This window comes from Amycolatopsis sp. NPDC104819 (assembly GCF_055583145.1).
In genome coordinates this window covers 1-57,671 of sequence record NZ_JBVJON010000003.1, presented here as the reverse complement: position 1 = coordinate 57,671, position 57,671 = coordinate 1, and the positions used below count along the sequence as shown (strand labels likewise).

The following is a 57,671-nucleotide window of genomic DNA, read 5'->3' as shown; positions in this document are numbered from 1 at the left end:
GCTCGCGTTCGAGCGTTCCGGAGTTCTGCCACGCTCGGATCATGGTCTCCTGCACCACATCCTCGGTCCACTGCCGGTCATAGTTGGTCAGGGACAACACCTGTGCGAACAGTGTGGCGCGGAAGTCCTTGTACAGCAACGGAACCAGATCATCCGCGGAGCTGGAGGCGACGTCGACCGCGGTGGTGGACGGGGCGTAGCCGACGGGGCCGCGACTTTCTCTGCCCGGTGCTTCCATAAAGCTCGCAACCTCACCTGACTGGTGGACCGTGGGGCCATCGGAGCGTAGCGCAAAAACACTTAATAGGCCATATGCATTAGTTTTCCTGCCCAATTGGGCGTGGTGGCTACGGTGATCATGGAAGACGGGTTCACATTGTGTCTTGTGATTCACGTCACAGTCACTAAAAGGTGACGGCGAGAACCGGATCACACCTTCTCCCCGTAGCTCCCGGTGAGGACGACTTCGCGAAGGGACAACGGGGATGCCGCTCCGATTCGTGGCTTTGCTCGCCGCCACGACCGCGCTCGTGCTCGGCGTGGCCTTCCCGGCCGCCGCCGGCGAGCTTCAGCAGTCCGACCGGACCCTGCTGACCCGGCTGAAGCAGCACACGCTGTGGGCCGGGCCGGCCAGCAGGCTCGCCGCCGAGCGGGCCACCAACCGGCGGGTGCAGGCCGTCGCGGGCCGCATCGCCGACGACCAGGCCCGCCTCGACGTCGCCCTGCGCGCGGTCGCCGACCGGCTCGCCTACGCGCTGCCCACCGAGCCGACCGGACAGGAGCGCGCGTGGGCGGACGAGCTCGCCGCGGACTCCGGCGACGACTTCGACCGCGCCTACGTCAACCGCGTCCGCGCCGAGTACGGCAGCCTCTTCGCGCTCGCCTCCGACGTCCGCGCCGGCACCCGCGACGACGACGTCCGCGCGTTCGCCCAGACCGCCGTCGACACCGCACTCGGCCACCTGACGCTCCTCGAGAGCACCGGGCTCGCCGAGACGACGTCCCTGCTCGTCTCCGCCACCGAGGACAACAGCCTCGGCGGCGGCGACCTCGCGCTCGGGGCCGTGTTCGTGGCTTTCGCCGCAATCGCCACGTTCGGCCTGCTCCGCCTGCTCGGAACCCCCGGCAGGACCCAGCCGCGCACCCGGAGGTAAACCCGCCCATGTCCCCATCCGCCGCGCTGGTCCCGGTGTCGCCGCACGACACCGGGATCGCCGAGGCCGCCGCGCTGTCCGGCCGCCTCACCTACCTCTGCATGTGCCTCGCGCTGTGCTGGGGCGTGCTCGCCGCCACCGGCTGGGTCCGCCGCTTCGGCGGCCGCGACGCCCTGCGCGCCGGGCACGTCCTGCTCTCGGCGTTCACCCTCGCCACCGGCACCCTGCACGGGCTGACGTTCCTCTTCCTGGAGGACGACCCGTTCGGCGTCACCGACCTGCTCGTGCCCTTCTACGACGGCACCCCGCGGCACGCGCTCGGCATCGCCGGGCTCGAGCTCGTGATCGCCGTGTCGGTCACCGCCGGGCTGCGCCGCGGCGCCCGCGAAGGCCGCTGGCTGCGGTTCCACCAGCTCGGCTACCTCGCCATCGGGCTGCTCGCGGTGCACGCCTGGCTCGGCGCGATCTCCGCCGGGCACCTGGCGGTGGTCTGGCTCGCGGGCATCACGCTGCTCGTCCCGCCGGTGGTGCTGTCGGTGCTGCGGGTGCTGCCGGCGTCGGCCCTCGTCCGCGCCGGGCTGATCGAACCGGCGCCCGAGGAGCCGGAACCGGCCGGGCTGCACGTCGACGTCGACAGCGGGCGCTGCCACGCCTACGGGGTCTGCCAGGCGGAGGCGCCCGGGGTTTTCCAGCTCGGCCACGACGGGCACCTCGAGTACGAGAAACGGCCGGGGGCCGGCCAGGCACCGAACGTCCAGGCCGCCGCGCGCGCCTGTCCCATGCGAGCCATCCACCTGTTGGGAGCCACCCGATGAGCGAACGCATCGTCATCGCCGGAGCCGGCCTCGCCGGCCTGCGCGCGGCCGAACGGCTGCGCGAGCTCGGGTTCGACGGCGAGGTCGTCGTCATCGGCGCCGAGCCCGACGTCGCCTACCACCGGCCGGCGCTGTCCAAGCAGCTGCTCACCGGCGCGGTCAGCCGCGCCGACACGCTGCTCGTCGACCCGCTCGAAGTCGACGCCGAGTGGCGGTTCGACACGCCGGTGACCGCGGTGTCGCCGAACCGGCAGGTCGTCCACCTGCGGGACGAGGAGCTGCGCTACGACGGCCTGGTCATCGCCACCGGGGTCGAGCCCCGGCGGATGCCGGGCGCGCCGCACGGCCACCCGCGGGTCGTCGTCGTGCGCACGCTGTCCGACACCACGGCCCTCCAGCGCGCCCTGGCCGGCAACCCGGGGCCGGTGGCGGTCGTCGGTGACGGCTTCATCGGCTGCGAAGTCGCTTCGAGCCTTCGCGAGATGAACCGCGACGTCATCCTCTTCGGCCGCGCGCGGGCGCTCATGACCGACGTCCTCGGCCCCGACATCGGCGACTGGCTCACCGCGCTGCACACCGCCCGCGGGGTCCACCTCGAGCTCGGCACCACCATCCGCCGGTGGCGCCCCTCGCCGACCTCGGTCGGGCTCGAGTTCGCCGACGGCCGGGCGGTCGACGTCGCGTGTGTCGTGGTCGCGGTGGGCAGCGTCCCCGCCGTCTCGTGGCTGCGCGGCGCGAAGCTGCCCCTCGACGACGGTGTGGTGTGCGGACCCACGTGTCACGTCGTCGGGTCGGCCACGATCGTCGCCGCCGGGGACGTCGCCCGCTGGCCCAACCTCCGCTACGAGCCCACGCCGCAACGGGACGAACACTGGCTCAACGCCGTCGAGATGAGCCGTGTCGCCGCCGAGAACCTCCTCACCGGCCCGCAGGGTTCCCCGGCCTACACGCCGGTGCCGCGCTTCTGGTCCGAGCAGCACGGCGTCCGCATCCAGGTCGCCGGGCGGCCGGCTCTCGGCACCGACACCGTCCTGCTCGAGTCGCCGGTCGCCGGCACCCGGCCGATCACCGGGTTCGTCCGCGGCGGCCGGCTGGTCGGCCTGATCGGCCTGGACAGCCCGGCGGCCGTGCTGCACTGGACCGCCGAGCTCGCCCGTCAGCACCCCGCGCCCGGCCGGTACGAGCCACCACCGCCGGAGGTCCGGCCGCGCCACCGCAGCGGGGCCGTGGCCGGGTACTGAGCTACGATTCTCCGGCGGACGAGCTGGCAGGGCGGTCGCGAGCCGGGGCGACCCGGTCCGAGGAAAGTCCGGACTCCGCAGGGCAGGGTGGTTGCTAACGGCAACCCGGGGTGACCCGCGGGACAGTGCCACAGAGAACAGACCGCCTCCGTTTTCGAACGGGGGTAAGGGTGAAACGGTGGTGTAAGAGACCACCAGCGTCCCGGGCGACCGGGACGGCTAGGTAAACCCCACCCGGAGCAAGGCCAAGAGGGAGCGCGAGCTCCTGCGCAGGCGTTCGAGGACGGCCCGTCCGAGCCTGCGGGTAGGCCGCTGGAGCCTGCCGGCGACGGCAGGCCGAGATGGATGGCCGCCGCCCCGCGAGCCGCGAGGCGACCGGGGAACAGGATCCGGCTTACATGCCAGCTCGTCCGCTTCCTTCCGCAGCTGGTCGTGAGTGGGAATTAGGGTTCTAACCCGAATTACCACTCACGACGGCTCGGGTCTCGCCAGCGGTGGTTACCCGGTAGTAGGGTGCGGTCATGGCGGGCGACGAGAAGCGGTTCAAGCGGGCATTCGACTCCTTGCACGCCTTTGCGTACTTCGCACCCGAAGTCGACGCGGCGCTCACCGGCATCGGGCTGCGGCCGGGGCGGATGCCGTACTTCGCCGGGCGCTCGGCCGCCATGGGCGCCGTCGGGCCCGAGGTCGTCGCCGCGACCTTCTACAACTTCAACCCCGAGGTCGTCGCCCGGACCATCCCGCGGGCGTGGACCCTGGCCACCCCCGACCAGGTGCTCGACGCGCGGCTCGAGGGCGTCGACCAGGCGCTGACCCGGCTGCTCGGTGACCACGTCAAGGGTGACGACGTCGCGGAAGCCGCGGACCTCGCCCGGGAAGCCTCGGCCGGCTGCCACGGCGAAGGCCGTCCCCTGTACGCGGCGCACGCCGGCCTGGGCTGGCCGGGGGAGCCGCACCTCGTCCTCTGGCACGCCATCACCCTGCTGCGCGAGCACCGCGGGGACGGCCACCTCGCCGCCCTGGTGCTCAACGGCCTCAGCGGGGTCGAAGCCGTCGTCACGCACGTCGCGACCGGCGGTGGCTTCACGACCGAGGCGGCGAAGCGGACCCGCGGCTGGAGCGACGAGCAGTGGGCCGCCGCCGAAGCCGGTCTTCGCGACCGGGGGCTCTTCGACGCCGACGGCGCGCTCACCGAGGAAGGCGCCGCCGTCCGCGACCGGGTGGAGATCGCCACCGAGACCGCCGCGCGCGGGCCGTGGGAGCACCTGGGCCCCGAGAAGACCGCCCGGCTCGAAGAGCTCTGCCGCGGCCTCAGCGCCCGCGTCGTCGAGGCCGGCGCGTTCCCCGCGGGTGTCTTCGCACAGCGACGATCCTGACCAAGATCACGCTATGTAGTGAAAGTCCTGTGAGGTTCTGAGCGCCCTGTGACGGACGGCGGCGGTGGTGAAGATCGACATCCCTCCGGACCGGCCGAAGGGCAGTTACGGAGCGGACTCGCGCGACAGGGCCGTTCGGGTCATGTCACACTGTTCCCGGCCGCACAACGGCGACATCGTCAGTACCCACAGTGAGCAAATTCCGGGCAATGGAGTGAGTTCGTCAGCACACTGAGAAGTATGGGTGCCCGGGCTTTAACCCGAGGGCCCTTGCCGCGATGATGGTGGGCGTGGAGTTTTCGTGCGCCACGCGCGCCACGCCGGTTGACAAGGCAGCCGTCCTCTACGCAGCGCGCTTTGACCACTACCCCTCGTAGCCGCCATGATGTTGTTCGAAGCACCGCCTGAGCCAGAACCGCGCGGGCCCCACCGCGCACCGGGAGTATCGCGATGATGACCTTGACCACCCTCGACACGCTGGCCGCCGGCGAGCTGGGCACGGGAAACGTGCGCACCTGGCTGATCGACAACATCATTCCGCTGGTGCTGCTGGCCGTCGCCCTCCTCCTGCTGTGGCTGGGCGGTGGCAAGGGCGACAACGCCGGCGTGATGCGGCGCCTCGCCGGCGTGGTCATCGCGCTCGCGATCATCGGGCTCGCGGTCAGCGGCGCCGGCGTCAACGTGGGCCAGTGGATCGCCGGCCTGTTCACGGGCTGAGGCGGAACCGGCGTGCGCATCAGGACTGATGACGAGGTCTACCGGGTCGACGCCGTGTGGCTCGGCCCGCCGAAAGCGACTTTTCCCTGGAGGGCCCGGTACGTAGCCTGGCTCATCGGCATCCCGGCGTTCTTCGTCGTCCTCGGCGTCGAACGCTGGGCGGGGTGGAGCTTCGGGTTCTTCTCGACGGCGTGGGCGTTCATCGCCACGATCGTGATCACCCGGCTGCTCACGGCCAAGATCAGCCACGAGCGCCCGCTCGGCGCCGTGGTCGCGATGGCCGGGCGCGAGCTCAACGCCCCCAGAGAGGTGACCACGGGCACGGGCGGCGCGGTCAGCGCCAGCCGCGTCCGGGTGCGGGCGACCCGCCCGTTGCCGAAGCACCGCCGAAGGCGGCAGTACCAGCACCACGGCGTGCCGCCGGGTGCGGCGGAGTTCACCCAGGGAACACCACGAGCGCGCCGGAGCCGCAGCAGTGCGGCTCGGGCCGGGAGGTAGTCGTTGTTCGGTCGCGGCGGTAGCCGAGGAAAGCAGGGTCGGGACGCTCACTCGGGCGCGTGGCAACCGCCCGAGCAGGTCCGCGCGGCGCGGAACGGCTCGGGCGGCAAGGGCGGCCGGCGCCTGACCGGCGAGCAGGCCATTCCCGCGTACACCCCGTCGATCGCGGTGCGCAGCATCGACGGTCACCTGGTGCGCACCGGGTTCGAGGTCTACGCCTGGTACCGGCTCGCGCCGCAGCGCTGGTCGTTCCGCTCGGACTCGCAACGCCGTGACCTCGTCGCGGCCATCGCCGGGCAGTACGCCGAGCTGCAGGGCCGCTGGCTGCACCTGCGCGTGACGAACCGGCCGTACCCGATCCGGATGTGGGCCGAGGCGCACGTCTACAACGCCCACGGCCGCCCCCAGGACGTCCCGGGCGCGATGTCGTTCGACGACTACCTGATCGGCGAGCAGCAGCAGCTCATGGGCCGTTCGATGGCCGAAAAAGAGGTCTACATCGGGGTCCAGGTGCAGACCCGGCGGATGGTCGACCGCGCGGTCGAGCGGGCCGCGCCGGTGCTGCGCAAGATCCTGCCCGAGGCCGTCGACGCCGAGCTGACCGCGCTGGACTCCGAGGTCGAGCACCTCGACCAGGTCATCGGCAGCGCCGGGCTGGAAGGCCGTCCGGTGCACGCCGAGGAGATGTCCTGGCTGATGCACCGCTCGTGCTCGCTCGGCCTGCCCGCGCCGCGGAACATGCCCGCGGTGCCCGGCGCGGCCTGGGAGCCCGAAGACCTGGCCAGCTTCACCGACGCCGCCGACTACTACGCCGACCCGTACGCGCCGACGGTGACCGTCCGCGGCCGGACCGGCTCCAACGCCGGCGTCTCGCGGCACCTGGCCATCTTGACGGTCGGGCAGATGCACGGCCTGCAGATCCCCGAGGTCGACGACCCGTGGATCCAGCACGCCGACCGCCTGCCGGCCGCGGTCGAGGTGTCCGCGCGCATCTACGTCCGGCGGCCCGAAGAGGTCGCCAACGAGCTGCAGCGCCAGATGAACAAGGTCCGCTCGCAGGTCAAGCACTACACCGACGAGCACGAGCTGGAGCCGCCGCAGTCACTGTCGCGCCAGGCCGGGCGCGTGCTGGAGATCGACGACGAGATGACGTCGGGCTTCACCGCGCTCGCCACCCGCGTGCGGTCCTGGTGGCGGCTGGCGGTGTCCGGCCCGACCGAGCGGGACGCGCTGCGCCTGGCCCAGCAGCTGCTCGACCTCTACAAGCCGAAGATCGCCATCGAGCACCCCGAGGCCCAGTACGCGCTGGCCCGGGAGTTCATCCCCGGCGAGCCGCTCGCTTCGGCGGCGTACATGCGCCGCGGCTCGGTGGTCTGGGCGTCCTCGGCCGTCCCGACGGCGACGGCGGAGGTCGGCGACCGCCGCGGCATCCTGCTCGGCGAGACGTGCACGGCGACCCGGCGCCCGGTGGCCTGGGACCCGTGGATGGCCCAGGAGATCCGCGACGGCTCGGGCCTGACGGCGATGGTCGCCGGCCTGGGTGGCGGCAAGTCGTTCCTCGGCGGCGGCATCGTCTACAAGACCCTGCGCGCGGGCGCGAGCTGGACGATCCTCGACCCGTCCGGCCCGCTGTCGCGCCTCTGCGACCTGCCGGAGCTGCGGCCCTACGCGCGGCCGATCAACCTGCTCAACGCCCAGCCCGGGATCCTGAACCCGTACCGGGTGGTCGCCGAGCCGCTGATCGAGCACTTCATGGACGAGGACGACCCCGAGCGCTCCTGGCGCCGGGAGAAGGCCCTGGCCGGCGCGACTCGACGGCGTCTCGTGCTGGACGTCCTGACCGGTGTGCTGCCGTACGAGGTCTCGCGGATGGCGCAGACCCGGATCGTGCTGCTGCGCGCGGTCCGCACGGTCGGCGGCCGGTTCGACGCCGACCCGGGCCAGGTCATCGACGCGCTCCGGCGGGACTCTTCGGAGCACCACGAGCACGCGAGCGTCGTCGCGGACTTCCTCGACGAGATGCGCGAGCGGATGGCGCTGCTCATCCCGGAGGCCGACGCGGACCCGTACTCGGAAACCCGCGACGACCGGCTGACGGTGCTGACGATGGCCGGGCTGACCCTCCCGAAGGACGGCGTCCCCCGCGAGTACTGGACGGACGCGGAGTCCCTCGGCGTCGAGATGCTGAACCTGGCGGCGTGGCTGACCCAGCGGTCGGTGTACGAGAAGCCGAAGGAGATGCGCAAGGGCGTCTGGATCGACGAGGCGTTCTTCCTGTCCGAGGTCCCGACCGGCCGCGTGCTGATGAACCGCTTCGCGCGTGACTCGCGCAAGTGGAACGTCCGCGTGCTGCTGTCGTCCCAGATCCCGGCGGACTTCCTGAAGATCCAGGGCTTCGTGACCCTGCTGGACTCGGTGTTCGTCGGCCGCCTGGACGACGACGACGCCCAGGCCGACGCCCTGCGGCTGCTGAAGGTCCCGGTCGGTGTGGGGTACGAGCAGGTGGTGGCGGCCCTGGGCCGCCGCCCGGGAGCAGCCCAGCGCGGCCTGGAGCGCGACGTCGAGCCCCGTCAGTTCATCTTCGGCGACGGCGCGGGAGGGGTCGAGCGCATCCGCGTCGACTTCTCCGGCCCGCACCTCGACCATCTCCGCGCGGTGATGGACACGACCCCGGGGTCGAAGGACGCGGCGCCTTCACGGCGTCCGGGCAACGAGCTGGCGCTGCCGCCGAACGGCTCGCCGTCCCCGGAGAAGCCGTTCGTGGCCTCCCCGCCCGAGGACGACATCGAGCTGGAGCAGGACTTCGAGCTGGCGGCGGAACTGGAGGTCGGCCTCGCCGACGAGAACCTCCTGGGAGCCCCGGACCCACTGGCGGCCGAGACCGGCGAAGTGGAGGGCGGCGTCCAGCCGTCCAACGGCCACGGCGGCCAGCAGGAGCACGCCCGCACCGGCGGAAAGGGCGGCACCGGCCGGGACGCCGCATGAACACCGTGCTGACGCTGGCGGTCCTGCTGACGTTGGCCGCCGGGTGGCAGGCGCTGAAGCGGCGGATCAAGGAAGGTCCGCGGCCGGGGCGGCGCACCCCGGGCCGCAAGGCGACGATGTTCGCCGTCATGCTGGTCCTGGGCCTGCAGGCCATCGCCACGGCCCCCGCGGCCAGCGCGGCGGCCTGCGGTGAGGCCCCCAACCCGGAACGGCCGGGCGCGGGCATGGTCGGCGCGATCGACCCCGCCGAAGGCCACGGCGAGGCGGGCAGCGCCTACGTCGACTACAGCTACGCCGGGTTCGTCTGGAACACCTTCGAGACGAACTGCACGGCGCTGAACCTGACCCCAGCGGGCTCGACGCTCGACACCTGGGGCGGCAACCAGCTGTTCAACCTGGGCAAGAACATCGTCGGCGCGACGAATTCGCTGCACTACACCGTGCTCGAGGGCGGGTTACTCAACCCGCTCTACAGCGCGGTGAAGTCCGGCGCGGAGAAGGTCTACAACAACATCTACGCCCAGCTGTTCGGGCTGGTCGCGCTTGTCATGTCGATCATGTTGTTCCGCAACATCTGGCGCGGTGACCTCGCCGCGGTCAGCAAACGGGCGTTGTACGCGCTGGCGGGCGTCTGGCTAGCCGCGTCGTCGCTGGCGATGCTGCGGTACTTCGACCCGATCGACAAAGCGATCGTCCAGACCACGACGAACATCCAGGCCGGGTTCGTCGACGACTCGAACGACCGCGTCATCCGGCACGTGCTGCCGACTAACCTGCACAACGAGATCGTCTACAAGAACTGGGTGCGGGGGGAGTTCGGCTCGCCGACCGCGCCGCAGGCCGAGCAGTTCGGGCGCCCGCTGCTCGACGCGCAGGCGTTCACGTGGGCGCAGCTGCGCAACGGCGACGACGGGAACCAGTCCGTCATCGACGGCAAGAAGAACGCCTACAAGGACATCTCCACCAAACTCGGCCCCGCCACCGGCTACTTCACCGGCGAGGCCGGCGGCCGCACCGGCGCCGGCTTCCTCTCCCTCGGCCAGGCCCTCGTCTACTCGCTCTTCCAGCTCCTCGCCAAGGCAAGTGTCCTCCTCGCCCAGGTCCTGATCCGCCTCTTCGCGCTCACCGCGCCGCTGATCGGGCTCATCGCCCTGCTGCACCCGGAGATCCTGCGCCGCGTGCTCAAGGTCGCCGGCGGGGTCGCGTTCAACCTGGTCGTGCTCTCGGTGCTCGCCGGCGTGCACGCGCTGCTGCTGCAAGCGATCTTCGACGCCGGGAACTCGCTGAACATGCTCACGCAGATGGTCCTCGCCGGGCTCATCACCGTGCTGCTGTTCATGGTCGGGCGGCCGGTTCGGCGGCTGTGGCAGATGGTCGAGATGTCGGTCAGCATGGTCGGCGCCGCCGTACCGTCGCCGGGCGGCGGGATCTTCTCCCGCTTCCGGCGCAACAAGAACGGCCCGACCCCCCAGGACGAGTTCTGGCAGCACGTGCGCGAGACCGACGACGTCGTCGACGGCGAGCAGCGCGGGCCGCTCGGGGCGACCGCCGGGGGTGGCCGCTTCCGGCCGGAGGCCACGATCTTCGCCAACGCCCAGCGCCTCGACAACGGCTCGGGCGCGTCCCGGCCGGCCGCCGCGTGGTCCGGTGCCTGGCCGGGTGCCATCAACGGCGGCCCGGCCGGCGCCCTGCCCGCGGGCGGCCGCCCCGGCTCGCCCGTGTTCGGCCAGTACAACCCGGCGAACGGCGACGGCGGCGACTACGTCGTCGTCGGGCCCGGTGGCCGTCCGACGCTCCGGGGTGAGGAGAGCCGGCGGGTCGACACCTCGCCGGTCGCCGACCGGCGGTGGAACGACGAGCCCGAGCCCGTCGTCGTACCTTCGGACCTGCGGGCCCCCGAAGCCGAGTTCAACGGGTACGCCGCGCAGGAAGCGCCGCGGACGCCGGGTGTGCGCGCCCAGCCGCGGCGGGTCGACCCCGAAGTGGTCGCGGGCAAGCCGGTCTTCGTGCTGTACCGGCCGTCGCGCGGCATCGAAGTCCGTGAGGAACCGCGTGAGACCGACCAAGTGATGGGGCGGTGACGGATGCCGATCCGGACCAACCGCGGCCGCGCCGCGGTCTACCGCCGCCTGTGGGGGTGGCCGCTGCGTTCGCCCCGCCACCTCATCGGCACGCTGGTCTTCCTGGCCGTCCTCGTCACCGCGCTCGGCATCGTGCTGCCGAAGGCGATCGGCAAGCAGCAGGCGAAGGCGTCCCCGACCACCGGCACCACGACCACGTCGGTGACGGCGACACCGCCGGGCGTCGCCGCGCCGGTGCCGACGTCCAACCTGCCGACGCGGCTGTCCACACCGCTGGCCACCCCGACCTCGGCGGCACCGAACGCCGACGCCGTCCGCGTCGCCAAGGAGTGGGCCGCGGCCTGGGTGAACCACCCGGCCGGCATCACCTCGGAGCAGTGGCTGGCCCAGCTCAAGCCGTTCACGACGGAGGAGTACCTGCCGGTGATGTCGTCGGTCGACCCGGCGAACGTCCCGGCGACGAAGGTCACCGGTGAGCCGACGGTCGGCACGTCCTACACCAGCTCGGTGCAGCTGACGATCCCCACCGACGGCCCGAAGCTCGCCATCACGGTCGTCAACACCAACGCGGGCTGGCGCGTCGCCGACTACGACCAGGCGAGCTGACCGTGCGGCGGCTGGGGGTGTGGCTGGGGCTGATCGTGTTCGTCGCGATCGGCGCCCTGATCGTCACCGCCGTCGCCGCCAAGGTGGTCATCGACAACCAGCAGGCGCAGGCCAGGGGCGTGTCCCTGCAGAGCTGCGACGCCTCGGTCGGGCCGACGCAGCCCGGCGGAGGCGACCGCGGGACCGTCGACGCGTCGAAGCTCGACGACGAGCAGAAGGGGATCGTCGCGCTGATCGTCTCGATCGGCAAGCAGCGGACGCTGGCGCCGCGCGCCTGGCAGGTCGCGATCCAGGCCGGGATGACCGAGTCGGGGCTGCACAACCTCACTTACGGTGACCGCGACTCGCAGGGGATCTTCCAGATGCGCCCGTCGATGGGCTGGGGCTCGATCGCCGAGGTCACCAACCCGACGTACGCGGTCAACAAGTTCTACGACGTCCTGCTCGCGGTGCCGGACTGGGAGAACAAGCGCCCGGGCGACGCCGCGCAGGCCGTCGAGCGCTCGGGCTTCCCGGACCGGTACCACAAGTGGGAGCCGATGGCGGCGAAGCTGGTGGAGAACGTCGGCCAGGTCGTCGACGTCGTCGCCTGCGGCACCGGCCTGGGCCAGCTGCTGCCGCCGAGCCAGGCCGCGGCGAAGGCGATCAGTTTCGCGCTGGGCGAGCAGGGCAAGCCGTATGTGTGGGGTGCCACCGGCCCGAACTCGTACGACTGTTCGGGCCTGATGCTGCGCGCGTACGAGTCGGCGGGGATCATCCTGCCGCGGGTGTCGCGCGACCAGTACCACGCGGGCGCGATGCTGCCGGTGCGCGAGGCGCAGCCCGGTGACCTGCTGTTCCTCGCGACGGATCCGTCGAACCCGGACACGATCCACCACGTGATGATGTTCCTCGGCGACGGCAAGGTCGTCGAAGCGCAGCAGACCGGCGTCCCGGTGCACACGCGGCCGTTCTCGTTCGACGAGGCAGAAGTGGTGCCGCAGGCGGTTCGCCCCGGCGTTTAGCATGGGGCTCGAGGGCCTGGACACGAATCGGCCGATTCACCCGACGTCGCGGCGCTTCCACGAGCAGGTGGCCGCGTACTGGCAGAGGATGAGCACGTGGGACGGAAATTCGGCAAGCGCGGCAAGTCCGGCGCGGGCGAGCCCCAGGACCCGGCGTCGCTGTTCGGCGCGCCCCAGCCGCCCCGGCAGTCGGCTCGCCCCGCGTCCAGCACCCCGCTCGCCGACCAGCTGAGCCAGGGGTATCCGGGCGTCGACCAGGGGTACGTGGTGCTGCCGCGCTCGCTGGCCGAGGGGATGTCCCTGCCGTGGCAGCACCAGATGGCGGCGCTGCTGGCCCAGTTCCACGCCGAGCACGCGGCGCTGGCGTGGCCGATCTACCGGGTGGTGCCGTCGAGGTACGAGCGGCTGGAGGACCTGGACGAGGAGCAGCTCGCGGAGGCGGGCTACCTGGTCGAGATGGACGCCGACGGCGAGATGGTCTACCGCGAGCGCAGCGGGCGGAAGGTGGAGGACCCGCAGAACACGACGGTGCTGGTGTCGAGCCTGGACCCGATCCCTCGCCCGGCGGCGCGTCCTTCGCCCCCGCCGCCGGGGGCTCCGCCTGCGCCGGGGCAGGCTCCGGCGCCGATGAACATCGGCCCGGCGCCGGTGTGGCGGACGGTGCCCCATCCGCCGCCGGCGCAGTCGGTGCCGGGGACGCCGGAGCAGCAGCCGAGGCCACCGCGGCGGACGTCTCCGGGGTGGACCCAGGCTCCGCCCTCGGCTTCGGCTTCGGCTGGGCCCTCGGTCGAGCCTGAGGTCGATCCGCCGGGCCCGGTGAGGGCCCCGTCGACTGCGCGCCACGCGGCCCCGGAGCCCTGGGAGACCCGGCAGCCCGCGCAGTCCGAACCTGCACCGACGGAGACGGCGGTCGAGGGCGCGCCGCGAGAGAACGAACCAGCGGCTGATGTCAGCCGATCCGAATCCGAACACGCATCGCAGGAAGCCAGCCGGCCTGAGGCTGCGGCTCCGGTGGAGGCCGGTGAGCAACCTGAGCCTGTCGCTCCCGGACAGGTCGCCGACCAGCCGGAAGCGGCCATCTCGCCGGGCGAGGACAAGCTGGCACATCCGGATGGCGAGGCTGCAACGCCGACTGAACCCCAGCCGGTGTCCGACAGTCCTGGCGCGCCGCCGTCGGCCGAAGGTTCGCCTGGTGCGCAGCAGTCAGAGCCGTCTTCTGCGCAGCCATCTGTCGCTTCGCAGCCTGCGGCCCAGGAATCGCTGCCCACAGGTGCGGAGCCGCCTGCAGCGCCGCAGCCACTGGACGGTCCGCAATCGGCGACGCCCGGTGCTTCGCAGCCCATGCCCGACGCGGCGCATCCGCCCGTCGCTTCGCAGTCGGTGCCCGATGAGCCGCAGCGGCCTGCCGATCCGCCGCCCGCGCCGCTCCCTGGCGCTGAGTTGCTCGAAGCCTCCGGGGCGGTGTCGCCCGATGTGCAGTCGCCTGCCGATGCGCCAACCACTGGCGCTGAGCTGCCTGCCGCCTCCCGGCCGGTGCCGCCCGATGAGCCGCAGCGGCCTGCCGATGTGCGGCCGGCGCCGCCCACTGGCGCTGAGCTGCCTGAAGCCTCCGGGGCGGTGTCGCCCGATGTGCAGTCGCCTGCCGATGCGCCGCCCATCGGTGCTGAGCTGCCTGCCGCCTCCCAGTCGGTGCCGCCCGATGAGCCGCAGCGGCCTGCCGATCCGCCGCCGGCTCCGCTCCCTGACGCTGAGCTGCCCGCAGCCTCGTGGTCGCTGCCGCCCGATGAGGCACAGCGGCCTGCCGATGTGCGGCCGGCGCCGCCCACTGGCGCTGAGCCGTCTGCCGCCTCCGGGGCGGTGTCGCCCGATGTGCAGTCGCCTGCCGATGCGCCGCCCATCGGTGCTGAGCTGCCTGCCGCCTCCCGGTCGATGCCGCCCGATGAGGCGCAGCGGCCTGCCGATGCGCAGCCGGCACCGCTCGCCGGCGCCGAGCTGGCTGCTGACTCCTCGCCGATTCCGCCCAGCGCACCGCCGCCGCTGGCGCCCATCGCGCCTCAGCCGCAGCAGCCTGCGGTCGGCGGTTTGCAGCCGCCGTGGGGCCCGGCTACCGGAGCTCCCGGCACTGGCCTTGCTCCCGACTCGAGCGCTCATTCCGCCCCGCCCGCCACTTCGGCCTCGGGCGACGCTTCGGTGCCCGGCTCAGGTCCGGTCCCGAACTTCCCACCGGCGCCGTCTGCGGGACCGGCGCCAGGCGCCGGTCAGGTCCCGAACAGTCCAGCGCCGCCCACCGGCCCGATGCCCGGCTCGGATCCAGTCCCGAACCTTCACTCGGCCCCACCCAGCGGCCCGGCCGGTCAGGCTCCCGGCTCCGGCCCGGCTCCGGACACCACTCCGCCCCCAGCCGCTGGTCCAGCCCCGACTTTCCAATCGGTGCCACCCACCCCGCCGGCCCCGGTATCGGGCGCCGATCTGGCTCCCAGCCCCGGAGCGGCCCAGAATCCGCCCGCCGGTCCGGTCCCGGGCAACGCTCCGGCACCCGGCTCAGGTCCGGCCCCGACCTCCCAGTCGCTGCCGCCCGGCCAGGGCCCCGCTGCGGGCCCGACCTCCAGCAGCGACCCGGCTCCAGGCCCCACATCGACCGACTCCGGCCCGGCGCCGACCAATTCGGGCCCAGCGGCGACCAACCCAGGTCCCGCCGCACCCAACCCTGGCCTCGCGTCGACCAGCTCGGGTCCCGGCGCGACCGTGATCCCGCCCGCTGGTCCGGTCCCAGGCAACGCTCAGGCACCCGGCTCAGGTCCGGCCCCGAACGTCCAGTCGCTGCCGCCCGGCCAGGTCCCCGCCGCGAGCCCGACCTCCAGCAGCGACCCGGCTCCAGGCCCCACGCCGACCGACTCCGGCCCCACGGTCACCAATCCGGGCGCTGCGGCGACCAACCCAGGTCTGGCGCCGACCAATTCGAGCCCCGCGCCGACGAACCCCGGCCCCGCCGCGATCAATTCGGGCCCTGCGGCACCCATCCCGGGCCCTGCGCCGACCAACCCCGCCCCGGCGGCAACCCACTCCGGCCCCACGGCGGCCAACCCGATTCCCGCGCCGGCCGGCCCCGCCCCCGCGGCCACTAACCCGGGTCCAGCGGCAACCAACCCAGGTCCCGCAGTAACCAACCCGGCCGCCGCGTCACCCAACCCGGCCGCCGCGCCGGCCAACCCGGCCCCCGCCGCACCCAACCAGGCCCCCCGCCCTCCAAAACCCGTCTTCCCCGGCCCCGAATCCACCCCCCAGCCGTTCCCAGCCCGCCACGCCGCCCCCGCGCGCCCGGTCTTCCCAGGCCCCGGCACGATGCCACCGACGCCCGGCCCGAACGCCACCCCCGTCTTCCCCGGCCGGGACACCCCGCTGCCCCAACCCTCCCGCCAGGAACCCGAAACCCCTCCCCGCGGCAACCAACGCGGCTGGTTCGACGAGTTCACCGACCAGCCCGCCGACCCCGAAGAGCCGCCGGACTTCGGGCCTACCGGGCAGCCGACCGAAATCCCCTACCGCTACAAGCGGTGACTCACGCTGACAGCCGGGCCGTCGGGTGCCAGGCTTGATCTCATGGCCAACGACCCGAACCCGGACCAGGGGTGGTACTACAACACCCGCACGCACCAGGTCGAGCACCTCGAACGCAGCCGCGGCGTCGACCTGCTCGGCCCGTACCCCGATGAGGCCACCGCCCGGCGGGCCCTCGAAATCGCCAGGGAACGGACCCGGCAAGCCGACGCCGAAGACGACTAGACCGCCAGCTGCGGACCGAGGACGAACTCGGGGTCCACCTGCGAGACGAGGTCGGCACCGGCCCACGCCGTCGCGTTGCGCAGGTGGAACTCCACCGCCTGGCGCTGGTAACGCGCCCAGTCGCGCTGCTCCGCGTCCACCGCCGCTCGCATCGTGGCCAGCGTGGCGAGGTTGCCGGGCTCGAGCTCGTCGATCGGCCGGGTCGTGCCGCGCTCGGCCGCGCGCACGTGTCCCGACGCCGACAGCCAGCCCAGCAGGGCCGGACCCACCTGCTCCTCGAGGAACTCGACGTCCTCGTCGTCGGTGACCTTGTTGCCGACGACGACGAGCCGCACGCCGAAGTCGCGGGCGTAGTCCGCGTACTGGCGGTACACGCCGACGCTGCGGACCGTCGGCTCGCACACCAGGAACGTCACGTCGAACCGCGTGAACAGCCCCGACGCGAACGCGTCCGCGCCCGCGGTCATGTCCATCACGACGTACTCGCCGTCGACGTCGACCAGGTGGTTCAGCAGCAGCTCCGCCGCGCCGACCTTCGAGTGGTAACACTTCACACCCAGGTCGTCCTCGTCGAACTGCCCGGTGACGCCGAGCCGGACGCCGCCCAGCTGCCGGAAACACGCCGAGAAGACCGGGTTGTCCTCGAACGGCCGCACCAGCCGGGAACCCCGGCCCGGCGGAGTCGTCTTGATCATCGACGCCGCGTCCGGGATCCGCGGGTTGTCGCCGCGCAGGTAGTCCTTGATCAGGGCCATGTTGTCGCCGAGCGTCGGCCAGGCGAGCGCTTCCTCCTCGGTCGCGCCGAGCGCCACCGCGAGGTGCTGGTTGATGTCGGCGTCGATGGCCAGCACCGGCGCACCGGCGTCGGCGAGGTACGCGACGAACAGCGACGACAGCGTCGTCTTGCCGCTGCCGCCCTTGCCGACGAACGCGATCTTCACTTCTCGGCTCCCTTGATGGTCATGAAGACGGTTTTCATTATGGGCAACGTACACCCGACCGGCCCAAGCCCGATCGGGCGATCACAGGGCCCTTCCGGGGTTAGGGTTGGGGGGTGCCTCCCCTCGTGATCAGGACACATTCGGCGGGCGGGGACTTCGGCCCCCTGCGTGCCGAGTTCGCGCTGCCGGAGTCGTTCGGGCCCGAGGTGCTGGCCGAGGCGGAGGCGGCGGTGCTCGACCCGCTCGCGAGTGCCGGCCCCCGCGAGGACGCGACCGACCTGCCGTTCGTCACCATCGACCCGCCCGGGTCCAAGGACCTCGACCAGGCCGTGGTCGTCGAGCGGACCGCGCACGGCTTCCGGGTGCACTACGCGATCGCCGACCTGGCCGCGTTCGTGCCGCCCGGCGGCGCGCTGGACCGGGAGGCGCGCCGCCGCGGGCAGACGCTCTACCTGCCCGACGGCAACGTCCCGCTGCACCCGCCGGTGCTGTCGGAAGGCGCGGCGAGCCTGCTGCCGGGCGAGATCCGGCCCGCGGTGCTCTGGACCATCGAGACCGACGAGTCCGGCGAGCCGACGGCCACCCGCGTCCGCCGCGCGCTGGTCCGGTCCACCGAGCAGTTCGACTACGAGACGGTGCAGGCGGCGCTCGACACGGGAAACCCGCACCCGTCGGTGGCGGCGCTGCCCGAGCTGGGACGGCGGCGGCGCGAGCTGGCCGTCCGCCGCGGCGCGGTCGAGCTGCAGCTGCCGGAGCAGGAGATCAGCGGCGACCCGGACGGCGGCTGGGTGCTCGCGCGCCGTCCGCGCACCGCCGTCGACGCCTGGAACGCCGAGATTTCGCTGCTCACCGGGATGGCCGCGGCGCGGATCATGATCGACGCGCGGGTCGGCGTCCTGCGCACGCTGCCCGACCCGGAGCCCGAGGCCGTCGACTGGCTGCGCCGCTCGGCCGAGGCGGTCGGCATCGCGTGGCCGGCCGCGGACACCGTCTCGGAGTTCCTGTCCCGGCTGGATCCCCGGCAGCCGGCGGCGATGGCGATCTACGCGGACACGACCCGGCTGCTGCGCGGCGCGGGGTACACCGCGTTCGACGGCGGGCTGCCCGCGCTGACCACACACGCGGGGATCGGCGGCGCATATGCGCACGTCACGGCGCCGATCCGGCGGCTGGTCGACCGGTTCGCCACCGAGATCTGCCTCGCCGTCTCGGCCGGGCGTGAGGTCCCGGAGTGGGTGCGGGCGGCGCTCGCGGACGTCCCGGAGCGCATGAGCGCGTCGGACACGCTCGCCGCGAAGGTCGAGCGGGCGTGCATCGACCAGGTCGAGGCGTGGGTGCTCGCCGAGCACGTCGGCGGCGAGTTCAGCGCGGTGGTGCTGCGCGCGGACGAGAACAAGGCGGAGATCCTCGTCGAAGACCCGACGGTGATGGCGAAGTGCGCGGGCGAGAAGCTGACGGCGGGGGAGCGGATCGGGGTCCGGCTGACCGCGGTCGACGTCGAGAAGCGGAAGGTGTCGTTCGAACGCGCATGAACCTCGTCGACGATCTCGGGGAGCCGGTGCCGGTGCGCGGCCCGGCTTCGCACGTGGTTTCTCTGGTGCCGTCGCTGACCGAAGCGGTCGAGGTGAGCGCACCCGGACGGCTCGCCGGCGCCACCGACTACTGCACGCATCCGTCCACTTTGGACGTCCCGCGAGTGGGCGGGTCGAAGTACCCGAAGCTCGACGACGTGCTGGACCTGGCGCCCGACCTCGTGCTGGCCAACTCCGAGGAGAACCGCCCGGAGGACGTGGAACGCCTGCGCGCCAACGGGATCCCGGTCTGGGTGATGGCCGCGGCGGCCACGGTCCCGGCCGCGCTGGGCTCGCTGCGGCGGATCCTGACGCAGGCGTACGAGCTCGAGGAGCCGGAGTGGCTGGTCGAGGCCGAGGAGCTCTGGCGCGAGGTCCGGCCGACGCGGTGCCACGCGGTGGTGCCGGTGTGGCGCAAGCCATGGATAGTCCTGGGCCGCGAGACCTTCGGCGGCGACGTTCTGCGCCGGGTGGGCGTGGCGAACGTCTACGCGGCGTCGGAGGAGCGGTACCCGCGGCCGGACGTCGAGGAGCTGCGGGCGCACTTCGCGGCGGATGCGGATCTGCTGGTGCTGCCGGACGAGCCGTACCTGTTCACCGAGGAGGACGGCCCGGAGCACTTCCCGGACGAGCGGTATGTCCTGGTCTCGGGGCGTCACCTCACCTGGTACGGGCCTTCGCTGGTCGAGGCCCACGCCGCGTTGACGGAAGCGCTGTCAGAGCTTTAGGTCGCGCACCCAGGCCTCGAGCGCGTCGAAGTGCTCGACGGCGAGGCCGGTGTGTGGGTCGACGGCGATCAGCTCGGTCGGCAGGTCACGGCGGCGGTCGAGGAAAGACCGCCGGGCGGCCGGGAAGAGGTCGAAGTCGTCGTCGAACCAGGCCAGCGGGCGCCCGGCCGCGAACCGGGCCACCGGGCCGAACTTCCAGCCGGCGGGCCGGGCCTCGAGCTGCCCGGCGAACTGGACCACCGGCAGCGGCGGCAGGCCGATGGCCGGGCCCACCTGGGTGTTCGCCCGGTCCTCCCAGCTCGTCGCCCAGGCCAGTTCCGCGTTCGCGGAACCGGCCAGGGCGAGCAGCGCCGGGCCGTGCGCCGGGTTCAGCCAGATCCGTTGCCGGCGCCGGCTCCAGCGCGAGATCCGCAGCTGGTGCTCCACGTAGCCGGCGGGCTTCGCGTGGCGCGGCGCGGCCCACGGGCTCAGCGGGCCGTCCACGTCAAGGAGGATCAGCGGTCTCACACCCGCTTACAGCGTCAGGCCGGTCAAAACCGTTACGGGCCGTCGCTGGTCGAGGCCCACGCGGCGTTGACGGAGGCGCTGGCCGGGGCTGTGAAGTCGAAACCGCGGGCCAGCGCGGCGCGGATCCCTTCGGCGACTTCGGCCGGGAGGGCCGGTTCCGTCGCGAGGTGGTGGAGCCAGTTGTCTGGCCGTGGCCGCCCGGTGCGGCGCGATCCCTTGCGTGCGAGCGTCATGAGCCCTCCTGCCCGGCCCGAACCTACGCCGGGACCGGGCGGAGAGCGAACGGTTTCAGAGCGTCAGGCCGGTCAAAACCGTTACCCGCTCCTCGGTGAAGTCCGCCATCGCCGACGCCGGGCCCTCGCGGCCGACGCCCGAGTCCTTGACCCCGCCGTAAGGCATCTGGTCCGCGCGGAAGCTCGGCACGTCACCCACCAGAACCCCGCCGACCTGCAATGCCGCCGACACCTCGAACGCCGTCGGCAGGTCGCGCGTGAACACGCCCGCCTGCAAACCGAACCGCGACGCGTTGATCCGCGAAACCCCCTCGGCCACCGACTCCACCCGGACCAGGGAAACCACCGGCCCGAACACCTCCTCGGCCATCACCGCCGCGTCCTCCGGGACGTCCGCCAGCACCGTCGGCTCGAAAGAAGCCCCCGAACGCCCGCCGCCCGCCAGCAGGCGGCCGCCCGCGGAGACCGCGTCCGCGACCCACGACGAGACCCGGGAAGCCGCGGCCTCGTTGATCAGCGGGCCGACGTCGACGCCCTCCGCGCGCGGGTCGCCCGTGCGCAGCAGACCGACCTGCGAAAGCACCTTTTCGACCAAGGCGTCGTACACGTCCGTGTGCACGTACACCCGCTGCACCGAAATGCACGACTGCCCGGCCTGGTACATCGCGAACGTCGCGATCCGCTGCGCCGCGAAGTCGAGGTCCGTCCAATCGGGACAGACGAGGACCGCGCCGTTGCCGCCCAGCTCCAGGGCCACGTGCTTGCGCGGGACGCGGTCGCGGATCGCCCAGCCGACCGGGACCGAGCCGGTGAACGACACCACCGGCAGCCGCGGGTCCTCGACCAGCCGGGACGACGTCTCGTTGTCCACCGGCAGGATCGACCACGAGCCCGCCGGAAGATCGGTCTCAGCCAGGATTTCGCCCAGCAGCAACGCCGTCAGCGGCGTCGCGGGCGCGGGCTTGAGCACGATCGGCGCGCCGACGGCGATCGCCGGGGCCACCTTGTGCGCCACCAGGTTCAGCGGGAAGTTGAACGGCGTGATGCCCAGCACCGGCCCGCGCGGCACCCGCCGGACCAGCGCCAGCCGCCCGGTGCCGCCCGGGTCGGTGTCGAGGCGCTGCAGGTCGCCGGAGAAGCGGCGGGCCTCCTCGGCGGCCCAGCGGAACGTCGAAACCGCGCGGCCGACCTCGCCGCGCGCCCACTTGAGTGGCTTGCCGGACTCGGCCGTGATCAGCGCGGCGATCTCTTCGGACCGCTCACCCAAAGCTCGGGACACGTGGTCCAACGCCCCGGCGCGGACGTGCGCGGGCAGCGTCGCGAACTCGTCCCGGACGTCGTGCGCGGCCTGCACCGCCGCCTCGACGTCCGAAGTGGACGGGACGAAGTGGGAGCCGGCGAGTGAGCCGTCGAAGGAGTGGCGGACGTCGGCCGTGGTGCCGCCGGTCACCGGCTTGCCGGCGACCCAGAAGGGGAAAGTCATGCGTGAGCCTCCGTGCGGACAGCGTGCTCGAGGACCGAGAGGCCCTCGTCGAGCAGGTCGGTGGACAGGGACAGCGGCGGCAGCAGCCGGACGACGTTGCCGTAGGTGCCGCAGGTCAGCACCACCACGCCGGCCCGGTGGCAGGCCGCCGCGACGCGCTTGGTGAGGTCGGCGTCGGGTTCCGAAGTGCCGGGCTTGACGAACTCCGCGGCCAGCATCGCGCCGCGCCCGCGGACGTCCCCGATCACGCCGGTCGCGGCAGCCAGTGCCCGCAGCCGGGGCAGGACAACCCCTTCGACGCGCTTCGCCGACGCGGCGAGGTCTTCGGCACGCATGGTCTCGATCGAGCCGAGCGCGGCCGCGCACGCGATCGGGTTGCCGCCGTACGTGCCGCCGAGCCCGCCCGGACCCACCGCGTCGAGCAAGGAAGCGCGGCCGGTGACCGCGGACAGCGGCAGCCCGCCCGCGATGCCCTTGGCCGTCGCGATCAGGTCGGGGACGACGTCCTCGTCGGTGGACGCGAACCAGGACCCGGTGCGGCAGAAGCCCGTCTGGACCTCGTCGGCGACGTACACGACGCCGTTCGCGCGGCACCACGCCGCGATCGCGGGCAGGAAGCCGCGCGCGGGCTCGATGAACCCGCCCTCACCCTGGATCGGCTCCAGGACGACCGCGGCCACCTGGTCACCGCCGATCTGCTTCTCGATCCGGTCGATGGCCAGCGCAGCCGCGTCGGCGCCGGAAAGCCCGTCGCGGTACGGGTACGAGCCGGGCACGCGGTAGACCTCGGGCGCGAACGGGCCGAACCCGTGCTTGTAGGGCACCGACTTCGCGGTCATGCCCATCGTGAGGTTGGTGCGGCCGTGGTAGGCGTGGTCGAAGACGACGACGGCCTGACGTCCGGTCGCGACGCGCGCGATCTTCACGGCGTTCTCGACGGCTTCGGCGCCGGAGTTGAACAGCACCGACTTCTTCGCGTGGTCACCCGGCGTCAGCTCGGCCAGCGCCTCGCAGACCTCGACGTAGCCCTCGTACGGCGTGACCATGAAACAGGTGTGGGTGAACCAGCACGCCTGCTTGCGGACGCGGTCGACGACCGCGGGCGCCGAGTGCCCGACGTTCGTCACCGCGATGCCGGAGCCGAAGTCGATCAGGACGTTGCCGTCGGCGTCGGTGAGCAGCCCGCCGCTGGCCGAGGTGACGTAGACGGGCAGCACCGAGCTGACGCCCGCGGCGACGGCGTTCGCGCGGCGTTCCTGCAGCTCGCGCGAGACGGGGCCGGGGATCTCGGTGCGCAGCCTGCGCTGCCGGGGCGCCGGGGCCTGCGGCTCGGCGGTGGTGCTTGCGGTCACGGCGTGCTCCTGCGGACGCGGGTGGGTGGTCGTCCCCAGGATGAGCGGTCACCGGGCGACCGTCAGCTGGCCGATCCGTACAAGAAGGCACGTAGAATTAGCCGTTATGGCACTCACGCTGCGCGGCCTGGCCGCCGACCGCCCGCTCGGCCTGCGTGTCCTGACCGGCGACGCTCTCCTCGACCGGCCGATCGGCTGGGTGCACCCGACCGAGCTGACCGACCCGCAGGCGTTCCTCGAAGGCGGCGAGCTGCTGCTGACGACCGGGCTGGCCCTCGACGAGGACACCTCGCCGGCCTACGTGCGGCGGCTGGTCGGCGCGGGCGTGGCCGGGCTCGGTTTCGGCGTCGGGCTGAGCCACGACGAGGTCCCGCCCGCGCTGGTCGAGGCGGCCGCCGAGGTGGGGCTGCCGGTGCTGGAGGTGCCGCGCGAGACGCCGTTCATCGCGATCACGCGCGCGGTCTCCCGCGCGGTGGCGGCCGACGAGTACGCGACGACGGTCCGGATCGGGAAGGCCCAGCAGGAGCTGACTCGCACGGCGGTCGGCAAGGGCGGCCCGGCGGGGGTGCTGCGGAAGCTGGCGAAGCTCGTCGACGGCTGGGTGCTGCTCTTCGACCGCACCACAGTCACCGAAGCGGCTCCGGCGAGTGCTCGCGCGTACGGCGCTTCGCTGCGCGATGAGCTGGAGCGACTTCGCACGGGCACGCGGGTTGTGGCACTCGACGGTCAGGAAGTCGTGCTGCAGACCCTCGACACCAGCGCGCGCCGGGTGCTCGCCGTCGGGGCGTCGCTCGACACCGCGGGGCGGCACATCGTCAACACGGCCGTCTCGGTGCTTTCCCTGGCGCTGGAACAGGATCGCGCCCAGGCGGCCGCGCGGCAGGCGCTGCGGTCCGGGCTGCTGGAGCTGCTGGTGGCCGGCCAGGCCGAGCTCGTGCTGCGGGTGCTGGCCGAGACCGGCGGTGCGCCGCCGCGCGCACCGTGGTCGGTGCTGGTGTTCGCCGGCGCGCCCGCCGCACGGCGCAAGCTGCTCGGGGCGCTGGAAAACGAGCCGCTGTTCGCCGCGCGGCGCGGCTCGTCGGTGGTCGCGATCGGCCCCGCCGACCCGGCGGCGGAGGCGGCGGCGCGGATCGGCGGCCTGCACGGCGGGCTGGCCGGACCGGTGTCCACAACGGACTTCGCGGCCGGGCTGGAGCAGGCCGAGCTGGCGGCTCGGGCCGCGATGGCGGAGGACAAGGCCCTGGTGTCGGCGGCGGAACACACGGGCCGCGGCCTGCTGTCGCTGATCGAGCCCACGGTGGCGCAAGCGTTTGCGCGCGGCTTGCTGGCGCCGTTGCGGGAGCACGACAAGACCGGCCGCGGCGACCTGGTCGGCTCACTGCGCTGCTGGCTGGAGCACCACGGCCACTGGGACGTCGCCGCCGCGCGCCTGGGCGTCCACCGGCACACGCTGCGGAACCGCATCACGAAGGCGGGGGAGCTGCTGGGCCGGGACCTTGACTCGCCTGGCGTCCGCGCGGAACTCTGGGTGGCGTTGCAGACCTAAAGGGCGAGCACGATCGGCGAGTCGCCGCAGCGGCGCAGGACCGGGCTCGGCTCCGCGCCCGCCGACCACCACGCCGGGACGTCCACCTCGCGCACCAGCGAGCCGGTCGGCTGCCGGACGCTGTTGGATACGATCACCCGGCCCTGCGCGTTCAGCAGTGCCGCGCCCCGGCCCAGTGAACGCAGCCGCGGCCGCACCGCGCGCTCGAACTCGCGCACGTACACGTCCGCGCCCACGACTCCCGCGAAGGAACCTCCGCGGGAGACGGGAATCGTGAACGTCAGCGTGTACTCGTCGGTGCAGAGGTAGTCGACGTACGGGCCGTTGATGTGCCGGCGCCCGGTGTCGCGCGGGACCGTGAACCACGACTGGCGGGTGTAGTCGAGGAAGTTCTCGCTGCCCGGGTCCAGGCTGATGAACAGCTGCGACGGCGGGGAACTCGCGGTCCACCACTCGAAGCCGAACTCCGAGTCCGTCAGCACCCGCGGCGCGCTGACGAACCCCGCGCCGATGATCAGGCCGCCGAGGGCCTCGGTGACCTGCGGGCGGATCCGGTGCAGCGCGGCCGCGGAAGGGGCGTCGGCCAGGACCGACTCGGCCGCCGCCAGCAGGGGCTTCAGCCGCTCGAAGACCCCTTCCACCAACGCCGAGACCTGCTCGACGACCTCGTCGCCGGCCAGCGTGCGGGTGTCGTTCACGGTGCTCACCTCGATGCGCGGAGTAAGGCGGAGTTTAGGGGGCGAGCAGGTCGAGGTGCACGTCCGCGAGCCGGTCGAGCGCGCCCAGCAGGTGCTCCTCGGTGAGCTTGCGGGCCAGGTCGCCGTCGGCGGACGCGATCGCCGCGGTGATCGCCGTGTGCTCCTCGTACGGATGGGTCCCGAGCGGCAGCCACAGCAGCCCGCCGAGCTCGGCCTGCAGGTGGACCTCTTCGTGTGTCAGCCGCGGGGACTGCGCCGCCGCCGCGACCTCCAGGTGGAACTGCCGCTCCGCCCGGGTGAAGTCGATGCCCCGGGCGGTGCGGAGGTCGTCGGTGGCCAGCCGCAACCGGTCGACGTCTTCGGGGGAGCTGCGCTCGGCGGCGAGCTTGGCGGCCGCTCCGGCGATCGCCAGGTAGTGGTCACCGACGTCCCGCAGGTCCGAAAGGGACACCTCGCGCAGCCGCGAACGCCACGCGTCGGACGGCGGATTGGCCGGCGCGCGGACGAAGCTGCCGCCGCTGCGCCCTCGCCGTGTCTCGACCAGGCCCTGCTGCCGCACCGCCACGAGCGCTTCCCGGACCGTCACGGTCGAGACGCCGAACTGTGCGGCCAGGTCGGCCTCACTGGGCAGCTGCTCCTCGTCCGCGAGCAGGCCCAGCGTGATGGCGTCGACCAGCCGGGCCGCCACCGCTTCCGCCCGCCCGACCTGGCCGAGCGGCGCGAACATGGCGGACCGCGCGCTGTGCGACATGCCCTTGCGCATCGTGACCCTTCGCCGGTGGAGGTACCCGTTCGCACCAATCTTGCCTGATCCTCTTGTCCTATTACATATGAACTCATATGTTTTAGCTCTCGCGAACCCGAGGAGTCACTCGTGCAGGAGCTGAAGCACTACGTCGGCGGGGCGTACGTCGAGTCCAAGTCGGGCCGGACGGCGGAGATCGTCGACCCGGTCACCGGGCGCCCCTACTGCACCGCGCCGATCGCCGGGCCCGACGACGTCGACAACGCGCTGCAGGTCGCCGCGACCGCGTTCGAGACCTGGCGGACGACGACCCCGGCCCAGCGCCAGCTCGCGCTGCTGAGGATCGCCGACGCGCTCGAAGCCCGCGCCGACGAGGTCGTGCGGGTCGAGTCGGCGAACACCGGCAAGCCGATCGCGCTGACGATGTCCGAAGAGATCCCGATGGTCCTGGACCAGGTCCGCTTCTTCGCCGGGGCCGCGCGCGTGCTCGAAGGCCGTTCGGCCGGCGAGTACATGGAAGGCCACACGTCGTTCGTGCGCCGCGAGCCCGTCGGCGTCTGCGCGCAGGTCACGCCGTGGAACTACCCGCTGCTGATGGCCATCTGGAAGATCGCGCCCGCGCTCGCGGCCGGCAACACCATCGTGCTCAAGCCGTCGGACACCACCCCGGCGTCGACGCTGCTGCTGGCCGAGATCGCCGGCGAGTTCCTGCCGCCGGGCGTGTTCAACGTCGTGTGCGGCGACCGCGACACCGGCCGGGCGCTGGTCGAGCACGACATCCCGGCGATGGTGTCGATCACCGGTTCGGTCCGGGCCGGCATCGAGGTCGCCAAGTCCGCCGCGAACGACGTCAAGCGCGTGCACCTGGAGCTGGGCGGCAAGGCGCCGGTCATCGTCTTCGAGGACGCCGACCTCGACGCCGCCGCCGAGGCCATCGCCGTCGCGGGCTACTTCAATGCGGGCCAGGACTGCACGGCCGCCACCCGGGTGCTGGTCGCCGACGAGGTGCACGACACGTTCGTCGCGGCGCTCGCCCGGCAGGCGGAGAACACCAAGACGGGCAAGCCGGACGACGAAGACGTCGCGTACGGCCCGCTCAACAACGCGGCCCAGCTGGCGAAGGTCTCCGGCTTCATCGACCGGCTCCCGGAGCACGCGACCGTCCACTGTGGAGGCCACCGCGCCGGCGACGAGGGCTACTTCTACGAGGCCACCGTCGTCTCCGGGCTCCGGCAGGACGACGAGCTGAGCCAGAACGAGATCTTCGGCCCGGTCATCACCGTCCAGCGGTTCAGCGACGAGGCCGACGCGCTGAAGTCCGCGAACGCCGTCCAGTACGGCCTCGCGTCCTCGGTCTGGACCCGCGACCACCAGCGCGCGATGCGCCTCGCGGCGAAGCTCGACTTCGGCTGCGTCTGGATCAACACCCACATCCCGCTGGTCGCCGAAATGCCGCACGGCGGCTTCAAGAAGTCCGGGTACGGCAAGGACCTCTCGCTGTACGGGCTGGAGGACTACACCCGCGTCAAGCACGTCATGAGCGCACTGTGAGGCTGGCGATGCCCAACCAAGCACCCACCGAGACGCGGGAAGACTCCGCGCCGCCGAACGAGACCGACGGGCCGGCGATCCGGCTTTCCGGGCTGCGCAAGCACTTCGGTGACGTCCACGCGGTCGACGGCGTCGACCTCGACATCCCGCCCGGCGAGTTCTTCTCCATGCTCGGCCCGTCCGGCTCCGGCAAGACGACGGTGCTGCGCCTGATCGCCGGCTTCGAGCTGCCCACCGACGGCACGATCGAGCTCGAAGGCCGCGACGTCAGCACGCTGGCGCCGTTCGAGCGGGACGTCAACACGGTGTTCCAGGACTACGCGCTGTTCCCGCACATGAGCGTGCAGCAGAACGTCGAGTACGGCCTGAAGGTCAAGCGCGTCCCGAAGCAGCAACGCCGGGAGCGCGCTCTCGAAGCGCTCAAGACCGTGCGGCTGGACGACTACGGCTCGCGCAAGCCCGCGCAGCTCTCCGGCGGCCAGCGTCAGCGCGTCGCGCTCGCCCGGGCGCTGGTGAACCGGCCCAAGGTGCTGCTGCTCGACGAGCCGCTCGGCGCGCTCGACCTCAAGCTGCGGCTGGCGATGCAGCTGGAGCTCAAGCAGATCCAGCGCGACGTCGGCATCACGTTCGTCTTCGTCACCCACGACCAGGACGAGGCGCTCACCATGAGCGACCGCATCGCCGTGTTCAACGACGGGAAGATCGAGCAGGTCGGGACGCCGGAAGAGGTCTACGAACGGCCCGCGAGCGCGTTTGTCGCCGGGTTCGTCGGCACGTCGAACCTGCTGGGCGGGCGCGGCGCCGAGTCCGTGATCGGCCGGCCGGGCCTGTTCAGCATCCGGCCGGAGAAGATCCGCATCGACGGCGAGCTGTCCGAACCCGCCGCCCCGGGCGACACCAGCGCGACCGGCACGATCACCGACGTCGTCTACGCCGGGGCGACCGTGCGGTACGCCGTCGCGCTCGACGCCGGGGGACAGCTCTCGGTCGTCCGGCAGAACACCGACGGCGCTCTGGTGGACGGCCGCGTCCGGCTGAGCTGGCGCACCGAACACAGTTTCCAGGTTCCCGGTCAGTGAAGGGTTTGCCATGAAGAACAGGAAGACGCGGCTTGCCGGCCTCCTCGGCGCCAGCCTGCTGTTGGCTGCATGTGGCACGTCGGGCACGAGTTCGTCCGCGCCGCCCGGCGCGCAGGGGTTCACCCCGCCGAAGCTGGAGGCGCTGAAGGCGCTCGGCCAGCCGGAGGGCGCGCTGAACGTGCTGGCCTGGCCGGGGTACGCGGAGAACGGCTCCAACGACCCGAAGGTCAACTGGGTCACGCCGTTCGAGCAGCAGACCGGCTGCAAGGTGAACGTCAAGCCGTTCGGGACCTCCGACGAGGCCGTCACGCTGATGAAGACCGGGCAGTACGACGTCGTTTCGGCGTCCGGGGACGCGTCGCTGCGGCTGGTCGCTTCGGGCGACGTCGAGCCGGTGAACACCACGCTCGTGCCGAACTACGCCGATGTCCAGCCGTTCCTCAAGGACAAGTCCTGGAACAGCGTCGGCAACGTCGCCTATGGGATCCCACACGGCTGGGGCGCGAACCTGCTGACCTGGCGCACCGACAAGGTGACACCGGCGCCGACGTCGTGGTCGGTGATGTTCGACGCGAACTCGCCGTACAAGGGCAAGGTGATCGCCTACGACTCGCCGATCTACATCGCCGACGCCGCGCTGTACCTGATGGCGCACCAGCCGGACCTCGGCATCAAGAACCCGTACGCGCTCGACGACAAGCAGTTCACCGCCGCGGTGAACCTGCTCAAGCAGCAGCGGCCGCTGGTGAGCGAGTACTGGTCGGACTACCTCAAGGAGTCCCAGGCGCTGAAGAACGGCGACGCCGTCGTCGGCACCGCCTGGCAGGTCACGGTCAACCTGACCAAGGGCGAGGGCGCGGCGCTGGAGTCGGCCGTGCCGAGCGAAGGCGCGACCGGGTGGTCGGACACCTGGATGGTCGCGGCGAAGTCGCCGCACAAGACGTGTGCCTACAAGTGGCTCGACTACATCATCAGCCCGAAGGTGAACGCCCAGGTCGCCGAGTACTTCGGTGAGGCCCCGGCGAACACGAAGGCGTGCGCGGAGATGACGGACAAGACGCTCTGCGACACCTACCACGCCAGCGACTCGGCCTACGCGTCGAAGATCGCGTACTGGACCACGCCGATCCCGCAGTGCCTCGACGGCCGCACGGACGTCAAGTGCAAGGACTACGGCGAGTGGACCAAGGCGTGGACCGAGATCAAGGGCTGACATGACCGCCGTATCGGCCTTCTTCTACCGGAAACCCAAGCTGCGCCTGGGTTTCCTGCTCTCGGCACCGCTGCTCTGGCTCGGCCTGGCCTACCTGGGCGCGCTGGCCGCGTTGTTCGTCACGGCGTTCTGGCACACGGACGCGTTCACCGGCCAGGTCGTCATCGAGTGGTCGCTGGACAACTTCAAGACGCTGTTCAGCGACGCGGTCTACCGCACGATCACCTTCCGCACGGTCGGGATCGCGGCGCTGGTGACGGTGATCGACGCGGTCATCGCGTTCCCGATGGCGTTCGCGATGGCCAAGCTGGCGTCGCCGCGGGCGCAGCGGATCCTGGTGATCGCGGTGATGACGCCGCTGTGGGCGAGCTACCTGGTGAAGGCGTACGCGTGGCGGTCGATGCTGTCCGGCAACGGCGCCCTGAGCTGGCTTTCGCCCGGTTACGGCGTCACGGCCACGATCATCACGCTGTCCTACCTCTGGCTGCCGTACATGATCCTGCCGATCTACGCGGGCCTCGACCGGCTGCCGGACTCGCTAGTGGACGCTTCCGGCGATCTGGGCGCTCGCTCACTGAGGACGTTCCGGTCGGTGATCCTGCCGCTGACGTTCCCGGCGATCGTGGCGGGCTCGATCTTCACGTTCTCGTTGTCCCTGGGCGACTACATCGCGGTGAAGATCGTCGGCGGCACGTCCCAGATGCTCGGCAACGTCGTCTACGACAACATCGGTGCGGCGAACAACCTGCCGTTCGCGGCGACGGTGGCGACGGTGCCGGTCGTGATCATGCTCGTGTACCTGGCCGCGGTGCGCCGCACCGGCGCGCTCGACAACCTCTAGGAGCTTCCGTGCGTACCTCCCGCGTGGTGCTGTGGACGGCCTTGGGGCTCGGCCTGGCGGTGATCTACTTCCCGTTGCTGGTGGTGCTGCTCAACTCCTTCAACGCGGACACGACGTTCGGCTTCCCGCCGTCGAGCTTCACGCTGGAGTGGTGGAGCCGCGCCACGTCGAACGAGGGGGCGCTGAACGCGCTGTGGACGAGCGTCGAAGCCGGTCTCGCGGCGACGGTGATCGCGCTGGTGCTCGGCACGATGGCCGCGTTCGCGTTGCAGCGCTACCGGTTCTTCGGCCGGAACCCGGTGTCGCTGCTGATCATCCTGCCGATCGCGCTGCCGGGGATCGTCACGGGCATCGCGCTGAACAACGCGTTCCGGACGATCCTCGGCGTCGACCTCGGCCTGCTGACGGCGATCATCGCGCACGCGACGTTCTGCATCGTGGTGGTGTTCAACAACGTCGTCGCGCGGCTGCGCCGGATGGGCGGGAACCTGGAAGAGGCGTCGATGGACCTCGGCGCGACCGGGTTCACCACGTTCCGCCTGGTGACGTTCCCGATGCTGCGATCGGCGCTGCTGGCCGGCGGGCTGCTGGCGTTCGCGCTGTCGTTCGACGAGATCATCGTGACGACGTTCACCCTGGGCACGGGCATGGAGACGCTGCCGATCTGGATCTACAACAACCTGTTCCGGCCCAACCAGGCGCCGATCGTGAACGTGGTCGCGGCGGTCCTGATCGTGGTGTCGACGGTGCCGGTGTACCTGGCGCAGCGGCTGTCCGGCGACACAGCTTCCGGTGGTCGGCTCTGAGCGGCAGCAACCTCCAGCTGTGAAAGGGAAGCGGAACGATGTCCTCGCCGGACGGGCAGGCTCCGGGATGACCACCCAGCTCCTGTTCTGGGTCGCTACTCGCGGAATGAGTCCGTCGCCGCGCGCAGGGCGGCCAGCACACCGGGGTCGGTCACGGCGTGCCCGGCGCCCTCGAGCAGCTTCAGCTCCGAACCCGGCCACGCCCGGTGCAGCTCGTACGCCGTCACCGGCGGGCAGACCGTGTCGTACCGGCCCTGCACGATCACCCCCGGAATGTCCGCGAGCTTGCCCGCGTCGCGGATCAGCTGGCCGTCTTCGAGCCAGGCGCCGTGGCTGAAGTAGTGGACGGCGAGCCGCGCGAAGGTCAGCGCGAACGCCGGATCGGCATACTGCTGCACAAAGGTCTCCTGCGGCTGCACCGAAACCGTCGCGCCTTCCCAGGTGCTCCACGCGATCGCCGCGCGATGCCGGACTTCTTCTTCCGGGTGGGCGAGCAGCTCGCTGTACGCGGCCAGCGGGTCGTCCCGGCGTCCGGCGGGCAGCGGCGCCAGGAAGGCCTCCCACTCCCGCGGGAACAGGTTCGCCGCGCCGCCGCGGTAGATCCAGTCGAGCTCGCTCCGCCGTACGGTGAACACACCGCGCAGGATGATTTCGCTGACGCGCGAAGGATGTGTCTCGGCGTAGGCCAGGGCCAGCGTCGCGCCCCACGAGCCGCCGAAGAGCTGCCAGCGCTCGATGCCGAGCCGTTCGCGCAGGGCCTCCATGTCGGCGACCAGGTGCCACAACGTGTTCGCGGTGAGGTCGCTCGCGTCCGGCGTCGACCGCCCGGACCCGCGCTGGTCGAACAGGACGATCCGGTAGGCCCGGGGGTCGAAGTGCCGCCGCGCCATCGGCGCGATCCCGCTGCCGGGCCCGCCGTGGAGCACCACGACCGGCTTGCCGTCGGGGTTGCCGGCCTCCTGGCACCGGATCCGGTGCCCGTCGCCGACGTCCAGGAACCCTTCCGCGCGCGGGGGAAGCGGCGGGTACAGCTCGTCCATGCCCGACACTCTGCCGGAGTGGTCCTGGTCGTCGTCCCGACCCCCGCCGCCAGGAGCGGGACGACGACCAAGAAAAGGCGGGAGCCCGCCCCCGCCGCCGGGCTGAGCGGGCTCCCGGTCCGTGGGTCAGCCGCCAGGGCTGACGTCCGGACGAGGAGGAACGAAGCCGTCGGTGTGGTCACAACGGCAGGCAGTCCGCACACGCATTCCCGTCCTCCTCGTCGAGGGTTCGAATCTTCGTCGTGGCGGCGACGGGCTAAACGCTAGGCCAAGGCCCGAACGTCAGTCAAGGACATGATTGAAGTTCATGTACGTGAACACGCGCTGAGAGGACGCTGAGTGCGACCCCGCCCCTTGCCCGGTGTTAACGAATGGGCCGGTACGTTCCGGTGTCGAAGCTTCGAAAAGTGGCACGGAAAGGCTCGGAATGTCCGCGGTGACCTATGTCGAGGCGATTGTCGTCGGCGCCTTGCAAGGGGTGTCGGAATTGTTTCCGGTGTCCAGTCTCGGCCACAGCATCCTGTTGCCCGCCTGGCTCGGCGGCCAGTGGCAGCAGGACCTGAGCATCGGCAAGGACTCCCCTTACCTGGCGGTGCTCGTGGCGATGCACGTCGCCACCGCGCTCGCGCTCGTGCTGTTCTTCCGGAAGGACTGGGTGCGGATCATCGGCGGCCTCTGGACGTCGGTCCGCCACCGGGAGGTCCGCACCCCCGACCAGCGGCTCGCGTGGCTGCTCGTGCTCGCCACCATCCCGGTCGGGCTGGCCGGCCTGCTGTTCGAGGGGCTGCTGCGCGACTTCCTCGGCAAGCCGGTGCCGGCGGCGGTCTTCCTCGCGCTCAACGGCGGAGTCCTTTACGCCGCCGAGAAGTTCTCCCGGAAGAAGCCCGCGGCCGACGACGACACCGTGGACTTCTCGACCGAGGAGACGCTGGTCATGCGCGCGGTGAGCGTCGAGGAGAAGACCGACGTCCGGCTGGCGAAGCTGCGCGTCGGCGAGGCCGTGCTGATCGGCGCGGCGCAGATCTTCGCGCTGCTGCCCGGCATCAGCCGCTCGGGCATCACGATGGTCGCCGGGCTGCGCCGGGGTCTCGGCCACGAGGACGCCGCGCGGTTCGCGTTCCTCCTCGCCACACCGGTGATCCTCGCCGCCGGGGTGCTGAAGATGCCGACGCTGTTCGCGCCGGAGAACCAGGCTTCGCTCGGCCCGGCACTCGTCGGGAGTGTCATCGCCGGGGTCGCTTCGTACATTTCCGTCCGGTTCCTCGCCGGATATTTCGAAACGCGCACTTTGACCCCGTTCGCCATTTACTGCGTGGTCGCCGGAATCGGCAGCCTGATCTTCTTCGCGGTCTGACGTGCCGCTGACCTTCGACGCCCCGGCGGTTCTCATCGTGCTGGTCCTCGGCACGCTCTACGCGCGCGCCGCCCGCCGCCGCGACTGGCCGAAGGGGCGCACGGTGGCGTTCTTCGGCGGGCTCGTGACCATCGTGCTGGTCACCTGCTCGCCGCTGGGCTTCTACGACACGACGTTCTTCTGGGTTCGCGCGGTCCAGACCACGACGCTGCTGATGGTCACCCCGCTGCTGCTCGCCCTCGGCGCCCCGATCCGGCTCCTGCTGGACACCCGGCCCGTGCCCTGGCTGCGCCGCCACGGCCGCGGCCCGGTGGCGCGGGCGCTGACGTTCCCGCCGGTCGTCACGCTCACGCTGGTCGCGCCGGTGCTCGTGCTCTACCTGACCCCGCTCTACGACCTCACGCTGTCCTCGCCGGTCGTCGACGGCCTGGTCCGGGCGGTCCTCGTCCTGGCCGGCTTCACGTACTTCTGGACGCGGCTCGCGCTCGACCCGACACCCCGGCAGGACCCGCACCTGGTCTCGGTGTGGATCGCGTTCACCGAGGTGATCTTCGACGGCGCGCTCGGCCTGGTGCTCTGGCTCGGCCCGCTGCTCGCCCCGGCGCACTACGCGGCGGCGCACCCGGGCCGGGGCCCGGACCCGCGCACCGACCAGATCATCGGCGCGGGAGTCCTCTGGATCGGCGGTGACGTCGCCGGGCTGCCGTTCGTGGCCGCGCTGTTCGTCCGGTGGGCCCGCGACGACGAGCGGCGCGCGAAGGAGATCGACGTCCGGCTGGACGAGGAGGCTGCTTCGGGCGCCGCGTCGACGTCGGGGCTCTGGTGGGAGACCGACCCGGAGCTCGCCGAGCGGTTCCGGAGCCGGGGTTAGTCGTGGAACGCGTGCTCGGGCGCCGGGAACTCCCCACGCCGGACGTCCTCCGCGAACGCCGTCGCGGCGTCCTGCAGCACCGTCGCGACGTCGGCGTAGCGCTTGACGAACCGCGGCGCCTTCCCGCGCCGCAGCCCGGCCATGTCCTGCCACACCAGCACCTGGGCGTCGCAGTCCGGGCCGGCGCCGATGCCGACCGTCGGGATCTTCAGCTCCGCCGTGACGCGCTTCGCGGCTTCGGCGGGCACCATCTCCATCACCACCGCGAACGCCCCGGCCTCCTGCAGCGCCAGCGCGTCGGCGAGCAGCAGGTCCGCCGCTTCACCGCGCCCCTGCACCCGGTAACCACCGAGGTTGTGTTCACTCTGCGGGGTGAACCCGATGTGGCCCATCACCGGCACGCCGGCCGACGTCAGCGCCTCGACGTGCGCGGCGAACCGACGCCCACCTTCGAGCTTCACGGCGTGCGCGCGGCCCTCCTTCATGAACCGCACCGACGTCTCGAGCGCCTGCTGCGGCGAGAGCTGGTAGGAGCCGAAGGGCAGGTCGGCGACGACCAGCGCCCGTTTGACCGATCGGGTGACCGCCCGGACCAGCGGCAGCAGCTCGTCGACCGTCACCGGCAGCGAGGTGTCGTACCCGAAGACGTTGTTGGCCGCGGAGTCGCCGACGAGCAGCACGGGGATCCCGGCCTCGTCGAACAACGCTGCGGTGTACATGTCGTACGCGGTGAGCATGGGCCACGGTTCGCCGCGTTCCTTGAGCTCACGCAGGTGGTGCACGCGGACCTTCCGGCCCGGCGCCGGTTTGGCGGCGGGTCCGGTGCCGTACGGGGCGGGTTCTTCGGCGCTGGCAGACATCGTCGTCGACCGTCCTTCCCTCGAGGCCTCGGTGAGGTCCCCGGGTCGTGGAGCAGGGGCGTCTCAAAGCGTGACACGCGCCCGGAGCGCCCCCAACCGCGTGCGACAAGCTTCACACCCTCGGGGAGGAGCCGCCGTCAGCCTTCAGGTTGATGACCGGGGACAACCAACCTGTGTTCACTGACGTCAAGAAGAGGCATGACCATCGACCGGCCGCGAAAGGCGACAAAACCAACCATGGGAAACCTCGCGAGCACGCGTCCGCGCGTTCGGCCCTGGAAGGCGAAGGCGGGCGGCGTCGTCGCGACCGTGGTCCAGCTGGCCGCGGTGTTCTCCGTGGTCCTGCTGTTCGCCGGCGGCGCGCACGGACGCTTGCTCAACGGCATCGACATGGCGTTCTCCAGCCTCAGCGTGCCGACCAGCGCGAGCCTGGTCATGGTGCTGCTGCTGGTCGTGCTGGGGGCCGCGCTGCGCCGTCGCAAGAAGGCCGCGCTGTACACGCTGGTGCTGTTCCAGGTCGGCGGGCTGCTGCTCACGCTGGCCCTGCAGGCGACGCTGCTGTGGTCACCCGAGCTGCTCTCGCTCGGGTCGCGGCAGGTCCGGCACATCCCGGTGCAGCTCTGGGCCCTCACCGCGGCCGACGTGCTGTCGGTCGGGCTGATCGTGTTCCTGCTCGCGCTGCGCCCGGCCTTCCCGGCCCGGCTCGCGCCGAGCGCCTGGCGCGACGGCCTGACCATGCTGTTCGGCGGGTTCGCCGTGGTCATCCTGGTCGGCTGGGGGCTGGCGGAGGCCTTCCCCGGCCACCTCGGCGACACGTGGGAGCGCTTCGCCTGGGTCGTGAACCACGCCACCGGTGAGAACCTGCAGCTGCGCCGGATCGGCGTCGGCGAGGGGCCGGGCTGGCTGGACGCGCTCATCGACCTCACCGCGACGCTCGTCGCCGCCGGGGCCCTCTACATGCTCTTCCGCGGGGTGCGCAGCCGCCGCCTGCGCACGGACGACGAGGAGCTGCGGGTGCGTCAGCTGCTCGCCGAGCACGGCGAGGACGACTCGCTCGGCTACTTCGCGACCCGGCGCGACAAGAGCGTCGTCTTCTCGCCGAACGGCCGCGCGGCCGTGACGTACCGCGTGCTCGGCGGCACCAGCGTGGCGAGCGCCGACCCGGTCGGCGACCCCGAGTCGTGGCCGGACGCCGTCCGCGCGTGGCTCGACGAGACGCGCACCTACGGCTGGACACCGGGGGTGCTCGGCGCCAGCGAGGCCGGCGCGAAGGTCTACACCGACGCCGGCCTGCGCGCTCTGGAGATCGGCGACGAGGCGGTGCTCGACGTCCGCGAGTTCAGCCTCGCCGGGCCCGAGCGGCGGTCCGTGCGCCAGGCCGTCAAACGCATCGAGCGTGCCGGCTACACCTCGCAGGTCCGCCGGCACGGCGAGATCCCCGACGCGGAGATGACCGAGCTCCTCGCGCGGGCCCAGGCCTGGCGCGGCGCCGAGACCGAACGCGGGTTCTCGATGGCGCTGGGCCGCCTCGGCGACGCGAGTGACGGCCGCAGCGTGATGGTCGAGGCCTACGACGCCCGGGGTGAGCTGCGCGGGCTGCTGTCGTTCGTCCCGTGGGGCCGGCGGGGGCTTTCGCTCGACCTCATGCGCCGCGACCGCGACGCCGAGAACGGCCTCAACGAGTACATGATCGCCGAGGTCGTCGCGGCCGCGCAGCACCTCGGCGCGCAGCGGATCTCGCTGAACTTCGCGATGTTCCGCGCGGTGTTCTCCGAAGGCGAGCGGATCGGCGCGGGGCCGGTGCTGCGGGCCTGGCGCGGGGTCCTGAGCCTCGCTTCGCGGTTCTTCCAGCTGGAGTCGCTGTACCGGTCGAACGCCAAGTACGGGCCGGACTGGGAGCCGCGGTTCCTCTGCTACTCCTCGGCCCGGCGGCTCCCGCGGGTCGGCATCGTCGCGGGCGCGCTCGAGGGGTTCGTCCCGACCGGACGGTCGCGGTCGCTGCGGCTGGAGACGGTCGGCGACGAGTTCGTCGCGCGCGTCAAGGAGATCGAGGCCTCTGCGGCCACCCCGGCCGCGCGGGCGGTGCGGCGGCCCGAGCAGGTCCGCGTCCGCATCGCGAAGCTCGCCAAGCTGCGCGAGTCCGGCATCGACCCGTACCCGGTCGGCTTCCGCCGCGACGACCACATCGGCGATGTCGTCGCGAAGTTCGGCGCACTGGCCCCGGACACCGCCACCGGCCACCGCGTCCGCATCGCCGGGCGGGTGCTGGCGATGCGCATCCTCGGCGGGCTGTGCTTCGCCCGCGTCAAGGACTTCAGCGGCGAGATCCAGCTGATGCTGGACGCGGGCCAGCTGGACCTCACCGGCTGGCGGACCGGCGTCGACCTCGGTGACCACGTCGGGGTCAGCGGCCAGGTCGTGACGTCGAAGCGCGGCGAGCTCTCGGTGCTCGTCGACGAGTGGACGGTCACCGCGAAGTGCCTGCATCCCTTGCCGGACAAGCGGAAGGGCCTCACCGACCCGGAGACGCGGGTGCGGCAGCGCTACCTCGACCTCGCCGTCAACCCGGATTCGACGGCGATGCTGCGGCTGCGCTCCACCGTCGTCCGCGCGGTGCGCGACCGGCTGCACCACGCCGACTACCTCGAGGTCGAGACGCCGATGCTGCAGACGGTGCACGGCGGCGCCAACGCCCGCCCGTTCGTCACGCACATCAACGCCTACGACATGCGGATGTACCTGCGGATCGCGCCCGAGCTCTACCTCAAGCGGCTGTGCGTCGCCGGCGTCGAGCGGGTCTTCGAGCTCAACCGCAACTTCCGCAACGAAGGTGTCGACGCGACGCACAACCCCGAGTTCACGATGCTCGAGGCGTACCAGGCCTACGCCGACTACGACTCGATGCGCGTCCTGACCCGCGAGCTCATCCAGCACGCGGCCGAAGCGGCGTACGGCGCCCAGGTCGTGCGCCGGCCCGACGCGGCCGGAAAGCTCGTCGAGCACGACATCTCCGGCGACTGGCCGGTCGTCCCGGTCCACGAAGCCGTCTCCGCGGCGCTGGGCGAGCGGATCGACTCGGGCACCTCCGTGGCCGAGCTGCGCCGGCTGTGCGTCGCCGCGGGCGTGCCGGTGGGGGAGAACCCGAGCCACGGCGACCTCGTGCTCAAGGCCCACGAGCACCTCGTCGAAGGCTCGACCGTGCTGCCGACGTTCTACACGGACTACCCGACGGACGTCTCGCCACTGACCCGCCAGCACCGCACCGACCCGCTGCTGGCCGAGCGGTGGGACCTCATCGCGTTCGGCTCCGAGGTCGGCACGGCCTACACCGAGCTGACCGACCCGATCGAGCAGCGGCGGCGGCTGGAGGCGCAGTCCCTGCGCGCGGCCAGCGGCGACGTCGAGGCGATGGAGCTGGACGAGGACTTCCTGCTGGCCCTGGAGCACGGGATGCCGCCGACCGGCGGCCTCGGCCTGGGCGTCGACCGGCTGCTCATGATGCTCACCGGAGCCTCGATCCGCCAGACGGTCCTGTTCCCCTTCGTCCGTCCGCACGCGTAACGAGTCAGTCGACCCGGCCGGCGTCACACCGCCAGGACGCCGGGGGTCGCTTACTGTGTGCCTCGTGCGCACGGCTCGGATCGCCTCGGCCCTCCTCATGGGACTGGCCGTGCTGGCGTATTCGGGATGGCTGCTGGAGTTCTTCCTCCCGACGGGCGTCTCGCCGGTGCACGACCCGGTCGAGGCGCTGCTGACCGGCCCGCCGGTGTTCCGCGTGCTGCTCGCCGTCTCGGGGGTCGCGTTCGTGCTCGCCGGGCCGCCGCTGAACCGGCTCGGCCCGGTCCACTGGACGGCGCGGCTCAGCTCGATCTCGGTGAGCGGGTTCGGCGCCGTCGCGTTGCTGCAGGTCGCCTATCCCGGGCAGAGCGGGCTGCTGTCGTCGCTGGCGACCGTGGTGCTCACCGTCGGCGTGGTCAGCCTGATCCTGTGGTGGCCGCCGGGCTGGCGGGCGCTCGCCGTCGCCGGGCTCGTCGTCGTGCTGCTCACCTGGGCCGCCGTGGTGCTCGCGCGGCAGCTGGACACGGCCGAAGGCGTGGTAACGCGCGTTCAGCAGGTGGTGCGCGCCGCCCTCTACGGCGTAGGCGGGGCGTACGCCTTCATCAAGCCTGCGCCCCGACATGCGCCTCGAGGCGGCTGAGCAGCTCCAGCAAGGTCTTGCGCTCGGCCGGGTCGAGCACGCTGAACGTGTCGTCGGCGTGCCCGTGCTGGATCCGCTCGATCTCCGTCAGCCGCGCGCGGCCGGCGTCGGTGACGGCCAGCAGGCTCGCGCGCCGGTCGGTCGGGTCGGGTTCACGCCGCAGCAGGCCGTCCCGCTCCAGCGCGTCGACCGCTGAGGTGATCGCGCGGCCGGTCACCCCGAGGCGGCGTTTGACCTCGCCCATCCGCGGCCGGTCGCCGAGCAGGTCGACCATCAGCAGCAGCTGGACCTGGGCCGTCGGCCAGCCGCGCCGGGCGTAGGGCGCGCCCGCGTACCGGCGCAGGACGTGGGTGATGCGCCGCAGCGCGTCGGCCAGCTCCGCGCCGGTGGGGATGTTCTCGGTTGACACACCTCCGACTCTACCCGCAAAGTATATAGACGAAATTGATACTAACTACTTTGCATCTAACTCTGGGGGAACTGTGTCGTTGTGGCGGAACCGGACGTTCGTGCTGCACACCACGGGGGTGACGATCTCGGCCCTGGGCACCGCGGGCGCCCAGGTCGCGGTGGTCTTCGCGGTGCTGGGGATGGGTGGTTCAGCGGGGGACGTCGGGGTGGTCGGCGTCTGCGGGCTCGTGCCGGCGCTGGCGTTCTTCCTGGTCGGCGGGGTGGTCGCCGACCGGTGGCCGCGCAACCGTGTGCTGGTCGGCACGAGCGTCGGGTCGGCGGTGGTCCAGGCCGGGCTCGGGGTGGCGGTCCTGACCGGCCAGGCGCGGCTCGCGCACGTCGCGGTCGCGGCCGCGTTGACCGGCGTCGCGACGGCGTTCGCTAGGCCGGCCGCGCAGGGCCTGCTGTTGCGCGACCTGAGCTGGGAGGAGGGGCCGCGCGCGTTCGCCGCGTTCCGGCTGGCCCTGAACCTGGCCCAGATCGGCGGCGCGTCCCTCGGCGGGCTGGTGGTCGCGGCCACCGGGCCCGGCTGGACGCTGGTGGCGGACGCGCTCACGTTCGTCGTGGCCGTTGTGCTCGGGCTGGCGATCCGGATCGAAGGCACGTTCAGCGCCCGGACCGGGGTGCTGCGCGAGCTGCGCGAGGGCTGGACCGAGTTCCGGTCGCACCGCTGGCTGGCGCCGATGGTCGTCCAGTTCGCGGCGGTCAACGCGCTGGCCGTCGGGGCGTACGAGCTGGTGCTCGGCCCGGTCGTGGCGGCCGACGCGGCCGCGTGGGGGCTGATCATGGCCTGCGACGCGACCGGCATGGTGCTGGGCGGCCTCCTGCTGCTGACCTGGACGCCGTCGCGCCGCTGGGCGGTCGGCGGGGGCGCGCTCACGGCCGCGCCCCTGGTCGCGATGACGTGCGGCGCCCCGGTCTTCCTCGTGTGCCTCGCGGCAGGACTGGCCGGCGTGGGCGTCGAGGTGTTCGGCGTCGGGCTGATGACGCTGCTGCGGCAGCACGTGCGCCACGACCGGCTGTCGCGGGTCTCGGCGTACCAGTCCCTGGCCGGGTTCGGGCTGACCCCGGCGGGCACGGCACTGGCCGGCCCGCTGGCGGCGTGGACGGGCGCCCGCGGGGCGCTCGCGATCGCCGCCGCGCTGCTCTTGGCCGTTTCCGCCGGAAATGTCGGTGGCGGGTGGCACGATTCCGGAAACGGACTCGAAGGAGATGGTCTTGATGGCGGGAAACGTGCCTCCGGTGGCCGACGAGCGTGACGGGCTGCTGCGGTTCCTGGAGCAGCAGCGCTATGTCCTCAAGCTGGCCGCACACGGGCTCACGGACGATCAGGCGAGACGCACGCCGACGAAGAGCGCGCTCTCGGTGGGCGGGCTGGTCAAGCACGTCGCGACGACCGAGGACGGCTGGCTCGACATCATCCTGCAGCTGCCGCAGAAGCCGTTCGGCGAAGGTATGGCGGCGTACCAGGCGGGCTACCGGCTGGGTCCCGAGGAGACACTGGAGAGCGTGCTCGCGCGCTACGACGAGGTCGCGGCCCGCACCGCCGAGGTCATCGGCCGGATCGACGATCTCGGCCGCCCGGTCCCGGTCCCGAAGGGGGTGCCCTGGTACCCGCAGGACGTCGAGGCGTGGTCGGTCCGCTGGGTGCTGCTGCACCTGATCGAGGAGACCGCGCGCCACGCGGGCCACGCGGACATCATCCGCGAGCACGTCGACGGCGGCACGGCGATCCCCCTGATGGCGGCGGCCGAAGGCTGGCCGGAGACCCCGTGGGTCAAACCCTGGACCCCGGAAACCCAGCCCGCCTGACCACCCGTGTCGTCCATCCAGGCACGCGTGTCGTCCGCCTGGGTACGCGTGTCGTCCGTGCCGGCCCGGCGGTCCGTCCCGCCGGGCCGTGTCGACCCTCCAGTCACGCGTGTCGACCCTCCAGTCACGCGTGTCGACCCTTCCCGCACGACCGAACCGGTCAGAACAGGGTCGGCTCGTCCGCCAGCGCGCCTTCGATCACGAGCATCCGGCGCTTGGTCGCGACCCCGCCGCGGGCCGAGAACCCGCCGTCCTTGCCGCCGGCCGCCATGACCCGGTGGCACGGCACGACGATCGGGAACGGGTTGTTCCCCATGGCCTGCCCGACGGCCTGCGCCGACCCGGGCAGACCCAGCCGGTGCGCGATGTCGCCGTAGGTCAGGGTCTTGCCGGGCGGGATGGCCCGCGCGATCTCGTACGCCCGGCGGTTGAACTCCGGCACGCCCGAAAGGTCCAGCCGGATCGACGTCAGGTCGTCCCGCGCGCCGTTCAGCAGCGCGACGATCCCGTCGACCGCCGCCCGGACCGGTGCGGGCGGCGGGCCTTCGACGGCGTCCGGGAACCGTCCGGCCAGCCGGGCGCGCATCCCGGCGGCGCCTCCGTCGGGCAGCGACGTCCCGATGAGGACGTCGTCCCGCCACGCCAGCCCGCACGGCCCGATCGCCGTGTCGAACACCGTGAACCCCGTTGTCATGCGTTCAGCCTACGACTGAAGAGGGGTGCCGCGGATCCGCTGGATCGCTAGGTTCGGTTTGGGTGGTTTGTCGAGTTCGAGGAGGCCGTCAGGTGCGACGCGTGATGCTGGTGGTGGCGGTGCTGCTCGGCCTCACCACAACCCCCGCGGCGGCGACGGCCGACCAGCTCGTGATGCCGCACGTCGTCGTCGCGCACAACACGTGGTGGGCCGAACTGACCGTCCACCGAGCCGGCGGCACCGTAGTCGCGAGCTACCCGCAGATCGGCGTCGTCGTCGCGTACACGGCGAAGGACGACTTCGCCGCGAAGGTCCGCAAGACCCCGGGCATCGACGCCGTCGGGGCGACGCGCACCGCGAAGATCCCGAAGGAGTTCTTCGCGCCTCGCAAGGACGTCCGCTACACCGGCCCGAGCTCGCCGAACTCCGGCCAGGTCCCGCCCGAGGGCACCGCGTGGGACGTCCCGGCGCTGCGCCTGCCCGAAGCGCACCAGGTCACCGAAGGCAGCCGGCGCACCGTCGTCGGTGTGCTCGACGTCGGCGTCGACGACACCCACCCGGACCTGAAACCGGCCTTCGACGCGAAGGACTCCGTGTCCTGCCTCGCCGGCTGGGCCGACCGCAGTCCCGGCGCGTGGCGGCCGACGCTCGACGGCCACGGCACGCACGTCGCGGGCACGATCGCCGCGGCCCGCAACGGATCCGGCGTGCTCGGCGTCGCGCCCGGCACCCGCATCGCCGCGGTGAAGCTCGCCGAGCTCGACGACACCGAGACGGCCGAAAGCATGGTCTGCGGCTTCGTCTGGGCGGCCGAACACGGCTTCGCGATCACCAACAACAGCTACCGCTCGATCCCGTGGCGCTACAACTGCGACGACCAGCCGGACCAGGCCGCGGCCAAGCTCGCCGTCGGCCGCGCGGTCGCCTACGCCCAGCGTCGCAACGTCCTCGTCGTCGCGTCCGCCGGCAACGCCGGGATCAACCTCGACACCCGTTCGGTCGACACCGAGAGCCCGGCCGACAGCACCCCGGTCGAACGCCGCATCGACCCGACGTGCACCCGCCTGCCGCACGAGCTGCCCGGGGTCGTCGGCACCGGCGCGCTCGACGAAAAGTCGCTGAAGGCGAGCTTCTCCAACTACTCGGCGACGCGGATCAGCGTCGCGGCGCCCGGCGCGCGCGTCTGGTCGACCTGGCCGAACGGCGAATACCGCTCGGCGAGCGGGACGTCGATGGCCGCGCCGCACGCGAGCGGCGTCGCCGCGCTGATCGCGAGTGAGCACCCGCGCTGGAGCGCCGAGCGGATCAAGCGCGCGCTCTACGAGACGGCGTCGCCGCTCCCATGCCCCGACACCGTGTGCCAGGCGACGAACCAAGGCACGACCTACTACGGCCACGGAATGGTCGATGCGGCGACCGCGGTCGGCGCGGGATGATGGCGCCGTGCTCGATCACCTCGTCTACGCCGGACCGGACCTCGCCGAGGCCGTCGCCCGCGTCACCGAACTCACCGGAGTCACGCCCGCGCCGGGCGGCAGCCACGTCGGTCTCGGGACCGCCAACCACCTCGCCGACCTCGGCGCGGGGATGTACCTGGAGGTGATCGGCCCGGACCCGGCGCAACCCGAGCCGGAAAACCCGCGCCCCTTCGGCATCGACGATCTCACCGAGCCCGCGCTGGTCGCGTGGGCGGTGCGCACCACGGACCTCGACGCCACCATCGAGCAGGCGAAAGCCCACGGCTTCGACCCGGGTGACGCGCGGGAGATGTCCCGCGAGACCGCCGATGGCGAGCTCCTGCGCTGGCGGCTGACCCCGCCGAGCGCCCCGGGCACGCTCCGCCCGTTCCTCATCGACTGGGGGACCACACCGCACCCGACCACCCGCGGCCTGCCGTCGATCCCGCTGCTGATGGTCACCGGCACCCACCCGGACCCGGCGTCGGTCCAGACGGCGATGGACGCGCTCGGCCTGGAGTTCCTGGTCCGCCGCACCGAAAAGGCGAGCTTGACGGCGGCCCTCCGGTCGCAGGAAGGCCGCCAGGTCGCGTTGAGCTAGGCCTTGCCCTCGCGCCACAGGTTGGTCATCGGGAGCCGCCGGTCACGGCCGAACGCCTTGAACGTGATCTTCGTGCCCGGCGGGTACTGGCGCCGCTTGTACTCGGCCTTGTCGACCATCCGCACCACCCGGTCGATGGTCTCCGGCTCGAACCCGGCGGAGACGAGGTCCGCGTACCCGCGGTCGCCCTCGACGTAGTCGTCGAGGATGTCGTCGAGCAGCGCGTAGTCCGGCAGCGAGTCGGAGTCCATCTGGCCCGGCCGCAGCTCGGCCGACGGCGGCTTCGAGATCGAGTTCTCGGGGATCGGCGGCGTCTCACCGCGCTTCACGGCTTCGGCGTTGCGCCACCGCGCGAGCTGCCAGACGTGCGTCTTGAAGACGTCCTTGATCGGGGCGAACGCGCCGACCGCGTCCCCGTAGATCGTCGAGTACCCGACGGCGAGCTCGGTCTTGTTGCCGGTCGCGAGCACGAGGTGACCGTCCAGGTTGGACAGTGCCATGAGGAGCATGCCCCGCGTCCGCGCCTGGATGTTCTCCTCGGCGAGCCCCGTCAGCGACAGCTGCTCGACGTACACCCGGACCATGTCCTCGACCGGCTCGACGCGGTAGTGCGCCCCGATCCGGCGTGCGAGGTCCTCGGCGTCGTCCTTCGAGTGCCCCGAGGAGTACTTCGACGGCATCGAGACGCCGTAGACGTTGTCGCCGCCCAGCGCGTCCGCTGCCAGCGACGCGCAGACCGCCGAGTCGATGCCGCCGGAGAACCCGAACGTCACCGACGAGAAGCCGTTCTTGTGCACGTAGTCCCGCAGTCCGACGACCAGCGCCGACCACACCTCGGCCTCGTCCGATAGCGGCTCGCTGATCACCGGCTCGGCCGTCGGCTCGTACGCCGGCAGCGGCTCTTCGCCGAGTACACGCCGCGTGACCTGCAGGCCCTCGTACGAACCGTCGCCCGCGTACGCGCTCTTCGGGAGGTCCATGTCCAGCACCAGCAGGTGCTCGACGAACTGCGGCGCCCGCGCCAGCAGCGTCCCGTCCGCGCCGACGACGAGAGAGTCGCCGTCGAACACCAGGTCGTCCTGACCGCCGACCTGGTTGGTGTAGACCAGCGGCGCGCCCGCTTCGGCGGCGCGGCGCGCGATGAGCGGCAGCCGCTGCTCGTCCTTCGAGCGCTCGTACGGCGACGCGTTCGGGGCCACGACGAGGTCGACCCCGGCGTGCCCGAGCGCGGTGATCGGGCCGCCCTCCTGCCAGATGTCCTCGCAGACGACCATGCCGATGTCGAGCCCGTGCAGCCGGACGACGTCGAGCGTGGTGCCCGGCTTGAACCAGCGGTGCTCGTCGAAGACGCCGTAGTTGGGCAGGTGGTGCTTGAACTGCCGCGCGACGACCTCACCGCGGTAGAGCGCCGCGGCCGCGTCGCGCGAGCCGGTCTCGTCGAGGTCGAGGTAGCCGATGTAGGTCAGCACGTCCCCGCAGCCGGCCTCGTCGAGGCGGCGCGCCAGCGACTCGACACCCTGCCGGGAAGCGGCGGCGAAGGTCTTGCGCAGCGAGAGGTCTTCGACGGGGTAGCCGGTCAGGGACATCTCGGGGAAAACGACGACGTGGGCGCCGGCTTCGGCGGCCCGGCGCGTCCAGGCGACGTGCAGGTCGGCGTTGCCGTCGAGGTCACCGACGGTGGGGTTGACCTGGGCGAGCGCGATGCGCAGTTGCGGCATGCCGCCATTCTGTCCCACGGCCACCCGGGCAGCCGAGCGAATGTGGGCGAAATCGAACGGCCCCCGCCCGGCGAACCGGACGGGGGCCTCGACCGCCGAACGCTACTTGCGCTTGATCATGCTCCGGACCTTCTTGATGGTCTGCTCGAAGTCGGAGTCGAACGGGTTGTCGTGCACCAGGTAGGTCCACGTCGTGTTCGCCCGCCGGACGCCGGCCTCGCCGAGGTCGATGCCCTCGTCGGTCAGCTCGGCCTCTTCGAGGGTCTTCGCCGCGCGCGAGTCCGCCTCGGCGATGATCTTGTGGAACTCCGGGATCGCCGCGCGGTGGAACTCGTCGAGCGGGGTCTCCCGCGCCAGCGCGCGCAGGTGGATGCTCTCGCGGACGTCGGTCAGGTACGCCAGGTGGTCGGACCAGAGCTGGTCGACGTGGAACAGCAGCACCTCGCGGCACATCTGTTCCAGCTTCTCCTGGTCGTCGAGCTTTTCCTTCAGCTCGCCGAACTTCTCCGGGTGCGCCTTCTCGAGCTGCTCCGCCGCATACCCGGTGCGAAGCACCTTGTCGCGGTGGGTCAGCAGGTCACGCCGCTGCCGCTCGATCAGCCGCGTGTAGCGCCAGGTGTTGCGGTGGATCTCCAGGTCGACACCCTCGGCGACGCGCTGGGCGTGGTTGAGCTGCCGCAACGCCGCGTTGTCGACGATCTCGCCGGTCTCTTCGTCGTCGGTGATGCCCTCGGGCACGTCCGGCGCGTTCGACAGCACGAGCTCGTCGTTCAGGCTCGCGAAGAAGATCGCGCTGCCCGGGTCGCCCTGGCGGCCGGATCGCCCGCGCAGCTGGCCGTCGAGGCGGCTCGACGGGTACCGCGCGGTGCCGATGACGTGCAGCCCGCCCAGCTCGACGACCTCGTCGCGGGTCGCGCCGTCGGTGCCGCCCAGCCGGATGTCCGTGCCGCGGCCGGCCATCTGTGTGGACACGGTGACCGCGCCCTTCTTGCCGGCCTCGGCGATGATCGCGGCCTCTTGGGCGTCGTTGCGCGCGTTGAGCACGACGCACTCGAGGTCGACCTTCGCCAGCTTCTCGGCCAGCTCTTCGGACTCGGCGACGTCCTGGGTGCCGACGAGGATCGGCCGCCCGGTCTCGTGGACCGTGCGGATCTCCTCTTCGATCGCCCGCAGCTTCTGCGACGGCGACGCGAAGACGCGGTCTTCGAGGTCTTCGCGGACGTTCGGGGTGTTCGGCGGGATGACCGCGACCTCGAGCTCGTAGAACTCGCGCAGCTGCTCGGCGACGGCGACCGCGGTACCGGTCATGCCGGCCACCTCGGGGTAGCGCGCGAGCAGCGCCTGGACGGTGATCGAGTCCAGGATCTCGCCGCGGTCGGTCGCGGTGACCTGCTCCTTCGCCTCGACGGCCGCCTGGAGGCCGTCCGGCCAGCGCTGCAGCTCGGCGACCCGGCCGCGGGCCGCGTTGATGAGCTGCACCTTGCCGTCGCGGACCAGGTAGTCGACGTCGCGGGTGAGCAGCGCGTGCGCGTGCAGGGCGACGTTCACCGCGGGCAGCCGGTCCGAAGCCGTCTCGCCGTAGAGGTCGTCGACCTCCAGGCCGAGCGACTTCGCGACCACGGACGCGCCGGCGTCGGTCAGCCAGGCGTTGCGGCCCTCGCTGTCGGTTTCGTAGTGCAGGTTGAGCCGCAGCCGCCGGACGACCTTCGCGACCTCTTCGTCGGCGTCGGTGTGGTCGATCGAACCGGCCATCACCAGCGGGACGCGGGCCTCGTCGACCAGCACCGAGTCCGCCTCGTCGACGATCGCGACCTCGGGGTCCGGCTGGACGAGGTCGTCGACCGCCGTCACGAGCCGGTCGCGCAGGACGTCGAAGCCGATTTCGGCGACGGCGCCGTACGTGACGTCCTTGCCGTACGCCTCGCGACGCTCTTCGCGCGAGTGCGCGGGCTCGACCCAGCCGACCGTCACGCCGAGGAGGGCGTAGACCGGGCCCATCCACTCCGCGTCGCGCCGGGCCAGGTAGTCGTTGACGGTGACGACGTGAACGCGCTTTCCGCGGATCGCGTACCCGGCCGCCGCCAGCGCGCCCGCGAGCGTCTTGCCCTCACCGGTCTCCATCTGCACGACGTGCTTGGTCAGCAGGCCCATCGTGCCCAGCACCTGCACGTCGAACGCGCGCTCGCCGAGTGCGCGCCGCGCGGCCTCGCGGCCCAGCGCGCACACCTCGATCAGCTGGTTGTCGCCGAAGGCGGTGTCCTTCAGCGTCTCGCGGAGCTTGCCCGCCCGCTCGGTCAGCTCCTCGTCGGAGAGCTTCTCGAGCTCGGGTTCGAGCTTCTCGACTGCGGGCAGCAGTGCTTCGTAGCGGGTCAGCTCGACGCTGCCCGGCCGCTGGATGATCCGGCGGAGCCGCTTGCCCACCCGGCTGATCAGTGCTGCCACCCCTGGTCTCCCGTTCTCTCTCGCTCGACCGGCCTGCCCCACCCAACGTGGCGGTGGTGCGTTCGAGTTCCGCGGCCGGATGGGACGATCCAACCGTGTTCCCTCATCCCAGCGCCAGGTCCGGTAGTCGCCCGATCACCGCAATTGCGACATCCGTGCTGCTAGCGGCCTCGCTGACCGCGTGCACGTCCACCGGCGACACCACGCCGCCCGCGCCGACGACCGAATCGCACCAGCCGTCCGGGCCGGTGCCCGCTGGGCTGGAACGGTTCTACGGCCAGAGCCTGACCTGGGCCGAGTGCGCACCTTACGCGACGTCGGAAGACGCGCGGTCGGCGTTCCAGGCGAAAGACCTCCAGTGCGCCCGGCTGACCGTGCCGCTGGACTACGCCAAGCCGGCCGGCGACACCGTCACGCTGGGCCTGCTCCGGCACAAGGCGTCGGACGAGGGCTCCCGGATCGGGTCGCTGGTCGTCAACCCGGGCGGCCCGGGCGCGTCGGGCATGGTCGCGGCCGCCGGGCTGGTCAAGCCGGCCACCAGCGCCGGCCTGGCCAAGCGCTTCGACCTCGTCGGGTTCGACCCGCGGGGGGTCGGCGCGAGCCGGCCGGCCATCCGCTGCCTGACCGACTCCGAGCGGGACGCCGACCGCGCCGACGACAGCGAGACCGACGGCTCGCCCCAGGGTGTCCTCAAGCAGGAAGCGCAGGAGAAGGACTTCGCCGCGAAGTGCGCCCAGCGCACCGACGACGGCACCGGCATGCTGGCCAACCTCGGCACCCGGGACGTCGCGAAGGACCTGGACGTCCTGCGCTCGGTCCTCGGCGACGAGAAGCTGACCTACCTCGGGTACTCCTACGGCACCCGGATCGGCTCGACCTACGCCGAGGCGTTCCCGAAGAACGTGCGCGCGATGATCCTCGACGGCGCGGTCGACCCGGAGCAGGACGCGGTCGAGTCGCTCGTCGCGCAGGGCCAGGGCTTCGGGACGGCGTTCACGCAGTTTGCCAAGTGGTGTGCCGGTCAGCAGGACTGCGCGCTCGGCCAGGACGCCGGCGCCGCGGTCAAGGCGTTCCAGGAGCTCGTCCGGCCGCTGATCGACTTCCCGGTCCCGGTCGGCGACGGCCGCAAGCTCTCCTACGAGGACGCGACCACCGGTGTCATCCAGGCGCTCTACCAGCAGAGTCTCTGGGAGCCGCTGAACTCGGGCCTCAACGAGCTGAAGCAGCAGCGCGGCGCGACGCTGGAGAAGCTCGCCGACATCTACAACGAGCGTGACTCCACCGGCAAGTACGGCACCACCCAGGACGCCTTCACCGCGATCCGCTGCGTCGACGACCCGCGCGTCACCGACCCGGCCGTCATCCTCAAGGCGCAGGAGGAGTACGTGAAGGTGGCGCCGTTCCTCGACGACGGCCGCCCGGCTTCGGCGGCGCGCGACGCGTGCGCGTTCTGGCCGGTGCCGAACACCTCGCAGCCGCACGTGCCGAACGTCGAAGGCCTGGCGAAGACGCTGGTCATCTCGACGACCAACGACCCGGCGACGCCGTACCAGGCCGGCGTCAACCTCGCGAAGGGTCTGAAGGGCGCGCTGCTCACCTTCGAGGGCACGCAGCACACGGTGTTCCTGCAGGGCGTGAAGTGCGTGGACCAGGCGGGCACGGACTACCTCGTCGACGGCACGGTGCCGCCGGAGGGGACGCGGTGCGCCGGGCAGTAGGCGTCGCCGCGCTGGCGGTGCTGCTGGCGGCGTGCACGAGTGCTCCGGCGCCCGTGCCGTCGCCGCGCCCTCCCGACCTGGGGAAGTTCACCTCGCAGAAGCTCCCGTGGAGTCCCTGCGGCGAGGCTTTGGACTGCGCGCGCCTGACCGTTCCGCTGGACTACGCGGTGCCGGACGGCAAGACCGTCACGGTCGGGCTTCGGCGGCACAAGGCCACGAAGCAGCGCATCGGCTCGCTGGTCGTCGACCCGGGTGGACCGGGCGGCTGGGGGACGGCGACGGCCGCGTCACTCGCGAAGTCGCCTGCCGCCGCGCCCCTGCTCGACCGCTTCGACCTGGTCGGTTTCGACCCGCGCGGCGTCGGCACGAGCGAGCCGCGGATCACCTGTCGCACCGGTGCCGAACAGGACGCGGACCGCGCGTCCGACGTCGAAAGCGATATGTCGCCCGAAGGGGTGAAGAAGCAGCTCGCCGAGACGACCGCGTACGGCGCGAAGTGCGTCGAAGCGACGAAGTACGGCAAGGAGTTCCTCGCGAACGTCGGCACGCGAGACGTCGTACGCGACCTCGACGTCCTTCGCGCCGCGCTCGGCGACGAGAAGCTGACCTACCTCGGCTATTCGTACGGGACGCAGATCGGCGCGGCCTACGCCGAGGCGTATCCGCGCAACGTCCGCGCGCTGCTGCTCGACGGCGCGATCGACCCGGCCCAGGGCCTGGTGGATTCGCTGGTCACGCAGGCCGCGGGCTTCCAGGACGCGCTGAACGAGTTCACCAAGTGGTGCTCGTGCCCGCTGACCGGCGGCACCGAGGGGCTCCAGCGGCTGGCGCGTCCGCTGGTCACGAAGCCGCTCCCGGCCGGGACGCGGAAGCTGTCGTTCGAGGACGCGATCACGGGCACGTTCGCCGGGCTCTACTCACGCGGCGACTGGCCCGCCCTGAAAGCCGCGCTCGAGCAGGTGGCCCAGGGCAACGGCCGCACGCTGCTGGCCTTCGCCGACGACTACTACCAACGTGACCGCGACGGCCAGTACAGCGGCGCGATCGACGCGTACTTCGCCGTCCGCTGCGTCGACCACACCCGCGTCACCGACCGGGCCACGATCGACCGCGCGCACGAGAAGATGCTGGCCGGCGCGCCCTTCCTGGCCGGCGGCACGCCCGACACGAGCGAGCTGGACATCTGCTCGACCTGGCCGGTCCCGCCGACGTCGGCCGAGCACGTCCCGCGGGTCGAAGGGCTGCCGAAGACCCTGGTCGTCTCGACGACGCACGACCCGGCGACGCCGTACCAGCAGGGCGTCGACCTCGCGAAGGACCTCGGCAGTGCCCTGCTCACCTACGAGGGTGTCCAGCACACGGTCTTCCTCGACGGCAACCCGTGCGTCGACCGCGCGGGCATCGCGTACCTGATCGACGGGACCGCCGCCGACACCCGCTGCTAACCGAGGTCGGCGGTCTCGTTCTGCCTGGTCAGGGACAGTTCGAACATCACCGGGCTGAGGTGGTCGCCGGCCGGTGGGACCTGCACCCACAGCCGGGCGAACCGCCGTGGGCCCTCCGCCGAGACCCAGACCTTGACGATGACGTCGTCGTGGATCTGCGGCAGCACGCCGTGCGCGACAGCCGCGGGCACCCGGCCGCCGACCCGCAGCGCGGCGGCGCCGTCGACGTTCTCCCGGCCCTCGGTCTTCGTGTCGGTGACGCCGTCGAGCAGGCGTTTCAGCCCGGCGGCCGGGCCGAGGAACTTCCCGACGTCGTACATCGCCGGGATCCGGCCGCGCGCGATGTCAGGGTCGGTGGTGACTTCGCCGTCCCGGACGGTGAAGCGGAACTTGGTGTGCCCGTCGCCCTCCTGGACGTCGGCCGTGCCGGTCGCGGCCCCGCCGGCGTCGAGGGTCGCGTCGCCTTCGATCTGCCGGAGCGGGAAGCCCGGCAGCACGCCGTTGACCCCCGCCGCGAAGTGCACGCTCCGCACCGAGGCGAACGACGTCGCCGCGTCGCGGACCAGCTCGGCGCCCGCCGGGAACGGCCCCCGTGTGTCCGGCGATCCGGTGCAGCCGGCCGTCAGCAGGAGCACGAGCAGGAGGGCGAAGCGCGACATCCTCCGAGCCTAGTCGTGGCCTGATCCTTGCGGACGATGTCCTTCAGGCCACTTTCCCCGTCACGCGTGCGCGGCGAAACTGCCTCTTGTGACTGTTGAGACCCGCCCTGCCCCGAAGCTGCACCGCGCCTGGCTGATCGCCGGCGCCGCGTTCGTCGCGCTGCTCGCCTCCGCCGGCTTCCGGTCCGCCCCCGGTGTCCTCATCGACCCGCTGCACCAGGAGTTCGGCTGGTCGACGGCCACGATCAGCTCGGCCGTCTCGGTCAACCTCGTGCTCTACGGCCTCTTCGCGCCCTTCGCGGCCGCGCTGATGGAGCGGTTCGGCATCCGCCGCGTCTCGGCGACGGCGTTGTTCGTCATCGCCCTCGGCGCGGCCGGCACGGTGTTCATGACCGCGAGCTGGCAGCTGGTGCTGTGCTGGGGGGTGCTGATCGGCGCGGGCACCGGCTCGATGGCGATGAGCTTCGCCGCGACCGTGGCGGCCCGGTGGTTCGTCCGCAGCCGCGGGGTGGTGACCGGCGTGCTGACCGCGGCGGGCGCCACCGGCCAGCTGATCTTCCTGCCGCTGATCGCGAACCTCGCGGTCGGTTCCGGCTGGCGGACGGCGTCGCTGGTGATCGCGATCGCCGCGCTCGCGGTCGTCCCGGTGGTCCTGCTGGTGATCCGCGACCACCCCGCCGACGTCGGCACGACGGCCTACGGCGCACCCGCCGACACGGTGGTCGAGCGCCCGGCGTCGAAGACCGGCTCGGCCCGCCGCGCGCTTTCGGTACTGGGTCAGGCGGCTCGCACCCGCACGTTCTGGCTGCTGGCGGTCGGCTTCGCGATCTGCGGAGCGACGACGAACGGCCTGGTCGGCACCCACTTCGTCCCGGCCGCGCACGACCACGGCATGCCCCAGACGACGGCGGCGGGCCTGCTCGCCCTGGTCGGCGTCTTCGACGTGGTCGGCACGATCTTCTCCGGCTGGCTCACCGACCGCGTCGACCCGCGGATCCTGCTCGGGGTGTACTACGCCCTGCGCGGCCTCTCGCTGGCGCTGCTGCCGCAGCTGTTCACGAACTCGGTGCAGCCGAGCATGTGGGCGTTCATCCTGTTCTACGGCCTCGACTGGGTGGCCACGGTCCCGCCGACGGTCGCCCTCTGCGTCCGGGCATTCGGCGACGCGGGCCCGATCGTGTTCGGCTGGGTCTTCGCCTGCCACCAGCTGGGCGCGGCGTTCGCGGCATCGGCCGCGGGCCTGGTCCGTGACCAGCTGGGCAACTACAACCTGGCCTGGTATTCGGCGGCGGTCCTGGCGGTGCTCGCATCGGTGGCGTCGCTGGCGATCAAGCGCGCGAAGAAGCCCGTTTCGGTGCTCACGGCGTGACTTGGTCACCCTCGGCGCGTCGTGAAACATCCCGTTAACACGCTGTCGTTAGGGTGCGGCCATGGATCGCCAGCAGGAATTCGTGCTCCGCACGCTCGAGGAGCGCGACATCCGTTTTGTTCGTCTCTGGTTCACCGATGTGCTGGGGTTCCTCAAGTCCGTCGCGGTCGCCCCGGCCGAGCTCGAAGGCGCTTTCACCGAGGGAATCGGCTTCGACGGTTCGGCCATCGAAGGGTTCGCGCGGGTCTACGAATCCGACATGGTGGCCAAACCGGACCCGGCCACGTTCCAGGTCCTGCCCTGGGAGACCCCCGACGGCAGCCCGTACTCGGCCCGCATGTTCTGCGACATCGCGATGCCGGACGGCTCGCCGTCGTGGGCCGACCCGCGGCACGTCCTGCGGCGCCAGCTGTCGAAGGCGGGTGAAGCGGGTTTCACCTGCTACGTCCACCCGGAGATCGAATTCTTCCTCCTCGCGACCCTGCCCGAGGACGGCAGCGAGCCGGAGCCCGCGGACAACGGCGGCTACTTCGACCAGGCCAGCCACGCGACGGCGACGCACTTCCGCCGGCACGCGATCGAGACGCTCGAGGCGATGGGCATCTCGGTCGAGTTCAGCCACCACGAGGGCGCGCCGGGCCAGCAGGAGATCGACCTCCGCTACGCCGACGCGCTGACGATGGCCGACAACGTGATGACGTTCCGTTACGTTGTCAAGGAGGTCGCGCTGACCCAGGGCGTGCGCGCGACGTTCATGCCGAAGCCGTTCACGAACCAGCCCGGCTCCGGGATGCACACCCACATCAGCCTCTTCGAGGGTGATCGCAACGCCTTCTACGACGCCGAGGACCCGCACGAGCTGTCCGAAACCGGCAAGGCGTTCGTCGCCGGCCTGCTGCACCACGCCAAGGAGATCTCCGCGGTCACCAACCAGTGGGTGAACTCCTACAAGCGCCTGATCAGCGGAAGCGAGGCGCCGACGACGGTTTCGTGGGGCCGCGCGAACCGGTCCGCGCTCGTCCGCGTCCCGATGTATTCACCCGGAAAGGCGTCATCCCGACGGGTGGAGATCCGTACGCTGGACTCGGCGTGCAACCCGTATCTCGCGTACTCGGTCATCCTCGCCGCCGGGCTCAAGGGGATCGAGAAGGGTTACGAGCTGCCGCCACCCGCCGAGGACAACATCTGGCAGCTGAGCGACTCCGAGCGGCGCGCCGCCGGTTACGCGCAGTTGCCCCAGAACCTGGGGGAGGCGCTGGCCGAGATGGAGAAGTCCGAGCTCCTGCCGGAAGCCCTCGGCGAGCACGTCTACGACTTCTTCCTCCGAAACAAGCGGGTGGAATGGGACAACTACCGCAGCGCGGTCACCCCGTACGAGCTCCGCACCCTGTTGCCGGTGCTCTGATGAGGCGGCGGCCGGTGTTCCTCGCGATCCTGGCCGCCGCACTCGTGCTCGTCCCGACGGCGCCGGTCGCGTCCGCGTCGTCGAAGTTCGACCTCGACGCGGCCGACATCCCTTCGCTGCAGGCGCGGATGGCGTCCGGCCGGCTCACCGCGGTGAACCTGACCAGCACTTATCTCGACCGGATCCACCGCATCGACGGCAAGGTCAACGCGGTCCTGGCGCTGAACCCGGCGGCCTTGAGCCAGGCCGCCGCCAGTGATGCCCGACGTCGGGCGCACCACCTGCGCGGCCCGCTCGACGGCATCCCGGTGCTGGTCAAGGACAACGTCGACACGCGCGACCAGTGGACAACCGCGGGATCGCGGGCCCTCCGCAGCTACCCGGCGAAAGACGCCACGTTGATCACCCGGTTGCGTGACGCCGGCGCGGTGATCCTCGGCAAGGCGAACCTCTCGGAGTGGGCGAACTTCCGCGCCGCGAAGCCGACGTCCGGCTGGTCGGGCGTCGGTGGCCAGACGAACAACCCGTACGTGCTGGACCGCAACCCGTGCGGGTCGTCCGCCGGGTCCGCGGCCGGCGTCGCCGCGTCGCTGGCCCAGGTCGCGATCGGCTCCGAGACCGACGGCTCGATCGTCTGCCCCGCGGGGATGACCGCCACGGTCGGGCACAAACCGAGCCTCGGCCTGGTCAGCCGCACCGGCGTGGTGCCGATTTCGGCCGAGCAGGACACGGCGGGCCCGATCGCCCGCAACGTCGTCGACGTCGCGCTGACGCTGTCGGTCCTGCAGGGGAGGGATCCCGCGGACCCGGCGACCCTGCAGTACCCGCGCACCCAGCCGACGGACTACGCGAAGCTGCTCCGGCCGGGCGTCCTGCGCGGCGCGCGGATCGGGCTGTGGCGGCTGCCCGTGCTCGGCTCGTCGACCGACGCCGTCATGACGTCCGCGCGGAACGCCCTGGTCAAGGCCGGTGCGACCGTGGTCGAGGTGACTCCGCCGTACCAAGCGCGGCTTGGTGAGCTGGAGTTCCCGGCGCTGCTCACGGAGTTCCACCGCGACATCGACGCCTACCTCGCGACGCGTCCCCGCGGCCCGCGGAACCTGGCCGAGCTCATCGCCTACAACCGCGCCGACCCGCTGGAGCGGACGTGCTTCGCCGGCCAGGAGCTGTTCGAGCAGGCGCTGGCCGCGCCGCCGCCGACCGACCCGGGATACCTCGCCGGCCGCGCGGAGCTGTCGGACCTGGCCCGCCGGTCCCTCGACGAGACGCTGGCGAAGTACCGCCTCGACGCGATCGTGTCGCCGACGAACCCGCCGGCGTGGAAGACCGACTGCGCGGTGGGGGACAACGACGTCATCCCGTCGTCGACCCCGGCCGCGGTCGCGGGGTATCCGGACGTCACCGTGCCCGCGGGGTTCGCCGGACCGCTCCCGGTGGGCATTTCGTTCATGGGCGCCCGGTGGTCGGACGCCCGGATGCTGGCGCTCGCCGCGGACTTCTCGCGGGTGGTTCCGGCGCGGGTCCCGCCGAGCTACTTGGCGACGGTGCCGGCCGCGGGTCGATGAACACGCTCTGACCTGCGGTATTGGCGTTAAGTGACCCCCCTGTTCGGGACCGGTTTCAGGGCATGTAATCTTCTCTTCGTCGCCAGGAACACCGGGTCGCCCCGGGGCCGCAAGCCCCGAAGATCCGGCCGGGCCGAGCGGGTTGACACCGCGGATCGGACCGGGTAATGTTCAGCGTCGGCCCACGAGCGGCCGCCGAATCCCTACGACTAGCATCGTAGGCTGAGGCATGCTCGACCAAAAGCTCTGAATATCGCTTGGAACAACTGCCGAGGATATAACCGCCGATAAGGTGGTTAGTCCAGAGTGTGTTGCTTGAGAACTCAACAGTGTGCTAGTGAACTAAGCCAGTAGAGCTTATGTATTGAACCTCGTATGAGGTTCCTTTGAGAGCAAGTATTTTGCCTCGATTAAACTGTTCATTGTTGGAGAGTTTGATCCTGGCTCAGGACGAACGCT

At 71.8% G+C, this 57,671-nt stretch carries 48 protein-coding genes and 1 other RNA gene (1 of these 49 running past the window's edge); 34 read left to right on the top strand and 15 right to left on the bottom strand.

Going from position 1 to position 57,671, the window contains the following annotated elements; genetic code table 11:
* Positions 1-238, bottom strand: partial view of a sigma-70 family RNA polymerase sigma factor gene (locus tag ACZ63E_RS09330; protein ID WP_465335564.1) — the 5' portion only. It extends 341 nt beyond the left edge of the window; the window shows 238 of its 579 coding nt (coding positions 1-238); it begins with the start codon at positions 236-238; the stop codon falls past the left edge of the window.
* Positions 239-485: 247 nt separating this feature from the next.
* Between ACZ63E_RS09330 and ACZ63E_RS09325 the strand changes: the two genes are divergently transcribed.
* The 13 genes from ACZ63E_RS09325 (at position 486) to ACZ63E_RS09265 (ending at position 16,260) form a co-directional block, all read left to right on the top strand.
* On the top strand, positions 486-1,154 hold the full coding sequence (locus ACZ63E_RS09325) for a DUF4142 domain-containing protein (protein WP_465335563.1): 669 nt from the start codon (positions 486-488) through the stop codon (positions 1,152-1,154).
* An 8-nt stretch (positions 1,155-1,162) separates the two neighbouring features.
* Complete coding sequence (locus ACZ63E_RS09320; protein WP_465335562.1) at positions 1,163-1,969, top strand: ferredoxin; 807 nt, start codon at positions 1,163-1,165, stop codon at positions 1,967-1,969.
* On the top strand, positions 1,966-3,210 hold the full coding sequence (locus tag ACZ63E_RS09315; RefSeq protein WP_465335561.1) for an NAD(P)/FAD-dependent oxidoreductase: 1,245 nt from the start codon (positions 1,966-1,968) through the stop codon (positions 3,208-3,210). Before ACZ63E_RS09320 ends, ACZ63E_RS09315 begins: the two co-directional genes overlap by 4 nt.
* A 19-nt stretch (positions 3,211-3,229) precedes the next feature.
* Positions 3,230-3,623: RNase P RNA component class A (gene rnpB, locus ACZ63E_RS09310), an RNA gene on the top strand.
* Between the two features lie 108 nt (positions 3,624-3,731).
* On the top strand, positions 3,732-4,586 hold the full coding sequence (locus ACZ63E_RS09305) for an SCO6745 family protein (protein ID WP_465335560.1): 855 nt from the start codon (positions 3,732-3,734) through the stop codon (positions 4,584-4,586).
* A 450-nt stretch (positions 4,587-5,036) separates the two neighbouring features.
* Positions 5,037-5,303: a hypothetical protein gene (locus tag ACZ63E_RS09300; protein WP_005166545.1), complete on the top strand. Its 267-nt coding sequence runs from the start codon at positions 5,037-5,039 to the stop codon at positions 5,301-5,303.
* A gap of 12 nt (positions 5,304-5,315) precedes the next feature.
* Positions 5,316-5,801, top strand: coding sequence for a hypothetical protein (locus ACZ63E_RS09295; protein WP_465302875.1), 486 nt, complete (start codon positions 5,316-5,318; stop codon positions 5,799-5,801).
* A gap of 3 nt (positions 5,802-5,804) precedes the next feature.
* On the top strand, positions 5,805-8,786 hold the full coding sequence (locus ACZ63E_RS09290) for an ATP-binding protein (protein WP_465335559.1): 2,982 nt from the start codon (positions 5,805-5,807) through the stop codon (positions 8,784-8,786).
* On the top strand, positions 8,783-10,867 hold the full coding sequence (locus tag ACZ63E_RS09285; protein WP_465335558.1) for a magnesium transporter: 2,085 nt from the start codon (positions 8,783-8,785) through the stop codon (positions 10,865-10,867). Before ACZ63E_RS09290 ends, ACZ63E_RS09285 begins: the two co-directional genes overlap by 4 nt.
* 3 nt (positions 10,868-10,870) lie before the next feature.
* The gene (locus tag ACZ63E_RS09280; RefSeq protein WP_465335557.1) at positions 10,871-11,473 is read left to right on the top strand and encodes a hypothetical protein; all 603 of its coding nucleotides are present in this window, start codon (positions 10,871-10,873) and stop codon (positions 11,471-11,473) included.
* 17 nt (positions 11,474-11,490) lie between these two features.
* Entirely contained in the window at positions 11,491-12,477 is a 987-nt protein-coding gene (locus ACZ63E_RS09275; RefSeq protein ID WP_465336086.1) for a C40 family peptidase, read from the top strand.
* 3,342 nt (positions 12,478-15,819) lie between these two features.
* Positions 15,820-16,035 carry a hypothetical protein gene (locus tag ACZ63E_RS09270; protein ID WP_465302868.1) on the top strand — a complete coding sequence of 72 codons (216 nt, stop codon included), beginning with the start codon at positions 15,820-15,822 and terminating at the stop codon, positions 16,033-16,035.
* A 42-nt stretch (positions 16,036-16,077) separates the two neighbouring features.
* Positions 16,078-16,260, top strand: coding sequence for a hypothetical protein (locus tag ACZ63E_RS09265; RefSeq protein WP_465302866.1), 183 nt, complete (start codon positions 16,078-16,080; stop codon positions 16,258-16,260).
* On the opposite strand, the gene ACZ63E_RS09260 is transcribed toward ACZ63E_RS09265, so the two are convergent.
* On the bottom strand, positions 16,257-17,201 hold the full coding sequence (locus ACZ63E_RS09260) for an ATP-binding protein (protein ID WP_465335556.1): 945 nt from the start codon (positions 17,199-17,201) through the stop codon (positions 16,257-16,259). The two genes, ACZ63E_RS09265 and ACZ63E_RS09260, sit on opposite strands and share 4 nt — an antisense overlap.
* Before the next feature lie 125 nt (positions 17,202-17,326).
* Between ACZ63E_RS09260 and ACZ63E_RS09255 the strand changes: the two genes are divergently transcribed.
* On the top strand, positions 17,327-18,733 hold the full coding sequence (locus ACZ63E_RS09255) for an RNB domain-containing ribonuclease (RefSeq protein ID WP_465336085.1): 1,407 nt from the start codon (positions 17,327-17,329) through the stop codon (positions 18,731-18,733).
* Complete coding sequence (locus tag ACZ63E_RS09250) at positions 18,730-19,500, top strand: helical backbone metal receptor (RefSeq protein WP_465335555.1); 771 nt, start codon at positions 18,730-18,732, stop codon at positions 19,498-19,500. Before ACZ63E_RS09255 ends, ACZ63E_RS09250 begins: the two co-directional genes overlap by 4 nt.
* Here ACZ63E_RS09250 and ACZ63E_RS09245 read toward each other — a convergent pair.
* From ACZ63E_RS09245 to gabT, 4 genes are read right to left on the bottom strand one after another with little or no spacing between them, the layout of a single operon-like run.
* Positions 19,489-19,983, bottom strand: a complete 495-nt coding sequence (locus ACZ63E_RS09245) for an HAD domain-containing protein (RefSeq protein WP_465335554.1) — start codon at positions 19,981-19,983, stop codon at positions 19,489-19,491. The genes ACZ63E_RS09250 and ACZ63E_RS09245 overlap by 12 nt on opposite strands.
* Positions 19,984-20,039: 56 nt before the next feature.
* A complete protein-coding gene (locus tag ACZ63E_RS09240; protein ID WP_465335553.1) occupies positions 20,040-20,240 on the bottom strand; it encodes a hypothetical protein in 201 nt (66 codons plus the stop codon).
* A 55-nt stretch (positions 20,241-20,295) separates the two neighbouring features.
* Positions 20,296-21,723, bottom strand: coding sequence for an aldehyde dehydrogenase family protein (locus ACZ63E_RS09235; protein WP_465335552.1), 1,428 nt, complete (start codon positions 21,721-21,723; stop codon positions 20,296-20,298).
* Positions 21,720-23,075 carry a 4-aminobutyrate--2-oxoglutarate transaminase gene (gene gabT, locus ACZ63E_RS09230; protein WP_465335551.1) on the bottom strand — a complete coding sequence of 452 codons (1,356 nt, stop codon included), beginning with the start codon at positions 23,073-23,075 and terminating at the stop codon, positions 21,720-21,722. The genes ACZ63E_RS09235 and gabT overlap by 4 nt, the downstream gene beginning before the upstream one ends.
* 106 nt (positions 23,076-23,181) lie before the next feature.
* Between gabT and ACZ63E_RS09225 the strand changes: the two genes are divergently transcribed.
* Positions 23,182-24,621 carry a PucR family transcriptional regulator gene (locus ACZ63E_RS09225; protein ID WP_465335550.1) on the top strand — a complete coding sequence of 480 codons (1,440 nt, stop codon included), beginning with the start codon at positions 23,182-23,184 and terminating at the stop codon, positions 24,619-24,621.
* Here ACZ63E_RS09225 and ACZ63E_RS09220 read toward each other — a convergent pair.
* Both ACZ63E_RS09220 and ACZ63E_RS09215 read right to left on the bottom strand, forming a co-directional pair.
* A complete protein-coding gene (locus ACZ63E_RS09220; protein WP_465335549.1) occupies positions 24,618-25,319 on the bottom strand; it encodes a cache domain-containing protein in 702 nt (233 codons plus the stop codon). The genes ACZ63E_RS09225 and ACZ63E_RS09220 overlap by 4 nt on opposite strands.
* 34 nt (positions 25,320-25,353) lie before the next feature.
* The gene (locus tag ACZ63E_RS09215; RefSeq protein ID WP_465335548.1) at positions 25,354-26,082 is read right to left on the bottom strand and encodes a FadR/GntR family transcriptional regulator; all 729 of its coding nucleotides are present in this window, start codon (positions 26,080-26,082) and stop codon (positions 25,354-25,356) included.
* A 111-nt stretch (positions 26,083-26,193) separates the two neighbouring features.
* Here ACZ63E_RS09215 and ACZ63E_RS09210 point away from each other — a divergent pair, with 111 nt between their 5' ends.
* Genes ACZ63E_RS09210 through ACZ63E_RS09190 form a run of 5 tightly spaced genes read left to right on the top strand, consistent with a single transcriptional unit; the run spans position 26,194 to position 31,554 of the window.
* A complete protein-coding gene (locus ACZ63E_RS09210; protein ID WP_465335547.1) occupies positions 26,194-27,615 on the top strand; it encodes a gamma-aminobutyraldehyde dehydrogenase in 1,422 nt (473 codons plus the stop codon).
* A gap of 8 nt (positions 27,616-27,623) precedes the next feature.
* Positions 27,624-28,694 (top strand): ABC transporter ATP-binding protein, encoded by a 1,071-nt coding sequence (locus ACZ63E_RS09205; protein ID WP_465335546.1) that lies wholly within the window; start codon positions 27,624-27,626, stop codon positions 28,692-28,694.
* Positions 28,695-28,704: 10 nt separating this feature from the next.
* Positions 28,705-29,907, top strand: a complete 1,203-nt coding sequence (locus tag ACZ63E_RS09200; RefSeq protein ID WP_465335545.1) for an ABC transporter substrate-binding protein — start codon at positions 28,705-28,707, stop codon at positions 29,905-29,907.
* Between the two features lies 1 nt (position 29,908).
* Positions 29,909-30,748 (top strand): ABC transporter permease, encoded by an 840-nt coding sequence (locus ACZ63E_RS09195; protein ID WP_465335544.1) that lies wholly within the window; start codon positions 29,909-29,911, stop codon positions 30,746-30,748.
* 8 nt (positions 30,749-30,756) lie between these two features.
* Positions 30,757-31,554: an ABC transporter permease gene (locus tag ACZ63E_RS09190; RefSeq protein ID WP_465335543.1), complete on the top strand. Its 798-nt coding sequence runs from the start codon at positions 30,757-30,759 to the stop codon at positions 31,552-31,554.
* Between the two features lie 95 nt (positions 31,555-31,649).
* Here the strand turns inward: ACZ63E_RS09190 and pip are convergent, their stop codons facing one another.
* The gene (pip, locus tag ACZ63E_RS09185; RefSeq protein ID WP_465335542.1) at positions 31,650-32,594 is read right to left on the bottom strand and encodes a prolyl aminopeptidase; all 945 of its coding nucleotides are present in this window, start codon (positions 32,592-32,594) and stop codon (positions 31,650-31,652) included.
* A gap of 427 nt (positions 32,595-33,021) precedes the next feature.
* On the opposite strand from pip, the gene ACZ63E_RS09180 reads away from it, so the two are divergent.
* Together ACZ63E_RS09180 and ACZ63E_RS09175 are read left to right on the top strand one after the other, a co-directional pair.
* The gene (locus ACZ63E_RS09180) at positions 33,022-33,948 is read left to right on the top strand and encodes an undecaprenyl-diphosphate phosphatase (RefSeq protein WP_465335541.1); all 927 of its coding nucleotides are present in this window, start codon (positions 33,022-33,024) and stop codon (positions 33,946-33,948) included.
* A 1-nt stretch (position 33,949) separates the two neighbouring features.
* On the top strand, positions 33,950-34,819 hold the full coding sequence (locus tag ACZ63E_RS09175) for a cytochrome c oxidase assembly protein (protein ID WP_465335540.1): 870 nt from the start codon (positions 33,950-33,952) through the stop codon (positions 34,817-34,819).
* Here the strand turns inward: ACZ63E_RS09175 and panB are convergent.
* Entirely contained in the window at positions 34,816-35,679 is an 864-nt protein-coding gene (gene panB / locus ACZ63E_RS09170) for a 3-methyl-2-oxobutanoate hydroxymethyltransferase (RefSeq protein WP_465335539.1), read from the bottom strand. The genes ACZ63E_RS09175 and panB overlap by 4 nt on opposite strands.
* A gap of 237 nt (positions 35,680-35,916) precedes the next feature.
* Between panB and lysX the strand changes: the two genes are divergently transcribed.
* Complete coding sequence (gene lysX, locus ACZ63E_RS09165; protein ID WP_465335538.1) at positions 35,917-39,240, top strand: bifunctional lysylphosphatidylglycerol synthetase/lysine--tRNA ligase LysX; 3,324 nt, start codon at positions 35,917-35,919, stop codon at positions 39,238-39,240.
* 64 nt (positions 39,241-39,304) lie between these two features.
* Positions 39,305-39,877 carry a hypothetical protein gene (locus tag ACZ63E_RS09160; RefSeq protein ID WP_465335537.1) on the top strand — a complete coding sequence of 191 codons (573 nt, stop codon included), beginning with the start codon at positions 39,305-39,307 and terminating at the stop codon, positions 39,875-39,877.
* Here ACZ63E_RS09160 and ACZ63E_RS09155 read toward each other — a convergent pair.
* Positions 39,840-40,286 carry a MarR family winged helix-turn-helix transcriptional regulator gene (locus ACZ63E_RS09155; RefSeq protein WP_465302828.1) on the bottom strand — a complete coding sequence of 149 codons (447 nt, stop codon included), beginning with the start codon at positions 40,284-40,286 and terminating at the stop codon, positions 39,840-39,842. The genes ACZ63E_RS09160 and ACZ63E_RS09155 overlap by 38 nt on opposite strands.
* A gap of 73 nt (positions 40,287-40,359) precedes the next feature.
* Here ACZ63E_RS09155 and ACZ63E_RS09150 point away from each other — a divergent pair, with 73 nt between their 5' ends.
* Both ACZ63E_RS09150 and ACZ63E_RS09145 read left to right on the top strand, forming a co-directional pair.
* The gene (locus ACZ63E_RS09150; RefSeq protein WP_465335536.1) at positions 40,360-41,586 is read left to right on the top strand and encodes an MFS transporter; all 1,227 of its coding nucleotides are present in this window, start codon (positions 40,360-40,362) and stop codon (positions 41,584-41,586) included.
* Complete coding sequence (locus tag ACZ63E_RS09145) at positions 41,549-42,139, top strand: DinB family protein (protein WP_465335535.1); 591 nt, start codon at positions 41,549-41,551, stop codon at positions 42,137-42,139. The genes ACZ63E_RS09150 and ACZ63E_RS09145 overlap by 38 nt, the downstream gene beginning before the upstream one ends.
* 160 nt (positions 42,140-42,299) lie before the next feature.
* Here ACZ63E_RS09145 and ACZ63E_RS09140 read toward each other — a convergent pair whose 3' ends face one another.
* Positions 42,300-42,833, bottom strand: a complete 534-nt coding sequence (locus tag ACZ63E_RS09140; protein WP_465335534.1) for a methylated-DNA--[protein]-cysteine S-methyltransferase — start codon at positions 42,831-42,833, stop codon at positions 42,300-42,302.
* A gap of 92 nt (positions 42,834-42,925) precedes the next feature.
* On the opposite strand from ACZ63E_RS09140, the gene ACZ63E_RS09135 reads away from it, so the two are divergent.
* On the top strand, positions 42,926-44,269 hold the full coding sequence (locus ACZ63E_RS09135; protein WP_465335533.1) for a S8 family peptidase: 1,344 nt from the start codon (positions 42,926-42,928) through the stop codon (positions 44,267-44,269).
* A gap of 7 nt (positions 44,270-44,276) precedes the next feature.
* Entirely contained in the window at positions 44,277-44,891 is a 615-nt protein-coding gene (locus ACZ63E_RS09130; RefSeq protein WP_465335532.1) for a VOC family protein, read from the top strand.
* Here the strand turns inward: ACZ63E_RS09130 and ACZ63E_RS09125 are convergent.
* Both ACZ63E_RS09125 and secA2 read right to left on the bottom strand, forming a co-directional pair.
* Positions 44,888-46,609 (bottom strand): NAD+ synthase, encoded by a 1,722-nt coding sequence (locus ACZ63E_RS09125; RefSeq protein WP_465335531.1) that lies wholly within the window; start codon positions 46,607-46,609, stop codon positions 44,888-44,890. The two genes, ACZ63E_RS09130 and ACZ63E_RS09125, sit on opposite strands and share 4 nt — an antisense overlap.
* A 102-nt stretch (positions 46,610-46,711) precedes the next feature.
* Entirely contained in the window at positions 46,712-49,051 is a 2,340-nt protein-coding gene (secA2, locus tag ACZ63E_RS09120; protein ID WP_465335530.1) for an accessory Sec system translocase SecA2, read from the bottom strand.
* Positions 49,052-49,206: 155 nt separating this feature from the next.
* Here secA2 and ACZ63E_RS09115 point away from each other — a divergent pair, with 155 nt between their 5' ends.
* A complete protein-coding gene (locus tag ACZ63E_RS09115; protein WP_465335529.1) occupies positions 49,207-50,769 on the top strand; it encodes an alpha/beta hydrolase in 1,563 nt (520 codons plus the stop codon).
* The gene (locus ACZ63E_RS09110; protein WP_465335528.1) at positions 50,754-52,214 is read left to right on the top strand and encodes an alpha/beta hydrolase; all 1,461 of its coding nucleotides are present in this window, start codon (positions 50,754-50,756) and stop codon (positions 52,212-52,214) included. Before ACZ63E_RS09115 ends, ACZ63E_RS09110 begins: the two co-directional genes overlap by 16 nt.
* On the opposite strand, the gene ACZ63E_RS09105 is transcribed toward ACZ63E_RS09110, so the two are convergent.
* Positions 52,211-52,873 carry an LppX_LprAFG lipoprotein gene (locus ACZ63E_RS09105; protein WP_465335527.1) on the bottom strand — a complete coding sequence of 221 codons (663 nt, stop codon included), beginning with the start codon at positions 52,871-52,873 and terminating at the stop codon, positions 52,211-52,213. The genes ACZ63E_RS09110 and ACZ63E_RS09105 overlap by 4 nt on opposite strands.
* An 88-nt stretch (positions 52,874-52,961) precedes the next feature.
* On the opposite strand from ACZ63E_RS09105, the gene ACZ63E_RS09100 reads away from it, so the two are divergent.
* The 3 genes from ACZ63E_RS09100 to ACZ63E_RS09090 all read left to right on the top strand — a co-directional run bounded on the left by ACZ63E_RS09100 (position 52,962) and on the right by ACZ63E_RS09090 (position 57,212).
* Positions 52,962-54,242, top strand: a complete 1,281-nt coding sequence (locus ACZ63E_RS09100; RefSeq protein WP_465302806.1) for an MFS transporter — start codon at positions 52,962-52,964, stop codon at positions 54,240-54,242.
* Positions 54,243-54,303: 61 nt separating this feature from the next.
* On the top strand, positions 54,304-55,647 hold the full coding sequence (glnA, locus tag ACZ63E_RS09095) for a type I glutamate--ammonia ligase (protein ID WP_465335526.1): 1,344 nt from the start codon (positions 54,304-54,306) through the stop codon (positions 55,645-55,647).
* Positions 55,647-57,212 (top strand): amidase, encoded by a 1,566-nt coding sequence (locus ACZ63E_RS09090; RefSeq protein ID WP_465335525.1) that lies wholly within the window; start codon positions 55,647-55,649, stop codon positions 57,210-57,212. The genes glnA and ACZ63E_RS09090 overlap by 1 nt, the downstream gene beginning before the upstream one ends.
* Positions 57,213-57,671 lie beyond the last annotated feature (459 nt).

Coding starts and splice junctions, on each gene's coding strand:
- ACZ63E_RS09090 (WP_465335525.1), top strand. CDS start 55,647: ATGAGGCGGCGGCCGGTGTTCCTCGCGATCCTGGCCGCCGCACTCGTG.
- panB (WP_465335539.1), bottom strand. CDS start 35,679: ATGTCTGCCAGCGCCGAAGAACCCGCCCCGTACGGCACCGGACCCGCC.
- ACZ63E_RS09300 (WP_005166545.1), top strand. CDS start 5,037: ATGATGACCTTGACCACCCTCGACACGCTGGCCGCCGGCGAGCTGGGC.
- ACZ63E_RS09320 (WP_465335562.1), top strand. CDS start 1,163: ATGTCCCCATCCGCCGCGCTGGTCCCGGTGTCGCCGCACGACACCGGG.
- ACZ63E_RS09145 (WP_465335535.1), top strand. CDS start 41,549: ATGGCGGGAAACGTGCCTCCGGTGGCCGACGAGCGTGACGGGCTGCTG.
- ACZ63E_RS09140 (WP_465335534.1), bottom strand. CDS start 42,833: ATGACAACGGGGTTCACGGTGTTCGACACGGCGATCGGGCCGTGCGGG.
- ACZ63E_RS09225 (WP_465335550.1), top strand. CDS start 23,182: ATGGCACTCACGCTGCGCGGCCTGGCCGCCGACCGCCCGCTCGGCCTG.
- ACZ63E_RS09125 (WP_465335531.1), bottom strand. CDS start 46,609: ATGCCGCAACTGCGCATCGCGCTCGCCCAGGTCAACCCCACCGTCGGT.
- ACZ63E_RS09270 (WP_465302868.1), top strand. CDS start 15,820: ATGCCACCGACGCCCGGCCCGAACGCCACCCCCGTCTTCCCCGGCCGG.
- ACZ63E_RS09180 (WP_465335541.1), top strand. CDS start 33,022: ATGTCCGCGGTGACCTATGTCGAGGCGATTGTCGTCGGCGCCTTGCAA.
- ACZ63E_RS09265 (WP_465302866.1), top strand. CDS start 16,078: ATGGCCAACGACCCGAACCCGGACCAGGGGTGGTACTACAACACCCGC.
- ACZ63E_RS09205 (WP_465335546.1), top strand. CDS start 27,624: ATGCCCAACCAAGCACCCACCGAGACGCGGGAAGACTCCGCGCCGCCG.
- ACZ63E_RS09200 (WP_465335545.1), top strand. CDS start 28,705: ATGAAGAACAGGAAGACGCGGCTTGCCGGCCTCCTCGGCGCCAGCCTG.
- ACZ63E_RS09280 (WP_465335557.1), top strand. CDS start 10,871: ATGCCGATCCGGACCAACCGCGGCCGCGCCGCGGTCTACCGCCGCCTG.
- ACZ63E_RS09250 (WP_465335555.1), top strand. CDS start 18,730: ATGAACCTCGTCGACGATCTCGGGGAGCCGGTGCCGGTGCGCGGCCCG.
- lysX (WP_465335538.1), top strand. CDS start 35,917: ATGGGAAACCTCGCGAGCACGCGTCCGCGCGTTCGGCCCTGGAAGGCG.
- ACZ63E_RS09305 (WP_465335560.1), top strand. CDS start 3,732: ATGGCGGGCGACGAGAAGCGGTTCAAGCGGGCATTCGACTCCTTGCAC.
- ACZ63E_RS09195 (WP_465335544.1), top strand. CDS start 29,909: ATGACCGCCGTATCGGCCTTCTTCTACCGGAAACCCAAGCTGCGCCTG.
- ACZ63E_RS09315 (WP_465335561.1), top strand. CDS start 1,966: ATGAGCGAACGCATCGTCATCGCCGGAGCCGGCCTCGCCGGCCTGCGC.
- ACZ63E_RS09240 (WP_465335553.1), bottom strand. CDS start 20,240: ATGACGCTCGCACGCAAGGGATCGCGCCGCACCGGGCGGCCACGGCCA.
- ACZ63E_RS09285 (WP_465335558.1), top strand. CDS start 8,783: ATGAACACCGTGCTGACGCTGGCGGTCCTGCTGACGTTGGCCGCCGGG.
- glnA (WP_465335526.1), top strand. CDS start 54,304: ATGGATCGCCAGCAGGAATTCGTGCTCCGCACGCTCGAGGAGCGCGAC.
- ACZ63E_RS09215 (WP_465335548.1), bottom strand. CDS start 26,082: ATGCGCAAGGGCATGTCGCACAGCGCGCGGTCCGCCATGTTCGCGCCG.
- pip (WP_465335542.1), bottom strand. CDS start 32,594: ATGGACGAGCTGTACCCGCCGCTTCCCCCGCGCGCGGAAGGGTTCCTG.
- ACZ63E_RS09105 (WP_465335527.1), bottom strand. CDS start 52,873: ATGTCGCGCTTCGCCCTCCTGCTCGTGCTCCTGCTGACGGCCGGCTGC.
- ACZ63E_RS09325 (WP_465335563.1), top strand. CDS start 486: ATGCCGCTCCGATTCGTGGCTTTGCTCGCCGCCACGACCGCGCTCGTG.
- ACZ63E_RS09235 (WP_465335552.1), bottom strand. CDS start 21,723: ATGACTTTCCCCTTCTGGGTCGCCGGCAAGCCGGTGACCGGCGGCACC.